This window comes from Geodermatophilus sp. CPCC 205506 (assembly GCF_051383635.1).
Lineage (GTDB): Bacteria > Actinomycetota > Actinomycetes > Mycobacteriales > Geodermatophilaceae > Geodermatophilus.
In genome coordinates, this window is the sequence record NZ_JALPKP010000001.1 from 225,738 (window position 1) to 282,994 (window position 57,257).

Below are 57,257 nucleotides of genomic sequence, written 5' to 3' on the forward strand. Positions count from 1 at the left end.
CGCAGGTCGCGACGGCCAACGGTGCACACCTCACCGCGTGCTCCGTCGACGCGGGGGCCGTCGTCTCGGTCGCCGTCGAGGTCCCGGTCGCCCTCGGGCCCCTCGGCGTGCACCGGGCGGACGCCCGGGCCCGGGCCGGTCCGGTCCCGCCGTCGGTTCTCGCAGGCTCCGGTGGGCCCTAGAAGACGAGGTCGTCCTCCGTGTGTGGGGGTACGGGGGCCGGTTGCCCGCCCGCCGCAGCACGGCTGTCCCGGGAGACCGGGCCGGGGACGTCCGCCGCACCTGGCCCGCTCGCGGGCTCGGGCTCGGGCTCGCCGAGCTCCACGGGCTGTGCCCCCGTCGACGCCTCGGCGGCGGCCAGTTCGTCGAGGACGACGTCCAGCACGCGCACCGCCCCCGCCTTGTCCAACGGGTCGTTGCCGTTGCCGCACTTGGGTGACTGGACGCAGGAGGGGCAGCCGCTCTCACACTCACAGCTGGCGACCGTCGCCCGGGTCGCCTGCAGCCAGCGCCGGAGCACGGCGAAGCCCCGGTCGGCGAAGCCGGCGCCCCCGGGGTGGCCGTCATAGACGACGATCGTCGCCGCACCGGTGTCGGGGTGCAGGGCGGTGGAGACGCCGCCGAGGTCCCAGCGGTCGCAGGTCGCCAGGAGCGGGAGGATGCCGATCGCGGCGTGCTCGGCCGCGTGCAACGAGCCGGGCAGCCCGACCTCGTCCACCTCCGCGCGGGCCACCGCCTGCTCGTCGAGCGCGAGCCAGACCGCGCGGGTGCGCAGCTGTCGCGCCGGCAGGTCGAGCGGGAACTCCGCCAGCACCTCGCCGGTGCCCAGCCGCCGGCGCTGGTAGGCCACCACCTGGTTGGTCACGTCGACGACGCCGGTGTGCGCGGTGAGGGTCCCCAGCCGCCGCGAGCTGTCGGTGGAGACGATCGACAGGTCGGTGACGTCCCGGGCGACCGTCGTCCACTCGGGGCTCTCCGGGTGCACCACGGCGATCGCGTCGTCCACGCTGAACTCGTCGACGACGTAGGTCTCGCCGCGGTGCACGTAGAGGGCGCCGGTGTGCACCGTCGCGTGGGCGGCGTCGCCGTCGACGGTGCCCAGCAGCCGCCCGGTGGCGCCTTCGATGATCGTCACCGGCTCCAGGCCGCTGCCTCGGATGTCGACGTCCGGGCGCCCCCGGCCGGCCCAGTACCAGCCCGTCGGGCGCCGCCGCAGCAGCCCATCGGCGACCAGTTCCTCGACCCGTGCCTCGGCGGCGGGCCCGCCGAAGTCGGCGAGGTCGTCGGGCACCAGCGGCAGCTCCGCGGCGGCGCAGCACAGCTGGGGCCCGAGCACGTAGGGGTTGGTGGGGTCGGTGACCGTGGCCTCCACCGGCCGCCCGAACACCGCCCGCGGGTGGTGGGCCAGGTAGTGGTCCAGCGGGTCGTCGCGGGCGACGAAGACGACCAGCGACTCCCGCTGCGCGCGCCCGGCGCGGCCGGCCTGCTGCCACAGGGAGGCCAGCGTCCCGGGATAGCCGGCGAGCACGACGGCGTCCAGGCCCGCGATGTCGATGCCCAGTTCCAGGGCGTTGGTCGTCGCGACGCCGAGCAGCTCACCGGCCGACAGCGCCCGTTCCAGCTCCCGGCGCTCCTCCGGCAGGTACCCGCCGCGGTAGGAGTCAACCCGGCGGGCCAGGTCGCCGCGGCCGCGGTCGAGCAGGATCCGGCGGGCCTGCTCGGCGACGGACTCGGCGCTGCGGCGGGACCGGACGAACGCCAGCGTCCGCGCGTTGCGCTCGACCAGGTCGGCCAGCAGCGTCGCGGCGTCCGCGGCCGCCGAGCGGCGCAGGGGCGCGCCGTGCTCCCCGGTGCGCTCGGTCAACGGAGGTTCCCAGAGGGCGAAGGTGGCGCCCGGCCGCGGCGAGCCGTCCTCGGTCACGGCGACCACCGGGGCGCCCACCAGCCGGGAGGCGGCGGCGGCCGGCTCCGCGACGGTGGCCGAGGCCAGCAGGAACACCGGCTCGGCGCCGTAGCGGCGGCAGATCCGTCGCAGCCGGCGCAGGACGTGACCGACGTGCGAGCCGAACACCCCTCGGTACGAGTGGCACTCGTCGACCACCACGTAGGCCAGCCGGCGCAGGGTGCTCGACCACTTCTGGTGAGCCGGCAGGACACCGCGGTGCAGCATGTCGGGGTTGGTGACGATCCAGCGCGAGTGCCGCCGGACCCACTCGCGCTCCTCCATCGGGGTGTCGCCGTCGTACGCGGCGGGACGCACCGTCGGGTCGGCCAGCGCGGCCACCGAGGCGAGCTGGTCCCGGGCCAGGGCCTTGGTCGGCGCGAGGTACAGCACGCAGGCGCGGGGGTCCTCGCTCAGCCGGGTCAGCGCCGGCAGCTGGTAGGCCAGGGACTTGCCCGACGCCGTCCCGGTCGCCACGACCACGTTCCGGCCGTCGTGCGCGAGCTGCGCGGCCTCCACCTGGTGCCGGTACGGAGACGCGACGCCGTTGGCCTCCAGCCGTGCCCGCAGCGCGGGTCCCACCCACTCCGGCCACGGCAGGGTGCGGCTCTCCCGCACCGCCAGCCGGTGGACGTGGGTGACCGGTTGCTCCTCCTCCGGCGTGCCGGCGAGGACGGCGGCGAGCAGGTCGCCGCCGGGGAGGATGCCACCCCCTGGACCAGGGTCCGTGCCGGGAGGGGGAGCCGACCGGACCGGGTGGAGCGTGGTCACCCCTCCACTGTCACACCTCCGGGCAACCCGTGGGCGCCCGATCGAGAGCGGACGGTCGGGCTACCTGTGCGGCGTGTGATTCCCCTTACACTCACGCGACGCTCGGGCACACGGAACGAATCCGTGCGCCCGGACAGGACCTCCGCCGACCGGAGCACGTGCCGGGGGCAGCCGACCGCTTGGGAGGAAACACATGCCGGACAGTGCACTCTCCGGCGGGGACGTCGTACTGGTGACGATCGTCCTCGCCATCTCGATCGCCGCCCTCGCCTTCGCCGCCTACCTGGTCCGCGCCGTCATGGCGGCCGACCAAGGCACCACGACGATGCGCGACATCGCGCGGGCGGTACAGGAGGGTGCGGCGGCCTATCTGCGCAGACAGTTCCGCACGCTCGCCGTCTTCGCCATCATCGTCTTCGTCCTGCTGCTCGTGCTGCCGGTCCACGAGGGAGGGTGGGGCACCCGGGTGGGTCGCGCGCTGTTCTTCCTGGTCGGGGCGCTCTTCTCGGCGATGGTCGGGTTCATCGGGATGACACTGGCCACCCGCGGCAACGTCCGGGTGGCCGCGGCGGCCCGCACCGGCGGCTACCGGCCGGCCTTCCGCATCGCGTACCGCACGGGCGGGGTCTGCGGGATGATCACCGTCGGCCTCGGCCTGTTCGGCGCCGCCCTCGCGCTGCTGCTGTTCGACGAGACCGCGCCGGTCGTGCTGGAGGGCTTCGGCTTCGGTGGGGCCCTGCTGGCCATGTTCATGCGTGTCGGCGGCGGCATCTTCACCAAGGCCGCCGACGTCGGTGCCGACCTGGTCGGCAAGGTCGAGGCCGGCATCCCGGAGGACGATCCCCGCAACGCGGCCACCATCGCCGACAACGTGGGCGACAACGTGGGCGACTGCGCGGGGATGGCCGCCGACCTCTTCGAGTCCTACGCCGTCACGCTCGTCGCGGCGCTGATCCTGGGCCAGGTCTTCTTCGGAGCGGTCGGGATGGTCTTCCCGCTGGTGGTCGCCGCCATCGGCGTGATCGCCTCGGTCGTCGGGATCCTCGCCAGCAACCCCGGCAAGAACGACGCCAACGGCCTGGCGCCGATCAACCGCGGCTTCTTCACCTCCGCCGTCGTCTCGTTGGTCCTGGTCGCGGCCGCCGCCTTCACCGTGCTGCCCAGCGTCGCCGACGTCCCCGACACGGTCGTCAGCCCGCAGGTCCTCGGCTTCGTCGCCGTGCTCGTCGGCATCGTGCTCGCCGCGGCGATCCAGCTGCTCACCGGCTACTTCACCGAGACGGCGCGCAAGCCCGTTCAGGACGTCGGGCGCAGCTCGCTGACCGGCCCGGCCACCGTCATCCTCTCGGGGATCTCGCTCGGCCTGGAGTCCGCGGTCTACGCGGCGCTGCTCATCGGCGGCGCGGTGTACGCGGCGTTCCTGGTCGGCGGCGGCGCCGCGCTGTACGCGGTCGCGCTGGCCGGCTGCGGCCTGCTGACCACGGCCGGCGTCATCGTCTCGATGGACACCTTCGGCCCGGTCAGCGACAACGCGCAGGGCATCGCGGAGATGTCGGGCGACATCGACGAGGAGGGCGCCCGGGTGCTCACCGACCTCGACGCGGTCGGCAACACCACCAAGGCCATCACCAAGGGCATCGCGATCGCCACGGCCGTGCTCGCGGCCACCGCGCTGTTCGGCTCCTACAACGCCCAGATCGGCGTCGCGCTCGACGAGGCCGGGGACACCCTGGGTTCCGCCTTCAGCCTGGTGAACCCGAACAACATCGTGGGGGCCCTGCTCGGTGCGGCCGTCGTCTTCTTCTTCTCCGGCCTGGCGATCAGCGCGGTCTCCCGCGCCGCCGGCCGGGTGGTCTTCGAGGTGCGGGAGCAGTTCCGGACCCGGCCCGGGATCATGGACTACACCGAGCGGCCCGACTACAGCGCCGTGGTCGACATCTGCACGAAGGACTCCCTGCGCGAGCTCGCCACCCCCGGGCTCCTGGCGGTGCTCGCACCGGTGGCCGTCGGGTTCGGTCTCGGGTTCGGGCCGCTGGCGGCCTACCTCGTCGGCGCCATCGCGGCAGGCACCCTCATGGCCGTTTTCCTCGCCAACTCCGGCGGTGCCTGGGACAACGCCAAGAAGATGGTCGAGGACGGCGCCTACGGCGGGAAGGGCAGCGAGGCGCACGCCGCCACGGTCATCGGCGACACCGTCGGCGACCCGTTCAAGGACACCGCCGGTCCGGCCATCAACCCGCTGATCAAGGTCATGAACCTGGTCGCCCTGTTGATCGCGCCGGCCATCGTCGGCATGTCGGTGGGGGAGGACCAGAACACGACCCTGCGGATCGTCATCGCGGTCGTGGCGACCCTGATCATCGTGGGCGCCGTCATCGTCTCCAAGCGGCGGTCGGTCGTCGTGGGCGGGGCCGGGGCGGACAACCCCAGCACCTCCCTGACCACCAGCGTTCCCTGAGCGCACGCCCCGATCCTCCGGCCGGTCCCCGCCGGCCGGAGGACGGCGGCGGTGGTCTGTGGACGGCGGTGCCGGCTGTGGACGAGCACCGGCGAGCCGTCGGGCCGGCCGCCTAGCGTCCGGCCGCGCCGGTCCACCGTGGCCCGGCACGACGCCGGGAGGTCTCCGTGTCCGTGACCATCACCGCGCAGCTCGACGCCATCGACACGCTGGCCGTCGAGCTGACGCTGCTCGCGGCGGAGCTGGGCGAGGACGCCCAGCTCTGCCGGTCGACCGCCGTCTCCCTGGGGACGGCGGTCACCGGCGAGACGGGGGAGCAGGCGGGCGCCGCGGGCTCCGGCTGGGGCGGTGTGCTCGACCTCGTGGCCGGGCACACCGGCCGGCTGGCCACGACGCTGCACGAGGCGGTCGCCTCCTACCGGATGACCGACGCGGTCCTCGCCGACCGCGTGCTCGAGAGCCGGCGCGGGACGGCGCCGCGATGAGCGCTCCGCCGCTGACCGAGGTCGCCGGCTGGGACGTCCCGCGGTTGCGCGGCGCCGTCTCGACCCTCGTCACCGTCGCCGACCGGCTGCCCTCCTGGCGGGCCCGAATGGAGTCCGTCGGCCGGTCGCTCACCGACGCGGAGTGCTGGTACGGCCCGGCCGCGCAGGCCGCGGGGACCGCCCTCGTCGAGGTGTCCACGGTGGCCACCGCGGTCACCACGGCGCTGACGGAGTCGCTCGAGCAGGCCCACCGGCTGCTCACCGAGGCCGACGCGGCGCAGGACTCCGCGGAGCGGGCACTGGCGGCAGCCGCGGCGGTACCGGTGGTCCTCGACGGGACCGGGCGGCTCGTCGCGATCCCGCCGCTGGGCGCGGCAGCGGCCGGTCTCGACGCCGACCAGACCGCAGCGGTCTGGCGCGCCCAGGAGCTGGCGGCCGAGGCCCTGGACGCCGCGGCGCGGGCCGGCCTGGCCGCGACCGCCGCGGCCGACGCGCTGACCGGGCCGGGGATCGGCGGGCCCTCCGGCCCCGCGACCTTCGCCGCCCTCGCCGACCTCGTTCCCCCGCCGTCCGCACCGCCGGCGACGCTGGTGCTGAACCGCCCGCCCGGCGAGGTGGCCGCCTGGTGGGCCGGCCTGTCCACGGCCGAACGGGAGACCGTCATCGAGCGCACCCCGGTGCTCGCGGGCGGTCTGGAGGGACTGCCCGCCTGGGCCCGCGACCGGGCGAACCGGCTGCGCCTCGAGGAGGTCCTCGCCGACTCCTCGGCGGCGGGGCACCCCGTCGCCGTCTCGGTCGCGGCGGAGCTCACCGAGCGGGAGGAGCAGGGCGAGTCCGTCCAGCTGTACGAGCTCCGGCCGTCGGAGGGGCTGGTCGGGCTCGCACTGGGGGACGTCGACACCGCCGACTCGGTCGCGCTCCTGGTCCCGGGCATCCTGAACGAGCCGCAGGACGACCTCGACGACCTGGTGGAGAACGCCGACGCGGTGGCCGACGCCGCCCGCGCTGCCGAGCCAGGGCTCACCGTGGCCGGCGTGGCCTGGTTCGGTTACCGGCCGCCGGGAGTTCTCGGTGCGGTCGGCACGTCAGCGAGCCGGGAGGGCGGTCGCGCACTCGACCGTGCCCTGGACGGTCTCGCCACCGCCCGCGCCACCGATCCGGCGCGCGTCGTCGTCAGCGCGCACAGCTACGGGACGACGGTGGTGGAGCAGGCCGCCGCGGCGCCCGGGGAGCTGGCCGCCGATGCGGTGGTCCTCAACGGGAGCCCGGGCATGAACGGGGACGCCGGGAGCCTGGAGGCCGCCGAGGTGTACGAGGCGTCAGCCGGGTTGGACCCGATCGGCTGGGTGGACTGGCACGGCAGGTATCCGACGTGGGACGACGGGTTCGGGGCCATCGAGCTGCCGACCGAGTGGGTGATGACGCACAGTGAGTACTACGCCGAGCACTTCCCGACCCTGGCGGCGATCGGGGAGGTGGTCGCCGGTCCCCGGCCACCGGACTGACGACGCCGGGCCCTGGGAACACGGGGCCTCGCCGGGCCATTGGAGCGGGTGACGGCACGCCCACGGTGGGTCGCCGAACGCCTCCTCGTCGGAGTCGTGGCCTACCGTGGCGTCGCCGAGGGCGTACGCGCCGCGACCGCGCCATCCGGCGCCGGCCTCCCGGCGCCCGCACCGAGCAGCACCGACAGGAGCACCGTGGCCCCCACGAAGACCGTGAAGAACGGCAGCCCGACCGCCGCCCGAACGGCCGGTGGCACGAGCACCCCTGCCCGCCGTCGCCCCGCCGCGACCGGGGGCGGGCGGCCACTGGTCATCGTGGAGTCCCCGACCAAGGCCGGGAAGATCGCCGGTTACCTGGGCAGCGGCTACGTCGTCGAGGCCAGCGTCGGGCACATCCGGGACCTCCCGCGCAACGCCGCCGACGTGCCGGCCGAGCACAAGGGCGCCTCCTGGGCCCGGCTCGGGGTGGACGTCGACAACGCGTTCGAGCCGCTCTACGTCGTCAGCCCCGACCGCAGGCAGCAGGTCAGCCGGCTCAAGCAGCTGGTGAAGGAGGCCAGCGAGGTCTACCTCGCCACCGATGAGGACCGCGAGGGCGAGGCCATCGCGTGGCACCTCGTGGACACCCTGAAGCCCCGGGTGCCGGTGCGCCGCATGGTCTTCCACGAGATCACGCCCGAGGCGATCGCCCGGGCGGTCGCCAACCCGCGCGAGCTCGACACCGCCCTGGTCGACGCGCAGGAGACCCGCCGCATCCTCGACCGGCTCTACGGCTACGAGGTCAGCCCCGTGCTGTGGAAGAAGGTCCTGCCCAAGCTGTCGGCCGGCCGCGTGCAGTCGGTCGCGACCCGCATCGTCGTGGAGCGCGAGCGCGAGCGGATGGCCTTCCGATCGGCCGACTACTGGTCGTTGGAGGGCACCTTCGCCGTCACCGAACAGCGCGGCGCGGACGAGGGTGAGCCCACGACCCTGCGCGCCCGGCTGGTCAGCGTCGACGACAGCCGGGTCGCCACCGGCCGCGACTTCGACCCCGCCACCGGCCGGGTCTCCGGCGACGTCGTCCACCTCGACGAGGCCGGGGCCCGCGGGCTGGCCGCTCGGCTCGAGGGCGGTCAGGTCACCGTCAGCCGGGTCGACGAGAAGCCCTACCGGCGTCGTCCGTACGCGCCGTTCACCACCTCGACGTTGCAGATGGAGGCCGGCCGGAAGCTCGGCTGGTCCTCGGCGCAGGTCATGCGGGTGGCCCAGCGGCTGTACGAGAACGGCCACATCACCTACATGCGGACCGACTCGACCAACCTCTCCGACGAGGCGATCAACGCCGCACGGACCCAAGCCCGCCAGCTCTACGGCGACGCGTTCGTGCCCGCGGAGGCCCGGCGCTACAAGAGCAAGGCCAAGGGCGCGCAGGAGGCGCACGAGGCCATCCGCCCCGCCGGGGACAGCTTCCGCACGCCCGGTCAGCTCGCCGGTCAGCTCGCTCGCGACGAGTTCCGGCTCTACGAGCTGATCTGGCAGCGCACGGTCGCCTCGCAGATGGCCGACGCCGTGGGTCAGACCGTGAGCATCCGGCTGGCCGGGCGCAGCAGCACCGACGAGGCCGTCGAGTTCACCGCCAGCGGGCGCACGATCACCTTCCCCGGCTTCCTGCGGGCCTACGTCGAGTCCCGCGACGAGGGTGCGGCCGGCGACGACGACCCCGGCACCGACGACGCGGAGCGCCGGCTGCCCCGGGTCGAGCGGGGCCAGCAGCTGGCCACCCAGGCGCTCGAGGCCAAGGGCCACTCGACGACGCCGCCGTCCCGGTACACCGAGCCGAGCCTGGTCGCCCGGCTCGAGGAGCTCGGCATCGGCCGGCCGTCGACCTACGCCTCCATCATGCAGACCATCCAGGACCGCGGGTACGTGTGGAAGAAGGGCAACGCGCTCGTCCCCACGTTCATCGCGTTCGCCGTGGTGAACCTCCTGGAGCAGCACTTCGCCCAGCTCGTCGACTACGACTTCACCGCCTCGCTGGAGGAGGAGCTGGACGAGATCGCCGGCGGCACCCTGCAGCGGGTCGACTGGCTCACCGAGTTCTACTTCGGTGGCGAGGGCCGGCACGCCGGCGGGATCGCCAAGTCCGGCGGCCTCAAGCAGGTCATCGGCCAGCGGCTGGAGGAGATCGACGCCCGCGGGGTCAACTCCATCCCGCTGCGCGCCACCGGTCCCGGCGGGGAGCCGGTCCTCGTGCGGGTCGGCCGCTACGGCCCCTACCTGCAGGTCGGGGGCGAGGACGGCCCCCGGGTCAGCCTGCCCGAGGACCTCGCCCCCGACGAGCTGGTCCAGGACAAGGTCGAGGAGCTGCTCGCCGCGCCGTCGAGCGACCGCGAGCTCGGCACCCACCCGGAGTCCGGGCTGCCGGTCGTGGTGAAGGCCGGCCGCTACGGCCCGTACGTCACCACGGTCGTGCCGGAGGGGAGCAAGGAGGCGCCGAGCACGGCGAGCCTGTTCTCGTCGATGTCGCCGGAGACGGTCACCCTCGACGACGCGGTCAAGCTGCTCACGCTGCCGCGCACGGTCGGCGCGGCGCCGGACGGCGAGGAGATCCAGGCGCTCAACGGCCGCTACGGGCCGTACCTGAAGAAGGGCACCGACTCCCGCTCCCTGGAGAGCGAGGACCGGCTCTTCACCGTCACCCTCGACGAGGCGCTGGCCATCTTCGCCCAGCCCAAGCAGCGGGGCCGCCGGGCCGCCGCGGCCCCGCTCAAGGAACTGGGCCCCGACCCGGTCAGTGAGGGCGCGATCACCGTGCGGGAGGGACGCTTCGGTCCCTACGTCACCGACGGCGAGACCAACGCGAGCCTGCGCAAGGGCGACGACGTCGAGAGCATCACGCTCGAGCGGGCGGCCGAGCTGCTCGCGGACCGGCGCGCCAACCCGACGACGAAGAAGGCCACCACGAAGAAGGCGGCGGCGAAGAAGACGACCACCGCCGCAAAGGCGACGGGGGCGAAGAAGACCGCCGCCAAGAAGACGACGGCCACCAAGGCCACCGCCGCGAAGAAGACCGCCAAGAAGACGGCCGCCGGCACCGACGCGGTCCCCGCCGGCTGAGGTCCCCGTGCCGACCGGCGACCTCGACCCGGGGACCTGGCAGGAGCGGCGACGCTCGTTCGGCTCGGTCGCGGCGGGCTACGCGGCACTGCGGCCGGGCTACCCGGCCGACGCCGTCGGGTTCCTGCTCGGCGACCGGCCGCTGCGGGTCCTCGACCTCGGTGCCGGCACCGGCCTGCTGACCGGCGTCGTACTGGCGGCGGGCCACGAGGTCGTGGCGGTGGACCCGGCCGAGGAGATGCTGGCCGAGCTGCAGGCGCGGCACGCGGACGTCGAGGCGCTGGCCGGCGGCGCTGAGGAGATCCCCCTGCCCGACGGGAGCGTCGACGCGGTGGTGGCGGGTCAGGCCGCGCACTGGTTCCAGCCGCAGCCGGCCGCGGCGGAGATGCGCCGCGTGCTGCGGCCGGGCGGCGTCGTCGGGCTGGTCTGGAACACCCGCGACGAGCAGGTGCCCTGGGTGGGGGCGCTCGGGGCGGTCCTGGTGGCCGAGTCCCGCGACCACGAGGCGGACCAGGCGGTCGTCCACGACCTGGCCGCGTCCCTGGACGCTCGCGTGGAGCGGTTCCGGTCCGCCGTCGTCCAGCGGCTCACCTCGGAGCAGGTGGTGGCCGGCATCGCCACCCGCAGCTACGTGGCCACGATGGACGACGCCCACCGGACGGAGTTCCTGGACCGGGTGCGCGAGGTGCTGGCCACCCACCCCGACACCCGCGGCCGGGACCTGGTCGACCTGCCCTACCGCACGGACGCCTACCGCCTCACTCCCGGCTGACCGTCGGCGATCGCGCGCAGGGCCGCCACGTGCGCCGCGAACGCCTCGCGGCCCCTGCGGCTGAGCCGCAGCCAGGTGCGCGGCCGCTTGCCCACGTAGCCCTTGCGCACCTCGACGTAGCCGGCTCTCTCCAGCGCGCTGACGGTCTTGGACAGCAGCGAGTCGCTCACCTGGACGCCGTCCCGCACGAAGCCGAACTCCGCCTCCTCGGCCGAGGCCAGCGTGGCCATCACCGAGAAGCGCACCGGCGCGTGGATCACCTCGTCCAGCGCGTGCCGCGGGTGGCCGCCCGGCGCGTCGCTCACCGGGGCAGTTCCCGCCACGCCCCGACGAGGCAGGGCAGCACGACCAGCAGCGCGGCCGGCGCCCGGAAGGCCCAGCTGCGCGCGAGGTCCGTCGTCGTCCCGACCGTGAGCCCCACCGCGAACACCGCCGACCAGGCGCCCATGGTGAGCCCGAAGCGGCGGCCGAAACCGTGCCGGGTGGAGCGCAGCCCGGAGACCAGCGCGACGGCGGCACCCAGCACGGCGAGCGCGAAGACCGCGGCGGCGGCCAGCACGCCGCGGTCGCCGTCGGCCACCGGCGGGGCGAGGAAGAAGCCGGCGCTGGCGCAGCCGAGGGTGGCGAGGAAACCGGACGACGCGGGGCTGGCCTCCCGGCGGACGCGGGCGTCGGCGGCCGCGGCCTCGGCGAGCAGAGCGGCGGCGGTCTGGGGCGTGGGGACGGTCATCGGCTTCCCTCTCCGGAGCGGCGGTGGCGGGAAACTGGCAAGTACTTTCCCAATCGTCAAGTAGTTGCCACGTCGAGCCCGCGGGCGCCCGGGATCGTCCGTCGAGCCCGGTACCGTGGCGCCCGCACCGCCACCCACCGAACGCCTGGGAGCCTCCGATCCCCGTGTCCGACGACGGCCCGCTCGACCTGCCCGTCCCGACCGGGGGAGCGGCCGTCCGGCCCGGCCTGTTCATCGCCTTCGAGGGTGGCGAGGGTGCCGGCAAGTCCACCCAGGTGCGGCGGCTCTGCCAGTGGCTCACCGCGGAGGGGCGGGCCGCGCGGGCCACCTTCGAGCCGGGCGGGACGCCCGCGGGGGCCGCCGTCCGGTCGATCGTCCTCGACCGGGCGCACACCGGCCTGGCGGCCCGCGCCGAGGCACTGCTCTACGCCGCCGACCGTGCCCAGCACGCCGCCGCCGTCCTCCGCCCGGCGCTCGCCGCCGGCGAGGTCGTCGTCACCGACCGGTACATCGACAGCTCCCTGGCCTACCAGGGCGCCGGCCGCACCATCCCGCTCGACGACGTCGCGGCGATCTCGCGGTGGGCCACCGAGGGGCTGCGGCCCGACCTCACCGTCCTGCTGGACCTCCCGCCGGAGACCGGTCTGGCCCGCGCCCGCGGCCGGGCGGTCGCCGACCGGCTGGAGTCCGAGTCGCTGGAGTTCCACCAGCGGGTGCGCGCGACGTTCCGCACCCTCGCCGGCGGCGATCCCGAGCACTACCTGGTGCTCGACGCGACCCGCGGCGTCGAGGAGCTCGCCGCCGACGTCCGCGCCCGGGTGAGCGCGCTGCTGGAGAGGGACTTGTGAGCGGGGACGGCGTCTGGGCGCAGGTGATCGGCCAGCCGGCGGTCGTCGCCGAGCTGCGCGCCGCGGTGGCCGAGCCCGCCGCGATGACCCACGCCTGGCTGTTCACCGGCCCGCCGGGCTCGGGCCGCTCGGTGGCCGCACGGGCGTTCGCCGCCGCCCTGCAGTGCCCCGACGGCGGCGACGGCACCTGCCACGCCTGCCGCACGGTGCTCGCCGGCACCCACGCCGACGTGCAGACGGTCGTGCCCGAGGGGCTGTCCCTCGGCGTGGCCGACGTGCGCGAGATGGTCCGCATGGCGGGGCGGGCGCCGTCCCAGGGGCGGTGGCAGGTGGTGCTGGTCGAGGACGCCGACCGGATGACCGAGCAGGCGTCCAACACCGTGCTCAAGATGCTGGAGGAGCCGCCGGCCCGCACCGTCTTCCTGCTGTGCGCCCCCAGCCTGCACCCCGACGACGTGCCGGTGACCGTCCGTTCGCGCTGCCGCGTGGTGAACCTGCGGACGCCGCCGGTGGACGCCGTCGCCGACGTCCTGGTCCAGCGCGACGGGATCGACCCGGCCCTGGCCGCCTGGTCGGCCGCGGCGGCGGGCGGGCACGTCGGCCGGGCCCGGCACCTCGCCCGCGACGAGGACGCCCGGCTGGCGCGCAAGGCGGTGCTCGACGTCCCGCTCGCGCTGGTCTCGCTGGCCGCCTGCCTCAACGCCGCCGACGACCTCGTGGGTGCGGCCAAGGAGGAGTCCGACCGGACCAGCGCCGAGCTCGACGGCGTGGAGACCGAGGCGGTCAAGCAGAGCCTCGGCGTCGGGGCCCGCGGGCCCGGGGTGGCCGCGGCCAGCCGCGGCGCCGGCCAGCTCAAGGAACTGGAGAAGCGGCAGAAGTCCCGGGCCACGCGGCTGGGCCGGGACTCCCTCGACCGCGCCCTGGTCGACCTCGCCGCGCTGTACCGTGACGCGCTCGTGCTGGCCGCGTACCGGGAGGCGGGCGTCGGCGAGCAGCCCACGCTGGCGCACCCCGACCGGCGGGCCGACGCCGAGGAGCTGGGGCGGCGGATCGGGGCCGAGGGGGCGCTGCGGCGCATCGACGCCGTCCTGGCCTGCCGGGTGGCGCTGGAGCAGAACGTGAAGCCGCAGATCGCCGTCGAGGCGCTGACCGTGGCCCTGCGGCTCCCGGGCTGATCGAGGACACCGTCCAGGCTCGGGTCGGTGCCCTGGACGGGGCCGGGACGGCCGGCCGACGGCGGTGTCGTAGGCTGTGTGCCGCACGTCCGCCGCCTTAGCTCAGTCGGTAGAGCATCTCACTCGTAATGAGAAGGTCGTCGGTTCGATTCCGACAGGCGGCTCACACCGACACCGGGCCCGTCCACCAGGACGGGCCCGCCGTCGTCCCGGGCGCGATCCGCTGCGGCGCAGTGCACGTGACGCCGACGCCCGCGGCACAGCAGGATGCCGCGGTGGACCGAGCCCTGGCCAGCGCGATCGCGCACCGCTGGCACCCCGTCGCTGCCCCGATCGCCGATGACGCCGTCCGCCTGCTGCTCGAGCGGCTCGCACCGCCCGACGGCGCCCGCGTGCTCGACCTCGGCTGCGGCTTCGGGGAGTGGCTGCTGCGGCTGCTCGAGGCGCACCCCGGGGTGCGCGGGGTCGGCGTCGACCTGTCGGCACCGGCGCTGGCCGAGGCCCGGGAGCGGGCTGCCGCCCGCGGGCTCGCCGACCGGGTGGAGTTCGCCGAGGCCGACGCCGCCACCTGGACCGGCGGCGCGTTCGACGTCGTCCTCTGCGTCGGGGCCGCCCACGTGTTCGGCGGCCTGCCCGGCGCGCTGACCGCGCTGCGCGACCACCTGCGCCCCGGCGGCCGGGTGCTGCTCGGCGACGGCTTCTGGGAGGCCGGCCCCACGCCGGAGGCGCTGGCCGGCATCGGCGCCGAGCCCGGCGAGCTGCCCGACCTCGCCGGGCTGTCCGCGGAGATCGCCCGCCAGGGGTACGAGCCCGGCTACGGGCACCTGAGCACGACGGCCGAGTGGGACGAGTACGAGTGGTGCTGGACCGGTGCGCTGACCGGCTGGGCCCTGGACGAGGCCGCCGGCGCCGACCGGGAGGCCGCCCTGGAGATGGCCCGCACGCACCGCCGGGAGTGGCTGGCCGGGTACCGCGGCCAGCTGGGCTTCGCCACCGTCGTCCTGCACGACCTCCGGCGCTGAGGACACCGAAGGCGGTGCACCCGGGACGAGGCCTCATCCGGCCCCGTCCCGGGTCCCGCCCCGAGCCTGCGAAGGGTGGGTGGGACGGGGTCCTCTCTCAGTGGTGTGGTTCGTCCTTGGCGCGCTCCAGGGAGGCCAGGATCTCGGCCTCGGCCTCGTCGCGGCCGACCCACTCGGCCCCCTCGACGGACTTGCCCGGCTCGAGGTCCTTGTAGGTCTCGAAGAAGTGCTGGATCTCCAGCCGGTCGAACTCCGAGACGTCGCTGATGTCCACGAGGTGCGCCATCCGCGGGTCCGTCGCCGGAACGGTGAGGACCTTGTCGTCCCCGCCCTTCTCGTCGGTCATCCGGAACATGCCGATGGCGCGGCAGGTGATGAGGCACCCGGGGAAGGTGGGCTCATCCAGGAGGACTAGGGCGTCGAGCGGGTCGCCGTCCTGTCCCAGGGTGTTCTCGATGTAGCCGTAGTCGGCCGGATAGCGGGTGGAGGTGAAGAGCATCCGGTCCAAGCGGATGCGTCCGGTGGCATGGTCCAGCTCGTACTTGTTCCGCTGGCCCTTCGGGATCTCTACCGTCACGTCGAACTGCACGGGTCGTAGTGTGGCTCACCGGACCCCGGCCGACCGCCGGAGGTCGTTCCGGGGGGTGGGCACCATCGCGTCGCACGGGTCGACGACCGTCACGCCGAAGTACTCGCGGCTCCGTCGGCGCCTCGTCCTGAGCGCCCTCGCGGTGCTGCTCGTCGTCGCCGCCGGGGCCTGGTTCCTCGTCGGCCCCGGCGGCTCCGGGGACGACGGAGACGCCACCGAGCAGGCCGTCGCCGCCGCCGAGCTGCCGGAGGTGGACGTCGCCCCGCCCGTGCTCGTCGGCCTGACGTCGCAGGCCCCCGCCCCCGACGCCGACGCCCTCGCCGCCGAGCTGGCGCCGCTGCTCTCCTCACCCGCCCTCGGCACCGGCGTCTCCGCCGGCGTCGTCGACGTCGCCGGCGGCGAGGTGCTGCTCGCGCAGGACGCCGCGACGCCGGCGGTCCCCGCCTCCACCGCGAAACTGCTCACCTCCGTCGCGGCGCTGACCACCCTCGGGCCGGAGGCCACCCTCGAGACGACGGTCGTCGAGGGCACCACGCCCGGCGAGGTGGTCCTCGTCGGCGGTGGCGACCCCACCCTCTCGCGGACCGTGCCGTCGCTGACCTACCCGGGCGCGCCCACCCTCGCCGACCTCGCGGCCCAGGTGGAGTCGGCGCTGCCGGCCGGCACCCCGGTCACCCGGGTCGTCGTCGACAACTCGCTGTTCGAGGGCCCGCTCACCGCTTCCGGGTGGGGCGCCGGCGACGCGCCCTCCAGCTACGCCGCGCCGATCACCGCCACCGCCGTCGACGGCGCCCGCGTGCGCTCGGGTGACCCCGCGCGCAGCGGCCAGCCGGGCACCGACGCCGGCGCCGCGCTGGCCACCGCCCTCGGCGTCCCCGGGGTCCCGGTGGCCCTCGCGACAGCCCCGGAGGGGGCCCAGGTGCTCGGCACCGTGTCGTCGGCGCCGGTCGCCCGGCTGGTGGAGCAGACGCTGTCGCAGTCGGACAACGTCCTGGCCGAGGCGCTGGCCCGGCACGTCGCGATCGCCCGCGACCAGCCCGCCACCTTCGAGGGCGCGGCGCAGGCGGTCACCGACGCGCTGGCCGACGCCGGCCTCGACGTCACCGGGGTGCAGCTGTCCGACGGCAGCGGCCTGTCGATGGAGGACCGCCTCCCCGTCGCGCTGCTCGCCGACCTGCTGACCGGTGCCGCCGACGGCTCGCTGCCCGAGGCGTCCGCGGTCCTGTCCGGGCTGGCGGTCGCCGGCTACGACGGCACCCTGGCCGAGCGCGGTGACGACGACCCGGCCACCGCGCCGGGCGTCGTCCGGGCGAAGACCGGCACCCTGCTCGGCGTGCACGGCCTGGCCGGCACCGTGGTCACCCTCGACGGCCGGCTCCTGGTCTTCGCGGTGCTCGCCGACGGCGCCCCGGCCAACGGCGCGGCCGCCGAGGCGGCGCTGGACGACGTCGCCGCTGCGCTGGCCGGGTGCGGCTGCCGCTGAACCCACGGCGCGGGTAGGCCGCTTCCGCGTACGGTGAGGCGATGAGCAGCGCCTCCTCGATGGTCGACTGGGACCTCGCCGGACGCACGGCCCGCCGTCTGGTCGGCCCCGGCCCGGAGACGACGCGGGAGGATGCCGCCGCCGTCGTCCGCGAACTGCACGAGGCGGCCGCCGCCGCCGTCTCCCACGTCGAGGGGCTGACCGGCCTGCGCGCGGTCCCCGGCGGCCCGGCACCGGAGGTCGCCGTCGTCGACCGGCCCGGTTGGGTGGACGCCAACACCGCCGGCATGGCGGCCCTCCTGGACCCGCTGGTCGAGGCGCTGGCCGCCAAGCAGGACTCCCGGCCCGGCCCGCTGGCCACCGCGATCGGCTCGCGTGCCACCGGCGTGCAGGCCGGCGGCATCCTGGCCTTCCTCTCCTCCCGGGTGCTGGGCCAGTACGAGGTCTTCGGCACCGGCGGCCGGCTGCTGCTGGTCGCCCCGAACATCGTCGACGCCGAGCGCCGGCTGGGCGTCGACCCCACCGACTTCCGGCTGTGGGTCTGCCTGCACGAGGTCACCCACCAGTTGCAGTTCACCGCCGTGCCGTGGCTGCGCGACCACCTGGAGGGGCAGGTCGCCGAGTTCGTCGAGGCCACCGACCTGACCCCCGACGTGCTGCGCGACCGGCTGCGCGACGTGCTGCGCAGCGTCGGCGACGCCGTCCGCGGCACCGACGGCGGCGACGACAGCGGCCTGATGGCGCTCATCCAGGACCCCGCCCAGCGCGCCGTCCTCGACCGCGTCACCGCGGTGATGAGCCTGGTGGAGGGCCACGCGGAGTTCGTCATGGACGGCGTCGGGCCGGACGTCGTCCCGTCGGTGAAGACGCTGCGCAAGCGGTTCGCCCAGCGGCGCAAGGGCCGGGGCCCGCTCGACCGCGTGCTGCGCCGGCTGCTGGGCCTGGAGCAGAAGATGAAGCAGTACGCCGACGGCCGGCACTTCGTCGGCGGGGTCGTCGACCTCGTCGGCATGGAGGGCTTCAACCGGGTGTGGTCGGGACCGGAGACGCTGCCGCGCATCGAGGAGCTCACCGACCCCGTCCGGTGGGTCGAGCGGGTGCACGGGCGCCCGGCCATCCCCGCCTGACGCCGGGACCGTGCCCGGCCCGCACCGCGCCGTCGCCCGCGTCCGCAGCGCGGTGCGCCCCGACCTGACCGCGGGGTCCGGGCCGGTGCTGGTGGCGGTCAGCGGGGGAGCGGACTCCCTCGCCCTGGCCGCCGCGGTCGCCTTCGAGGCGCCGCGGGCCGGCGTCCCCGCCGGGGCGGTGACCGTCGACCACGGCCTGCAGCCCGGCTCGGCCGAGCGTGCCGCCGCCACCGCCGCGCTGCTGACCGGCCTCGGCCTCGACCCGGTCACCGTGCGCACCGTGCGGGTCGAGCGGACCGGCGGTCCCGAGGCGGCCGCCCGCACCGCCCGGTACGCGGCGCTCGGCGCGGCGGCCGCCGAGCACGGCGCCCGCGTCGCCCTGGGTCACACCCTCGACGACCAGGCCGAGTCGGTGCTGCTCGGTCTGGGGCGGGGGTCCGGTCCGCGCAGCGTGGCCGGCATGGTCGAGCTCCGGGTGGACGGGCCCGTGACCTGGTGGCGGCCGCTGCTCGGCGTCCGCCGGGAGACCACCCGCGCCGCCTGCGCCGCCCAGGCCCTGCCGGTGTGGGACGACCCGTGGAACGCCGACCCGGCTTACACCCGGGTGCGGCTGCGGTCGGAGGTGCTGCCGCTGATGGAGGAGGTGCTGGGCGGCGGGGTGGCGCCGGCCCTGGCCCGCACCGCCGCGATGCTCCGGGAGGACCTCGACGCCCTCGACGCCCTGGCCGCGGCCGAGCTGTCCCGGCTGGCCGGCGCCGACAGCCTCCCGGCGGACCCGCTGGCCGGGCTGCCCGCGGCGCTGCGGCGGCGGGTGCTCCGGGGCTGGCTGCGGCGGGAGGGCGTGGCCGACCTGCAGGCGGTGCACCTGGCCGCCGTCGACGCGCTCCTGACCCGCTGGCGGGGACAGGGCCGGGTGGACCTCCCCGGTGGCGCGGGCGTGGTCCGGGCGTCTGGCAGGCTGGGGTTCGTGCCCCCTGACGCGCGGGGCCCCCGACCCGGGGACGCACCAGCAACCCGCGAGGAGGACGCGTGAGTGAGCCCGCGAGCGCTGCCGGAGACTCCGACAACCACCACGGCTACGGCCCCGACATCGACCACGTGCTGATCGGCGAGGAGCAGATCGAGGCCAAGATCGCCGAGCTGGCCCGCCAGGTCGAGGCGGACTACGAGGGCCGCGAGGTGCTCCTGGTCGGCGTCCTCAAGGGCGCGGTGCTGTTCATGAGCGACTTCGCCCGGGCGCTGCGGCTTCCCACCCAGATGGAGTTCATGGCGGTCTCCTCGTACGGGTCGTCGACCAGCTCCTCCGGCGTCGTCCGCATCCTCAAGGACCTCGACCGCGACATCAGCGACCTGCACGTGCTCGTGCTCGAGGACATCATCGACTCGGGGCTGACGCTGTCCTGGCTGCTCAAGAACCTCGGCAGCCGGCGCCCGGCGTCCCTCGAGGTGTGCGCGCTGCTGCGCAAGCCCGACGCGGTGAAGGTCGACGTGCCGGTCCGCTACATCGGCTTCGACATCCCCAACGAGTTCGTCGTCGGTTACGGCCTGGACTACGCCGAGCGCTATCGCGACCTGCCCTACATCGCGACGCTGCGCCGGGAGGTCTATGCCTGACGCCGGCTGACCCGGGCGGGGGCGGTCCACCCGCCCGGGTGTTGTCAGGTGAGACCCGGTCGTTGCACAGCTGTCGTGCAGGCTGCCCGGTGTACCGTCGATCGCAACGACGCTGCCCGAGCGCCGGGGTGCCCGCCCGGGTCGCGCGGCGCGTCCCCCGGACGATCAGGAGGGTCGACGGGCCAGGCCGGAACTCCGGCCGCCCGGCATCGGTGTATGGAACGCAAGAAGATCTTCCGCTCCGTGTGGTTCTGGGTCGTCCTCGTCGTCCTCCTGGCGTTGGCGTTCTCCTCGCTGTTCCGTGGCAACGGTGGCTACCAGGAGGTCAGCACCGCGACGGCCCTGGAGCAGATCACCAGCGGCAACGTCGACCAGGTCACGATCAACGACAAGGAACAGACGCTCGACCTCGACCTGCGCAACCCGGTCGCGGGCAGCGACAAGGTCACCGCGTCCTACCCGCTCGGCGCCTCCGACGACGTCTTCGACCTCGTGTCGGGTCTCGACAGCGGTGACGGCGTCGACTTCGACACCAACGTCACGCAGGACAGCGTCCTGGTCAGCATCCTGATCAGCTTCCTGCCGTTCGTGATCCTGCTGCTGCTGCTGTTCTGGCTGTTCAACTCCATGCAGGGCGGCGGCCGCGGCGTCATGGCCTTCGGCAAGTCCAAGGCCAAGGTGGTCAGCAAGGACACCCCGAAGACGACGTTCGCCGACGTCGCCGGCGCCGACGAGGCGATCGAGGAACTGCACGAGATCAAGGACTTCCTGGCCAATCCGGTCAAGTTCCAGGCCGTCGGCGCCAAGATCCCCAAGGGCGTGCTGCTGTTCGGCCCGCCCGGCACCGGCAAGACCCTGCTGGCCCGCGCGGTCGCCGGCGAGGCCGGGGTGCCGTTCTTCTCGATCTCCGGCTCGGACTTCGTCGAGATGTTCGTCGGTGTCGGCGCCAGCCGGGTCCGCGACCTGTTCGAGCAGGCCAAGCAGAACGCCCCGGCGATCATCTTCGTCGACGAGATCGACGCCGTCGGGCGGCACCGCGGCGCCGGCATGGGCGGCGGGCACGACGAGCGCGAGCAGACCCTCAACCAGATGCTCGTCGAGATGGACGGCTTCGACGTCAAGGGCGGCGTCATCATGATCGCCGCCACCAACCGGCCGGACATCCTCGACCCCGCGCTGCTGCGCCCGGGCCGCTTCGACCGGCAGATCGCCGTCGACCGGCCCGACCTCCTCGGGCGCAAGGCGATCCTCGCCGTCCACGCCAAGGGCAAGCCGCTCGCGCCCGACGTCGACCTCGAGACCCTCGCCCGCCGGACGCCGGGCTTCACCGGCGCCGACCTCGCCAACGTGCTCAACGAGGGCGCGCTGCTCACCGCCCGCAACAACGGCACGATGATCACCGACGCCACCCTGGAGGAGGCGATCGACCGCGTCATCGCCGGTCCCGAGCGCAAGACCCGGGCGATGAGCGAGAAGGAGAAGAAGGTCACCGCCTACCACGAGGGCGGCCACGCGCTCGTGGCGCACGCGCTGCCCAACCTGGACCCGGTCCACAAGGTGACGATCCTGCCGCGCGGCCGCTCGCTCGGGCACACGCTGGTGCTGCCGACCGAGGACAAGTACACCCAGACCCGGTCGGAGATGATCGACACCCTCGCCTACGCCCTGGGCGGGCGGGCCGCCGAGGAGCTGGTCTTCCACGAGCCGACCACCGGTGCCGGCAACGACATCGAGAAGGCCACCACGCTGGCCCGGGCGATGGTCACCCAGTACGGCATGAGCGCCAAGCTCGGCGCGGTGAAGTACGGCAGCAACGACGCCGAGCCCTTCCTGGGCCGGGACATGCACACCAGGCCGGACTACTCCGACGCCGTCGCCGCCGACATCGACGCCGAGATCCGGGCGCTCATCGAGGCCGCGCACGACGAGGCGTGGGAGATCCTGGTCGAGTACCGCGCCGTGCTGGACCAGCTGGTGCTCGAGCTGATGGAGAAGGAGACCCTCTCCAAGGAGGACATGGCCCGCATCTGCGAGCCGGTCACCAAGCGGCCCTCCCTGGCGCCCTACAACGGCTTCGGCAAGCGGACGCCGTCCGACCAGCCGCCGGTGCTCACGCCCGCCGAGCGCGCGGCGCAGAACGGCAACGGCCTGCTCAAGGGCGGTTCCACCGCGGTGGGGGACGTCGGCGCGCCGGTGCAGCGGTGAGCGAGGTGCCGGCCGAGCCGGACGACGTGCTGCTGTCGGCCCGGCACGCCGGGGTCGACCAGGAGCGGGCCGCCGCAGCGGTCCGGGAGCTGCTCATCGCGGTGGGCGAGGACCCGGACCGCCCCGGCCTCCAGGACACCCCGCGCCGGGTGGCCCGCGCCTACGCCGAGACCTTCGCCGGCCTCTGGCAGGACCCGGCGGACATCCTCGCCACGACCTTCGACGAGGACCACGACGAGATGGTCCTGGTCAAGGACATCCCGATGTACTCCACCTGCGAGCACCACCTGGTGCCCTTCCACGGGGTCGCGCACATCGGCTACATCCCCGGCGACGACGGCAAGGTGACCGGGCTGTCGAAGCTGGCCCGGCTGGTAGAGGTCTACGCCCGCCGTCCGCAGGTGCAGGAGCGGATGACCAGTCAGATCGCCGACGCGCTGGCCGACGTCCTGAAGCCGCGCGGCGCGCTGGTGGTCATCGAGGCCGAGCACCTGTGCATGGCCATGCGGGGCATCCGCAAGCCGGGCTCGACGACCGTGACCTCCGCGGTGCGGGGCATCTTCCGGGACAACCCGGCGACGCGCAGCGAGGCGATGAGCCTCGTGCTGGGCCGGTGACCACCCGCCTGCCCACCCCCGGACGCTGCGTCGTGATGGGCGTCCTCAACGTCACGCCCGACTCCTTCTCCGACGGCGGCTGCTTCGCCGACGCGGCCTCGGCGGTGGCGCACGGCCTGGCGATGCGCGCCGCCGGTGCCGACTACGTGGACGTCGGCGGCGAGTCCACCCGGCCGGGCGCGGACCGCGTCGACGCCGACGAGGAGTGCCGCCGCGTGGTGCCGGTGGTCGCCGAGCTGGCCGCGGCGGGCGTCCGGGTCAGCGTCGACACCACCCGCGCCGAGGTCGCCGAGGCCGCGATCGCCGCCGGTGCGGTGCTGGTCAACGACGTCAGCGGCGGGCTGGCCGACGACGGCATGGCCAAGCTGGTCGCCGACGCCGGCGTGCCGTGGGTGCTGATGCACTGGCGCGGCCACAGCCGCGAGATGTACGCCGCCGCCCGCTACGGCGACGTGGTCACCGAGGTCCGCGCCGAGCTGACCGCCCGGGTGGAGGACGTCGTCGCCGCCGGGGTGGCCCCCGAGCAGCTCGTCCTGGACCCCGGCCTCGGGTTCGCCAAGCGCGCCGAGCACAACTGGGCGCTGCTGGCCGGGCTGGACCGGCTGGTCGACCTCGGCCTGCCGGTGCTCGTCGGCGCCTCCCGCAAGACCTTCCTCGGCCGGCTGCTGGCCGACGCCGACGGCGCGGTGCGCCCCGCCGAGCAGCGCGACGCCGCCACCCTGGCCACGACCGTGCTCGCCGCCGAGACCGGAGCCTGGGGCGTGCGGGTGCACGATGCGGCCGCCTCGGTCGACGCCGTCCGCACCGTCGCCGCCGTCCAGGCCGCGCGGCGGGAGAGGAACCGCCGTGCCTAGTTCCCGTCCCGACCGCATCGCCGTCCGCGGGCTCACCGCGCACGCCCACCACGGCGTCTACGCCGTCGAGCGGGAGAAGGGCCAGACCTTCCGCGTCGACGCGGTCCTGGAGCTGGACACCGCACCTGCTGCCGTCGGCGACGACCTGGCGAAGACGGTGAACTACGCCGAGCTGGCGAAGCGGCTGCACGCCGTCCTGACCGGCGAGCCGGTCGACCTGCTGGAGACCCTCGCCCAGCGGCTGGCCGACACCTGTCTGGCCGACCCGCTGGTCGACGCCGTCGAGATCACCGTGCACAAGCCCGAGGCCGACCTCGGGGTGCCCTTCGACGACGTCACCGTGGCCATCCGGCGGCAGCGCACATGACGCGTGCGGTCCTCTCGCTGGGCGCCAACCTGGGCGACCGCGCCGGCGCCCTCCGCGGGGCGATCACCGCGCTGGGGGACGACGGCGTGCTCGTGGCCCGCTCGACGCTCTACGAGACCCCGCCGTGGGGCCCGGTCGAGCAGAGGCCGTACCTCAACGCCGTCGTCATCGTGCGCGGCCCGGTCGACGCCGCGGGGTGGCTGGCCCGCGCGCACGAGCTGGAGCAGGCCGCCGGGCGGACCCGCGAGGTCCGGTGGGGGGCGCGCACGCTGGACGTCGACGTCGTCGCGGTCACGGGGGAGGACGGGCAGCCGGTGCTCTCCGACGACCCGGTCCTGACGCTGCCGCACCCGCGGGCCCACGAGCGGGCGTTCGTCCTCGTGCCGTGGCTGAGTCTCGACCCGACCGCGGCGCTGCCCGGACGGGGCCGGGTCGCCGACCTGGTCGCCGCGCTTCCGCCCGGGGACGTCGACGCCGTCGTCCGCTGGGAGCACCTGCAGTGAGACCGGTGAGCAGGCGCGACCTCGCCGTCCTGGCCGCCGGGGTGGCGGTGGCGGCCTGGCTGGTGGTGCGCGCGACCTACGGCTCCCTCCCCGCGCTGCGCTGGTGGCTGCCGGTGCCGCTGGGCGTGCTGGCCGTCGCCGAGCTGCTGGGTGCCCGCACGCTGCGCGCCCGGCTGGCCGCCCAGCGGGACCGCCGTCCGCCGGCCGAGCGCGGCACGGCCCCGGTGCGCCCGGTCGAGCCGATGCTGGTCGCCCGGCTGGCCGTGCTGGCCCAGGCCAGCGCCTACGTCGGGGCGGTCTTCGTGGGCATCTGGCTCGGTGTCCTGGCGTACGTCGCGCCGTCGGTCGGGCGGCTGCAGGCAGCCGGTGGCGACACGGTCACCGCCGTCGTCGGCGTCGGCTGCGCGGCCGCGCTGGTGGTGGCCGCCCTGTGGCTGGAGTCGGTCTGCCGGGTCCCGCCGGCCGGCCCGGACGACGAACCGCCCGCTGCCGCCCGCGGCTGAGCAGGGCCGACGTGGCCACGTCGGCCCTCGTCAGCGGCCGATCGAGCGGCGCAGCGCGGCGTGCACGCCGTCGGGGGTGAGGACGCCGAGGTAGCGCTCGCCGTCCACCACCGCGACCCAGCCGGCGTCGGAGCGCAGCATCGTCGCGAGGGCCGTCTTCAGCGTCGCGCCCACCGGCACCGTGTCCCCGCCGGCGGTGGCCGCCGAGGCCACCGTCCCGCCGCCCGCGGCCCGCGCGGCCGGCAGCCACCCGGCCGGCCGGCCGGACCCGTCGAGCACGACTCCCCAGTCGGCACCGCAGCGGTCCAGCAGGGCTCCGGCGTCGGCCAGCCGGTCGGAGACGCCCAGCACCGGCGGCTGCTCGAGGTCGGCCGGCTCGACGGCGGTCACCGCCAGCCGCTTGAGCCCGCGGTCGGCGCCGACGAAGTCGGCCACCACGTCGTTGGCCGGCCGGCCCAGCAGCTCGGCGGGAGGCGCGAACTGCTCCACCCGGCCACCGGCGCTCATCACCGCGATGCGGTCGCCGAGCCGCACCGCCTCCTCGATGTCGTGGGTGACGAAGACGATCGTCTTGCGCACCGTCTCCTGCAGCCGCAGGAACTCCGCCTGCAGCCGCTCGCGCACCACCGGGTCGACGGCGGAGAACGGCTCGTCCATCAGGAGGACGGCGGGGTCGGCGGCCAGCGCCCGCGCCACCCCGGCCCGCTGCCGCTGCCCGCCGGAGAGCTGGGCGGGGTACCGGTCCCCGTGGACGGCGGGATCGAGGCCGACCGTCGACAGCAGCTCGTCGACGCGGTCGCGGGTGCGCCGCTTGTCCCAGCCGAGCAGGCGGGGCACGGTGCCGACGTTGGTGCGCACCGTCTGGTGGGGGAACAGCCCCACGCTCTGGATGACGTAGCCGATCCGGCGGCGCAGCTGGTCGGCGTCGACGCGGGTGACGTCCTCCCCGCCGATCAGGATGCGTCCGGTCGAGGGCTCGATGATCCGGTTGATCATCTTCATCGTCGTTGTCTTGCCGCAGCCGGAGGGCCCGACCAGCACCGTCAGCTCGCCGGCCGCGAAGGTGAGGTCCAGCTCGGCGACCCCGACCGTCCCGTCCGGGTAGACCTTGCTGACCCCCTCCAGGCGGATCTCCCGGGCGGCGCCCTCCCCGTCCGCCCCCGCCGGGTGCCTCGTGATCGGTGCGGGGCGAGCGGCAGTAGCGTCCACGACGTGGCCTCCCTGGGTGCGCTGAGCGCGGCGAGCGACCGCGACGTGCTCGCGGCGGACGAGGCGCCGAACCCCTGGTTCGACCCGTCGTACGTGACCGACAACTGGGACACCATTGTGGGCCACCTGGGCCAGCACGTCAGGCTCACCGTGGGCGCGGTGCTGCTCGGGGCGCTGATCGCGCTGCCGCTGGCGCTGCTCGCCCGGCGCACGCGGCTGCTGTCGGGGCCGGTGCTGGGCCTGTCGTCGGTGGTCTACACGATCCCGTCGCTGGCGATGTTCTCGTTCCTCGCGCCGGTCACCGGGCCGCTGTCGGCCACCACGGTGCTCCTCGGGCTGACGCTCTACACGCTGGTCATCCTGGTGCGGAACTTCCTCGCCGGGCTGGCGTCGGTACCCGCCGACGTCCGCGAGGCGGCCCGCGGCATGGGGTACGGGTCCGCGCGGCTGTTCCTGCGGGTGGACCTGCCGCTGGCCCTGCCGGCCTTCATGGCCGGGCTGCGGATCGCCACCGTCTCCACCGTCGCCCTGGTCACCGTGGGGGTGATCACCGGCAACGGGGGGCTGGGGCAACTGATCGTGGGCGGGTTCAACGCGAACTTCTACCGCGCCGAGATCGTCACCGGCGCCGTCGGGTGCGTGCTGCTGGCGCTGATCGCCGACGTGCTGCTCGCCGGGGTCGAGCGGCTGCTGACGCCGTGGACGAGGGCGGCGCGGGCGTGAGCGCGTTCGGCGACGCCCTCGTCTACCTCAACGACCCGCTGAACTGGACCCGGCGGGGCGGCATCCTCGACCTGCTGGCCGCGCACCTCGCCGTCTCGGCCGCCGCGGTGCTGGCCGCCGCCGTCGTCGCCATCCCGGCCGGGGTGCTCCTGGGCCGCACCGGCCGCGGCGCCGGCGCGATCGTCGTCCTCTCCAACGTCAGCCGCGCGGTGCCGACCCTGGCGCTGCTCACCGTCTTCGCCGTGACGCCGATCGGCTTCGGCGACACCGCGACCGCCGTCGCCCTCGCCGTCTTCGCCGTCCCGCCGATGCTCACCAACACCTTCGTCGGCTTCCGCGAGGTCGACCGCGACGTGCGTGAGGCCGCCCGCGCGATGGGCATGAGCGGCCGCCAGATGCTCGGCCGGGTCGAGTTCCCGCTGGCCCTGCCGCTGGTCATGACCGGCGTCCGGACGTCGGCGGTGCAGGTGGTCGCGACGGCGACCCTCGCGGCGCTGGTCGGCGGCGGCGGCCTGGGCCAGATCATCAACCTCGGGTACGGCCAGCAGGACCTCGGCCAGATCCTCGCCGGCGCGCTGCTCGTGGCCCTGCTCGCGCTGCTCACCGAGCTGGTGCTGGTGGTCGTGTCCTGGGCGGTGACGCCGGGCCCGCGCCGGCTCCCGCTGCTCGCCGTCCGCCGGGGGCCGGCCGGGCAGCCGGAGCCGACCGCGTCCGGCGTCCCGCTCTGAGGAAGGACTCGCAGGCTCGCGGCGGGACCCCGCAGGGGGCCGTCCGTAACAACCGGGCAACAGCTGTGCCCCGGGCGTGGCCCCGGGCGCGGCCGCGGGGTTGCATGTCCCGCGCGGGGTCCCTCCCGCCAGACACGCGTCGCGGCCGGCCGGCCGCACGGGACACAGAAGGCGGGCGACATGCGCAGCCGTATCCGGATCCTCCCTCCCCTCGCCCTGGCGGCGGTGCTGCTCACCGCGACCGCCTGCGGCGAGTCCGGCTCCTCGGGCAACGGCGGGGGCGGCAGCGGCGAGGGGGCCGCCAGCGCCTCCGGCGACGCCTGCGCCCCGGTCGCCGGCGACCAGCTGGTCGTCCTCGAGGACGACCAGCAGCTGCAGAACGCCGACAACGTCGTCCCCGCGGTGAACGTCGCGACCGCGCAGGCCAACCCGGCGCTCGTGGCGGCCCTCGACGCGGTCTCGGCGGCGCTCACGACCGAGGACCTCATCGAGCTCAACGCCGCCGTCGACGTGGACCGGCAGACCGCCGAGGACGTCGCCGCCGGCTGGGTCGAGGAGAGCGGCGTGACCGAGGGGCTCGAGCAGGGCAGCGGCACCGTCGCCGTCGGCGGGGCCAACTTCACCGAGTCGACGGTCCTGGCCAACGTCTACGCCGGCGTCCTCACGGCCGCGGGCTTCGACGCCTCCGTGCGCGAGGTCGGCAACCGGGAGCTCTACCTCCCCGCGCTCATCTCCGGCTCGGACATCCAGGTCTTCCCCGAGTACCTGTCGACGGCGACGGAGTTCCTCAACCGCCAGGTCAACGGCCCCGACGCCGAGCCCGTGGCCAGCGGCGACGTGCAGGCGACGGTGAGCGCGCTGCAGCCGCTGGCCGAGCAGGTCGGGCTGGTGTTCGGGCAGCCGTCGGAGGCCGCCGACCAGAACGCCTTCGCCGTCACCCAGGCCCTCGCCGACGAGCTGGGGGTCAGCACGCTGTCGGAGCTGGCCGACGCCTGCGGCGACGGCTCGCTGGTCCTCGGCGGCCCCGCCGAGTGCCCGGACCGGCCGTTCTGCCAGCCGGGCCTCGAGGAGACCTACGGCCTGCAGTTCGCCGAGTTCAGCGCGCTGGACGCCGGTGGCCCGCTGACCAAGGCGGCGCTGCAGCAGGGCGAGGTCTCCATCGGACTGGTCTTCAGCTCCGACGGGGCCCTGGCACAGTAGGAGGACCCCCTGCCCCCCACCGCTCGCAAGCTCGCGGCGGGACCCTGCAGGGGGCCGTCCCAAGTCGCGACGTGCCGGGCGACTCCCGTTTCACGACGTGATCGGGAGGTCTCCCACCGTTACCCTGGACTCCATGCCGAGGGACCGGGACGACGCGATGGCCGGCCACGGGTCCGCCGGCTCGTCGGTCCTGCGCACCGTCGGGCTGGTCGTCGGGTTCCTGCTGGCCGTCGGTGCCACGGTGGTCGTGTTCGTCACCGACGACCCGCAGGTCCTTCGGCTGGCCGTGGTGGGCGCGGCCTGGGCGTTCGTGCTGGCCGCGCTGGCCGCGAGCCGCCGCGGGCCGGGGAACGGCGCCGACCGGGACGACGTCGGCCGGGTCGCCGACGACCGGGCGGCCACCCGGACGGCCGCCGCCGAGCGAGCCGCCGAGCGCGAGCGGGCCGCCGCCGAGCGCGAGCGCGAGGCCGCGGCCCGCCGGGAGACCGAGCAGCGGCGGGAGAACGACGCGCGCCGGGAGGCCGAGCGGGCGATGCGGGCCGAGTTGGCGGCCCTCCGCGGCGAGCTCGGGCAGGTCGCCGACCTGCGCCGCGACGTCGCCGACGTCGCCGGACTGCGCGGCCGGCTCGCCGAGGTCGCCGAGTTGCGCGGGGAGCTCGCGGAGGTCCCCGCGCTCCGGCGCGACCTCGCCGGGCTCGCCGAGCTGCGGGCCGGCCTGGCCCAGCTCCAGGAACTGCGCGGCGACCTCGCCCAGCTGGCCGAGCTGCGCGCCGACGTCGGCCGGCTGCGCGCCGAGCTGACCGAGCAGCTCTCCGGCGAGATGCTGATCGAGCGGATCATGCTGCGCACCCAGTCGACCCGCACCGGCCCGTCGACGGCGGAGTCCCCGGCCACCCGCACCATCGAGGCGGTCAGCTGGGGCGAGCCGTCGGCCGAGCTGACCGCCGCCGCGCCGGCCGTGTCCCTCGACGACCTCACCGGGGGGACGCGGCAGTTCACGGCGCTCCCCGCCGAGGAGCCCCGGCCCGAGCCCGCCTACGCCGCGACGCCGCCGCCGCCGCCGCGGGACTGGCTGGCCCAGCGCTCCCTGGTGGAGCCGGAGGCGCCCGCGGCCCCGGAGGTGACGCTGGAGCCGCGCCGTCGCCACACCGACGACCCCTTCCGGCCGGCCCCGGTGGAGCAGCCCACCGAGCAGCGCCCGGTCGCCCAGCGCGAGCGCCCGCCCGTGCCCTCGTGGTCGGCGCTCGCGGAGCCGGCCCCGCCGCCCGCGGCCGAGCCCGGGGAGGGCTCCTCGCGACTGGCGGAGATCCTCGCCGAGGGCGGGGTCAGCCCGTCGTCCGGAGGCCGGCGGCGGCGCCGCTACCGGGACGACGACGAGTCCGACGACGTCCTGTCGCGGGTCCTCGGCCGGAACGGCTGACCTGCTTCAGGCCGGGCCGCGGGACAGCGAGCCGCCGTCGAGCACGAGCGTCTGGCCGGTCACCCAGCCGGCGGTGTCCCCCAGCAGGTAGGCCGCCGCCTCGCCGACGTCCTCGGGCACCCCGAGCCGGCCCACCGGGTACTGCGCGGACACCTCCGCCTCGCGGCCCTCGTACAGCGCCGTGGCGAAGCGGGTCTTGACCACCGCCGGGGCGACGGCGTTGACCCGCACCTTCGGGCCGAGCTCCACGGCGAGCTGGGTGACCAGGTTGATCAGGGCGGCCTTGCTCACCCCGTAGGCGCCGATCATCGGCGAGGCCTTGAGCCCGGCCACCGACGCCACGACGAGCACCGAGCCCCCGTGCTCGGCCATCCACGCCCGCCAGGCCTCCTGGACCAGCCCGAGGGTGGAGACCACGTTGGTGTCGAGGATCTTGCGGAACCCGTCCAGCGGCAGCTCCACCATCGGACCGTAGAGCGGGTTGATCCCGACGTTGCCGACCAGCACGTCCAGGCTGCCGAACGTGTCGACGGCGGTGCGCACCGCCTCGGCCCGGTGCTCGGCGTCACCGGCGTTGCCCGCCACCGCGACGGCCACCTCGGGGCCGCCCAGTGCGGTCACCGCCTCGGCCAGCGCCTCGGCCTTGCGGGCGGTCACGACGACGCGCGCCCCGCGGTCCACCAGGCTCTTCGCGATCGCCAGTCCGATGCCCCGGCTGGCGCCGGTGACCAGTGCGGTGCGTCCCTCGAGGCTGCCCACGCGTCTCCTCCTGCTGTCGTCCGGTGCCGCCGCACACCGTAGGGCGGCCCGCGGTGACGCACCCCACAGGTCCCAGCCGTTGCACCGGCCGCCGGCCGGTCACACACTCGCCTTCGGCGCTTCACCCGCGTGACACAACTGGTCGCAGCGGCGCCGGCGCCACAGCACGACCCGCACCACCGGCACGACCCGCCGGCCTCCGAGGGAGGGGCCGGGACCTGACAGTCCGGTACCCGCGAGGGACTGGAACGAGAGGTGCACCGATGCCTGCTGTCCGCAGGACGCCCCGCGCTGCCGGCCTCCGCCCGGCGGACTCCGCTCCCGCCCGTCTCCGCGTCGGCGTCGTCGGCGCCGGACGTGTCGGCGCCGTCCTGGGCGCCGCCCTCACCGCCGCCGGCCACGACGTGGTCGCCGCCGCCGGCCTCTCCGCCGCCTCCGCCGAGCGTGCCGCCCGCCTGCTGCCCGGCGTGCCGCTGCTCCACACCGACGAGGTGGTCGCGGCCGCCGACCTCGTGGTCCTCGCGGTCCCCGACGACACCCTCGCCGGCCTGGTCGCCGGCCTCGCCGAGACCGGCGGCTGGCGGGCCGGCCAGCTGGCCTTCCACACCTCCGGGGCGCACGGCCTGGCCGTCCTCGAGCCCGCCGCCCGGGCCGGCGTGCTGCCCCTGGCCCTGCACCCGGCGATGACCTTCACCGGTGCCCCCGAGGACGTCGACCGCCTGGCCGGCGCCCCGTTCGGCGTCACCAGCGCCCCGGAGCACCGGCCGGTCGCCGAGACGCTGGTGCTGGAGATGGGCGGCGAGCCGTTCTTCGTGGCCGAGTCCGACCGGCGGCTGTACCACGCGGCGCTGGTGACCGGCGCCAACCACCTGGTCACGCTGGTCGCCGAGGCCGCCGACCTGCTGCGGACGGCCGGCGTCTCCGACCCCGCCCAGGTCCTCGGACCGCTGCTCACCGCCGCCCTGGACAACGGGCTGCGCCGCGGCGACCGCGGGCTCACCGGCCCGGTCAGTCGCGGGGACGTCGGCACCGTGCGCAGCCACCTGGAGGTGCTCACCGAGCGGGCGCCGCAGTCGGTGGGCGCCTACGTCGCGATGGCCCAGCGCACCTCCGAGCGCGCGCTGGCGTCGGGGCGGCTCAAGCGGCACGAGGGCGCCCCCCTGGTCGAGCTGCTGCAGGCCGCGCGCGACGCCGACCCGGCGGGATCGCGGTGACCGTGGGATCCCCCACCCGGACGCTGCCGGGCAGCCCCACCGTCGCCGAGTCCGCCGCCGAGCTGGCCCGGCTGCGGGCGGGGCTGCCCGGCCCCGTGGCGCTCGTGCCGACCATGGGCGCGCTGCACGAGGGCCACCGCACGCTGGTCCGCGCCGCCCGGCAGCGGGCCGGCAGCGTCGTCGTCTCGGTCTTCGTCAACCCGACCCAGTTCGGACCGGGCGAGGACTTCGACCGCTACCCCCGCACCTGGGACGCCGATCTCGCCGCACTCGCCGAGGAGGGCGCCGACGTCGTCTTCCACCCGGGGGTCGACGAGGTGTACCCGCCCGGCGCGGCCGGCGTGACGGTCGCACCCGGCCCGCTGGGCGACGTGCTGGAGGGCGCCGTCCGCCCCGGGCACTTCGCCGGCGTGCTGACCGTCGTCGCCAAGCTGTTCGGCCTGGTCCGCCCCGACCTGGCCCTCTTCGGCGAGAAGGACTACCAGCAGCTGACCCTCATCCGGGCGATGGCCCGCGAGCTGGCCCTCGGGGTCGAGGTCGTCGGCGTGCCCACCGTCCGGGAGGACGACGGCCTGGCGCTCTCCTCGCGGAACCGCTACCTCGACCCGGAACAGCGGGCCACCGCCGCCGCGTTGTCGCGAGCGCTGCGCGCGGGTGCGGCGGCCGGGCCGCGGGGCGCCGACGCCGTCCTCGCGGCCGCCCGCGCCGTGCTGGACACCGCCCCCGAGCTGGTCCCCGACTACCTCGAGCTCACCGACCCCGACCTCGGCCCGGTGCCCGCCGCCGGTCCGGCCCGCCTGCTGGTCGCGGCCCGCGCCGGCAGCACCCGACTCCTGGACAACGTCCCCGTCCTGCTGGGAGCAGACCGATGATGCGCACGATGCTCAAGTCCAAGATCCACCGCGCGACGGTCACCCAGGCCGATCTGCACTACGTGGGCTCGGTGACCATCGACGAGGACCTCCTCGACGCCGCCGACCTGCTGCCCGGTGAGCAGGTCGCGATCGTCGACGTCACCAACGGCGCCCGGCTGGAGACCTACGTCATCCCCGGCGAGCGGGGCACCGGCGTGATCGGCATCAACGGGGCCGCCGCGCACCTGGTGCACCCCGGCGACCTCGTCATCATGATCAGCTACGGGGTCATGGACGAGACCGAGGCCAAGAGCTACATCCCGAAGGTCGTGCACGTCGACGGCGCCAACCGGATCGTCGAGCTCGGCGGCGACCCGGCCGCGCCGTCCCCGGGTGTCCAGGGCCAGGTCCGGGGCGACACGATCGCCCGGTGACCACGCTGGCGGCCGACCGCACGACCGGGCTCCCACTGCGCCTGGCGGCGCCCTCACCCGGCTGGGAGCTCTCCGCCGACGTCTGCGTCGTCGGCTCCGGCGTCGCCGGCCTGTGCGTCGCGCTGCACGCCCGGGCGGCCGGGCTGTCGGTCGCCGTCGTCACCAAGGTCCGGGTGGACGCCGGGTCGACCCGCTGGGCGCAGGGCGGGATCGCCGCCGTCCTCGACCCCGCGGACACCCCCGAGGCGCACGCCCGGGACACCGAGGTCGCCGGGGTCGGGCTGTGCGAGCCGGACGCGGTCTCCGTGCTGGTCCACGAGGGCCCCGGGCGGCTGCGCCAGCTGATGGACTGGGGAGCCGCCTTCGACCGCGACCCCTCCGGCCGGCTGCTGCTCACCCGCGAGGGCGGGCACTCGGCCGACCGGATCGTGCACGCCGGCGGCGACGCCACCGGCTTCGAGGTGCAGCGGGCGCTGCAGGACGCCGTCCGGGCCGACCCGGAGGTGACCCTCGTCGAGCACGCGATGGTGCTGGACCTGCTGACCGACGCCGCGGGCCGGGCCGCCGGCGTCACCCTGCACGTGCTCGGCGAGGGCAGCGCGGACGGCGTCGGTGCGGTGCGCGCCCGCGCCGTCGTCCTGGCCACCGGCGGGATGGGCCAGGTCTTCGCGGCCACCACCAACCCCGAGGTCTCCACGGGGGACGGCGTGGCGCTGGGCCTGCGCGCCGGCGCGGTCGCCACCGACCTCGAGTTCGTCCAGTTCCACCCCACCTCGCTGTACCTGGGCCCCGACGTCCGCGGCCAGCAGCCGCTGGTGAGCGAGGCGCTGCGGGGCGAGGGCGCGGTGCTGCGCGACGGCGCGGGGGAGCGGTTCATGCTCGGCGTGCACCCGCTGGCCGAGCTGGCCCCGCGCGACGTCGTGGCCAAGGCCATCACCCGCGTGCAGCTGCGCGACGGCGTCCGGCACGTCTGGCTCGACGCCCGCGAGGTCCCGCACCTCGTCGAGCGGTTCCCGACGATCACCGCCAGCTGCCGAGCCGCGGGCATCGACCCGGTCACCGACCTCATCCCGGTCACCCCGGCCGCGCACTACGCCTCGGGCGGTCTGGTCACCGACCTCGCCGGCCGGACGACGGTGCCCGGGCTGTACGCCTGCGGCGAGGCGGCCTGCACCGGCGTGCACGGCGCCAACCGGCTGGCGTCGAACTCGCTGCTGGAGGGCCTGGTGTTCGCCGCCCGCATCGGGGAGCAGCTGGCCGGCTCGCTGCCGCCGCCGTTGGCGGGCGCAGCCGTGCCGCCGTCGGCGTCGGGGCTGCTCGACCCGGACGGTCGCCGGCAGGTCACCGACACGATGTCCGCCCGCGTCGGCGCGCTGCGCAGCGGCGCCGGGCTGGACGAGGCGACGGCGGCGCTGGCCGCGCTGGCGGCCGGGCTCGGCGACGCCCCGCCGGGCGTGGCCGGCTGGGAGGCCACCGACCTGCTCACCGTCGCCAGCGCGGTCACCGTGGCGGCCACTGCCCGCGAGGAGACCCGCGGGTGCCACTGGCGGGAGGACCACCCGGAGACCGAGGAGGCATGGCGCGTGCACCTCGACGTCCGGCTCGACGACGGCGGGCAGCTGCGGACGACCCGCCGCCCGGTGAGCACGCCGGTGGTGCAGCCGTGGTGACCTCGGCGACCGACCCGCGGGACCTCGCCGGCACCGGGCTGACCGAGGCGTGGGTCGAGGAGCTGGTCGAGCGCACCCTCGCGGAGGACCTCACCGGCGGCGCGCCGCTGCCCGGCGCCCCCGACCTCGCCGTGGCCCACGACGTGACCAGCGCCGCCACGGTGCCGCCCGGCCAGCTGGGCACCGCGGACCTGGTCGCCCGCGCCGACGGCGTGGTCGCCGGCCTGCCGGTGGCCGCCCGGGTGTTCACCCGGCTGGCCCCGGGCGCGACGCTCACCGCGGGCGCCTCCGACGGCGACCGGGTCACCCGCGGCGACGTGCTGCTGACCGTCCGGGGACCGGTGCGCGCCCTGCTCGCCGCCGAGCGCAGCGCCCTGAACATCGCCAGCCGGGCCAGCGGCGTCGCCACGCTGACCCGCCGGTGGGTCGACGCGGTCGCAGGGACCCGAGCCGTGGTGCTGGACACCCGCAAGACCACGCCGGGGCTGCGGCCGCTGGAGAAGTACGCCGTCCGCTGCGGCGGTGGGTCCAACAAGCGGATGGGCCTCTACGACGTGGCCATGGTCAAGGACAACCACGTGGCCGCCGCCGGCTCGGTGGCCGCCGCCGTGGCAGCCGTCCGCGAGCGGGCGCCGCGGGTCGCGGTACAGGTGGAGGTGGACGTGCCGGAGCAGGCGGTGGAGGCGGTCGAGGCCGGCGCGGACTTCCTGCTCTGCGACAACATGGCCCCGGCGGCGCTGCGCGAGGTGGTCGCGCTGGTCGCCGGCCGCGCCGAGCTGGAGGCCACCGGCGGGCTCACGCTGGAGGTCGCCCGCGCCGTGGCCGAGACCGGCGTGGACTACCTGTCGGTCGGCGCGCTCACCCACTCCGCCCCCATCCTCGACCTGGCGCTGGACCTGCGGGCCTGACCGTGCTGCTCACCGTCGACGTCGGCAACAGCCAGACCGTCCTCGCCACCTTCGACGGCGACCGGCGCGTGGGGTGCTGGCGGGTCACCACCTCCCCCCGGGCCACCGCCGACGAGCTGCGGCTGCTGTGGCGCGGGCTGCTCCAGGACACCGTCGTCACCGGGGTCTGTGCCTGCTCCACGGTCCCCGCGCTGCTGCCCGCGCTGCGCCAGCTGCTGGACTCCCTCGAGGTGCCGGTCGTGCTCATCGGACCGGGCGTGCGCACCGGCGTCCCGCTGCACGTGGACAACCCCCGCGAGGTCGGCGCCGACCGGGTGGTCACCGCGCTGGCCGCGCACGAGCTGTTCGGCCGCGCGCCCGACGGTGGGGCGCGACCGGTCGTGGTCGTGGACTTCGGCACCTCCACCAACGTCGACGCCGTCGGCCCGGCCGGGCAGTTCCTCGGCGGGGCGCTCGCCCCGGGCGTGGAGGTCAGCCTCGAGGCGCTGGCCAGCCGGGCGGCGCAGCTGCGCTCGGTGGAGCTCACCGTGCCGACGCAGGCGATCGGCAAGAACACCGTCGCGGCGCTGCAGTCCGGCCTGGTGCTGGGCTTCGCCGGCCTGGTCGACGGGCTGGTGGGGCGGATCGCCGCCGAGCTGGTCGCCCAGTTCGGGGCGGCGCCCGTCGTCGTCGCCACCGGGGGCCTGGCGCCGCTGGTCGCCGACAGCTGCCGGACGATCGGGGAGCGCGAGCCGGACCTCACGGTGCACGGGCTGCGGCTGGCCTTCGACCGGCAGCAGGCCGCGGGACGCCGTCCGGCCTCCCCGTAGGCTCGGTGTCCGTGAGTGAGGCACCCGTGGCTGACGACGTCGACGAACTCCCCGAACAGCTCCGGGTGCGGCGGGCCAAGCTCGACCGGCTCCGCGCGGCGGGGGTCGACCCCTACCCGGTCACCGTCGCCCGCACCGCCACGCTGGCCGACGTCCGCGCCGAGCACCCGGACCTGCCCCCGGACACCATGACCGGCGTGCAGGTGGGGGTCACCGGGCGGGTGCTGTTCAGCCGCAACACCGGCAAGCTCTGCTTCGCCACCCTCCGCGAGGGGGAGGCCGAGCTGCAGGTCATGCTCTCCCGCGACCGGGTGGGCGAGGAGTCCCTCGCCGCCTGGAAGTCCGACGTCGACCTCGGCGACCACGTGCTGGTCACCGGCGAGGTCGGGACGTCGCGGCGCGGGGAGCTGTCGGTGTTCGCCGACTCCTGGCAGCTGACCGCCAAGGCACTGCGCCCGCTGCCGGTCGCGCACAAGCCGATGAGCGAGGAGCTCCGGGTCCGCCGCCGGTACGTCGACCTCATCGTCCGCGACGAGGCCCGCCGCACGGTGCGCCAGCGGGCCGCCGTCATGTCGACGCTGCGCACCGGGCTGGCCTCCCGCGGCTTCCTCGAGGTGGAGACGCCGATGCTGCAGACGGTGCACGGGGGTGCCGCCGCGCGACCGTTCCGCACGCACATGAACGCCTTCGACCTCGACCTGTACATGCGGATCGCCCCGGAGCTGTTCCTCAAGCGCTGCATCGTCGGCGGGCTGGACCGGGTCTTCGAGATCAACCGCAACTTCCGCAACGAGGGCGCCGACAGCACCCACTCGCCGGAGTTCGCGATGCTGGAGACCTATCAGGCCTACGCCGACTACCAGGTGATGGCGACCCTCACCCGCGAGCTCACCCAGGAATGCTGTGCGGCGCTGTTCGGGGACCACGTGGCCCGGCACAACGACGGCACCGAGATCGACCTGTCGGGGGAGTGGCCGCAGATCCCGCTCTACACGGCGGTGTCGGACGCCGTCGGCGAGGCGGTGACGCCGGAGACGCCCGTCGAGCGGCTGCGGGAGATCGCCGGGCGGCACGAGATCGGCGTGGACCCCGCCTGGATCGCCGGCAAGGTGGTCGAGGAGCTGTTCGAGGCGCTGGTCCAGGACTCCCTCCAGTCGCCCACGTTCGTGATCGACTACCCGCTGGACACCTCGCCGCTGACCCGGGCGCACCGGTCGACGCCGGGGCTGGCCGAGAAGTGGGACCTGTACATCGCCGGCGTCGAGCGCGCCACGGCCTACTCGGAACTCGTCGACCCGGTCGCGCAGCGGGAGCGCTTCACCGCGCAGGCCGCGCTCGCCGCCGCCGGTGACCCCGAGGCCATGGCCTTCGACGAGGACTTCCTCGAGGCACTCGAGTACGGAATGCCGCCGACCGGCGGGATGGGCATGGGCATGGACCGGCTCATGATGACGCTCACCGGATTGGGGATCCGCGAGACCATCCTCTTCCCGCTCGTCCGCCCGCTTTCTCCCTCCTGAACCGACCCGACCCGTTTCACCCCATTAGGTGTGGTGTTCCGAAAATCGCGCCGAATGCACTATGGTCGCGAGTGGCAGAGGAACTCGCCTTCTGCGGTGACTGACTAACCGCCCCGGAATCCGGGGCGCGGTGAGGAGTGGGAACAGGAATGGCTCGCAAGGTCCAGGTGATCCTCAGTGACGACCTCGACGAGAACGTTCCGGCCGACGAGACGGTGAGTTTCTCGCTCGACGGTACGAACTACGAGATCGACCTCTCGGAGAACAACGCCGAGGAGATGCGGAACGCATTCTCTCGTTACGTGCAGGCGGCTCGGAAGGTCGGCCGCGCCGGCGGCGGGCGGGCCTCCGGCGGCGGGCGCTCCCGCGCCACCGGTGGTGGCCGGATGGACCGCGAGCAGGCCGGCGCGATCCGCGACTGGGCCCGGAAGAACGGTCACGCGGTGAGCGACCGCGGGCGCATCCCGGCCAGCGTCGTCGAGGCCTACGAGGCCGCGCACTGAAGAAGGACCCCGTCCGGGGGCTCACCCCTTCGCTGGCTCAGGGTGAGCGCCCGGACGGGGCCTGGCGGCCCGGTACCTCACTGAGGTGCCGGGCCGTCGTCGTCCCACGGGGCGGCGCGGGCGCACCTCCGGTCACACGAGTCACTCGCCACTCCGTCCGCTCACGGCGTAACCGCGCCGGAACACCGTTCGGTCACGATCGGTTGGACCGGGCAGCTCCTGCTCCACCGCACGGTCTCGCGCCGACGGAGGGTCGGAGTCCGCGACTACAGTGGAAAGACCGGTGCCCCGTGCGCCGACGGACGTCGGGTGCTCCTCTCCACCACGGGGAGGGCAGTGCCGGACCAGCCGGTCAGAGGAGAAGCAGCAGATGTTCGAACGGTTCACCGACCGAGCCCGCCGCGTGGTCGTCCTGGCCCAGGAAGAGGCCCGGATGCTCAACCACAACTACATCGGCACCGAGCACATCCTCCTGGGCCTGATCCACGAGGGTGAGGGTGTCGCCGCCAAGGCTCTCGAGTCCCTGGGCATCTCGCTGGAGGGTGTCCGGCAGCAGGTGGAGGAGATCATCGGCCAGGGCCAGCAGGCCCCGTCCGGGCACATCCCCTTCACCCCGCGGGCCAAGAAGGTGCTCGAGCTGTCGCTGCGCGAGGCGCTGCAGCTCGGCCACAACTACATCGGCACCGAGCACATCCTGCTCGGCCTGATCCGCGAGGGTGAGGGCGTCGCCGCCCAGGTCCTCGTGAAGCTGGGCGCCGACCTCAACCGGGTCCGCCAGCAGGTCATCCAGCTGCTGTCCGGCTACCAGGGCAAGGAGCCGGCCGCCGCCGGTGGCCCCGCCGAGGGCACGCCGTCGACCTCGCTGGTGCTCGACCAGTTCGGCCGCAACCTGACCCAGGCCGCGCGCGACTCCAAGCTCGACCCGGTCATCGGGCGGGCCAAGGAGATCGAGCGGGTCATGCAGGTCCTGTCGCGGCGGACCAAGAACAACCCCGTCCTCATCGGCGAGCCCGGCGTCGGCAAGACCGCCGTCGTCGAGGGCCTGGCCCAGGCGATCGTCAAGGGCGAGGTCCCCGAGACGCTGAAGGACAAGCAGCTCTACACGCTGGACCTCGGCGCGCTCGTCGCCGGTTCCCGCTACCGCGGTGACTTCGAGGAGCGGCTGAAGAAGGTCCTCAAGGAGATCCGCACCCGCGGCGACATCATCCTGTTCATCGACGAGATCCACACCCTCGTCGGGGCGGGTGCCGCCGAGGGCGCGATCGACGCCGCCAGCATCCTCAAGCCGATGCTGGCCCGCGGTGAGCTGCAGACCATCGGTGCCACCACGCTCGACGAGTACCGCAAGCACCTGGAGAAGGACGCCGCGCTCGAGCGCCGCTTCCAGCCGATCCAGGTGGGGGAGCCGACGCTCACCCACACGATCGAGATCCTCAAGGGCCTGCGCGACCGCTACGAGGCGCACCACCGGATCAGCATCACCGACGGCGCCCTCGTGGCCGCCGCGACGCTGGCCGACCGCTACATCTCCGACCGCTTCCTGCCGGACAAGGCGATCGACCTGATCGACGAGGCCGGCGCCCGCATGCGGATCAAGCGGATGACCGCCCCGCCGGACCTGCGCGAGTTCGACGACCGGATCGCGGCCATCCGCCGCGAGAAGGAGTCGGCGATCGACGCGCAGGACTTCGAGAAGGCCGCGTCGCTGCGCGACAAGGAGAAGACCCTCCTCGCCGAGAAGAGCGAGCGCGAGAAGCAGTGGAAGGCCGGCGACATGGACGTCGTCGCCGAGGTCGACGACGAGCAGATCGCCGAGGTGCTGGCCAACTGGACCGGCATCCCCGTCTTCAAGCTGACGGAGGAGGAGACCACCCGCCTCCTGCGCATGGAGGACGAGCTCCACAAGCGGATCATCGGCCAGGAAGAGGCCATCAAGAGCGTCAGCCAGGCGATCCGGCGGACGCGGGCGGGTCTCAAGGACCCGCGCCGTCCCGGTGGCTCGTTCATCTTCGCCGGCCCCTCGGGTGTCGGTAAGACCGAGCTGGCGAAGGCGCTGGCGAGCTTCCTCTTCGGTGAGGACGACGCGCTCATCCAGATCGACATGGGCGAGTTCCACGACCGGTTCACCGTGTCGCGGCTGGTCGGTGCCCCTCCCGGCTACGTCGGCTACGACGAGGGCGGCCAGCTGACCGAGAAGGTGCGGCGCAAGCCGTTCTCGGTGGTCCTCTTCGACGAGATCGAGAAGGCGCACGCGGACGTGTTCAACACGCTCCTGCAGGTGCTCGAGGACGGCCGGCTCACCGACGGTCAGGGCCGGATCGTGGACTTCAAGAACACGATCCTGATCCTCACGACCAACCTCGGGACGCGGGACATCTCCAAGGCGGTCGGCCTCGGCTTCCAGGCCGGGAACGACACCCAGTCCAACTACGAGCGCATGAAGGCGCGGGTGAACGACGAGCTCAAGCAGCACTTCCGGCCTGAGTTCCTCAACCGCATCGACGACATCGTGGTGTTCCACCAGCTGACCGAGGCCGAGATCATCCAGATCGTCGACCTCATGCTCGCCCGCGTGGAGGGCCAGCTGGCGAACAAGGACATGTCCCTCGAGGTGACCACCGAGGCCAAGAAGCTGCTGGCCACCCGCGGGTTCGACCCGGTGCTGGGTGCGCGGCCGCTGCGCCGCACCATCCAGCGCGAGATCGAGGACGCGCTGTCGGAGAAGATCCTCTACGGCGAGCTGACCGCGGGTCAGATCATCGTGGTGGACGTCGACGAGGCGGAGGGCGCGGCGCAGAAGTTCACCTTCCGCGGCGAGACCAAGCCGATCGACCTCCCCGACACCCCGCCGGTCGCGCTGTCGGTGGGCGACGAGGAGCCGCCGGCGACCGGGACGTCCGCCGACTGAACGAGGGCTCCGTCCCGAGGACGGGGCCGCACAAGGGCCGTCCCCGCTCATCGCGAGCGGGGGCGGCCCCTTCGTCGTGCCCGCACCCGCCCGGGGCACCCGAGGAACAGGCTCACGAGGCATAGGAAGCTCTACCCGCGTCGAGGGGTCCCTGACGTGGGTGTTGCTTCCTCTGCCTCGTGCCGAGGCGGTCAGTGGGGGAGGCGGAACCGGCCGTCGGGGGTCTGCTCGACCAGGCCGTCGACCAGCAGCGAGTCCAGGCACCGGGACCGCTGGGCCGCGTCGTCCCAGGCGTCGTCCAGCTCGGGAGCCGTCACCGGGCCGGAAGCGGCCCGCAGGACGTCGAGCAGCCGCCCCCGCACCTGCCGGTCGGTCCCGGCGAACTTCTGCACCCTGCGCGGCGCACCGACGGACGCCGGTGCGCCGGCCAGCCGCCACGCGCAGTCCTCCCGCACCGGGCAGACCGCGCAGCGCGGCGTCCGGGCCACGCAGACCAGCGCGCCCAGTTCCATGACCGCCACCGAGAACCGCACCGCCCGGGCCGGATCGGCCGGGGCCAGCGCGGCGACGTCGGTCAGGTCGGCGGCCCGCGCGGTGCCCGCCTCGGCCCGGCCGTGCACCAGCCGCGCCACCACCCGCCGCACGTTGGTGTCGACGACCGGCTGCGGCTGCCCGTGGCCGAAGCACGCGACGGCCCGGGCGGTGTACGTGCCGATGCCGGGCAGCGCCTCCAGGGTCGCGACGTCGGCCGGCACCGCACCGCCGTGCCGCTCGGTGAGCGCGACGGCGGCCTCGCGCAGCCGCAGTGCCCGCCGCGGGTAGCCGAGCTTGCCCCACGCCCGGATGACCTCGGCGGGTGAGGCCGCCGCCAGCGCGGCCGGCGTGGGCCAGCGGTCCATCCAGGCCCGCCACACCGGCTCGACGCGGGCCACCGGGGTCTGCTGCAGCATCACCTCGCTGACGAGCACCGCCCACGGGTCCACCTCCGGACGGCGCCACGGCAGGTCGCGGGCGGCGGTGGTGAACCAGTCGACGAGGACCTCGCCGACGTCGTCCCTCGGGGCCGGGGCTGGGCGGGCGGAGCTGTTCACGGGGACCCAGTGTGCCGTCCACCGGGGACGGCGTGCCGCCGCAGGTCGGCCGTCCGCGGCGCACTACCGTTCTCGGCGTGTTGCACCCGGTCGGCCCCCTGCCCGCGGGCGTCTACTGGCGGCGGCGCGTCCTGGTGCTGGCCCTGGTCGTGGCCGTCCTGGGCGGTGGCACCTGGCTGGTGGTGGCCGCGTCGACCGGGAGCACCGCGGGCTCGACGGCGGCCGCGGCGTCGGCCGAGCCGACCGAACCGGCCGAGCCGCCGGCGCTCGAGCAGGTGGTCCCGTCGCTGGCCAGCGTCCAGACGCCGACGCTGCCCGTCACCCCGGAGCCGGCCGCTCCCGCCCCCGAGCCGGCCGGCCCTGTCCCGGGCGGTCCGTGCGGCGACGACCTGATCGGCCTGGAGGTGCGGACGCCCGGCAGTGCGCCGGTGGGCGGCAAGCCGACCTTCGAGCTGGTGGTCACGAACGTCTCGGCGGTGCCGTGCGTGCGGACCCTGGACAAGGGCCTGCAGGAGATCCTCCTGCTCGACGGCGCCGGCACCCGGCTGTGGGGCAGCAACGACTGCTTCCCGGAGGCGAGCAGCGACACCCGCACCCTCGCCCCGGGGGAGTCGGTCGCCTTCCCGCTGGTCTGGGGCGGGCTCATCAGCGAGCCGTCCTGCACCGCCGACCGCGAGCCGCTGGCCCCGGGGCAGTACGTCGTCCGGGGGCGGCTGGACACCAAGGTCAGCCCGGACGCCCCGTTCGCCGTCGTCTGACGAAGGACCCCTGCCCCCACCGCTCGCAGGCTCGCGGTGGGCCCCTGCAGGGGGCCAGGCCCCTGCAAGCGGCCAGGCCCCTGGAGGAGGCCGATCAGCTGTAGCGGTCGAGGATCGAGGTCTCGGCCAGGCGGGACAGGCCCTCCCGGATGCCCCGGGCCCGGGCCTCGCCGACGCCCTCGACGGCCAGGAGGTCCTCGATGGTGGCGGCGAGCAGCTTCTGCAGGCCCCCGAAGTGGTCGACCAGGCGCTCGATGATGCCGGCGGGCAGCCGCGGCACGCGGGCCAGCAGCCGGTAGCCACGGGGGCTCACGGGCGAGTCCAGCGCGTCGGCCGAGGTGGGCAGGCCGTAGCAGCGGGACACCGCGGAGAGGTCGAGCAGCTCGGTGGCCGACAGCGCGCGCAGGTCGGTGAGGACCTGCTCGATCGTGCGGGGGCGCCGGGCACCGCCGGGCAGGTAGTCGCGGACCAGGAGGCCGCGGTCCTCCTCGACGCCGGCCAGCATCTCGTCGAGCTGGAGTGCCAGCAGCCGTCCGTCGGTGCCCAGCTCGACGACGAAGCCCTCGATCTCGTCCGCGATCCGGCGGACCATCTCCAGCCGCTGGCTGACGCTCATCGCGTCGCGGATCGTGACGAGGTCCTCGATCTCCAGCGCCGAGAGGGTGCTGGCCACCTCGTCGAGCCGCAGCTTGTACCGCTCCAGCGCCGCCAGGGCCTGGTTGGCCCGGGCGAGGATGGTCGTCGGGTGCTCGAGGGTGTACCGGCGGCCGGCGACGTAGACGCTGATGATGTGCATCGACTGGCTGACCGAGATGACCGGGAAGCCGCTCTGGATCGCGACGCGCTCGGCGGTGCGGTGCCGGGTGCCCGACTCCTCGGTCGGCACGGTCGGGTCGGGCATCAGGTGGACGCCCGCGCGGACGATCCGCGTCCCGTCGTAGGAGACGATGACGGCGCCGTCCATCTTGGCCAGCTCGCGCAGCCGGGTCGCCGAGAGGGCGACGTCGAGGGCGAAGCCGCCGGTGCAGATGGACTCGACCACCCGGTCGTAGCCGAGCACGATGAGGGCGCCGGTCCGCCCGGCCAGGATGCGTTCCAGACCGTCACGCAGTGCGGTCCCCGGGGCGATGCGGCCGAGCAGATCGCGGAGCGCGATCTCGGGGTCCACAGCGGGGGGCACGAGTGCTCCTGACGGTCGGTGTCGTGGCGGCTGAGTCTACGTGGAGCCGAACCTGGTGGCGGGCGGCGGTGAGTCGGCTCACCGTCCCAGGTCTGGTGCGGCGCGCTCAGAACAGCCGGGCGAACGCGGCCCCGAGGTCGGAGACCTCGATCAACCGCATGCCCCGGGGCGCCTTGCCGGAGTCCTCGGGGACGAGGGCGACCTTGTAGCCCTGGCGGGCCGCCTCGGACAGCCGGCGCCCGGTGCCGCCGACCCGCCGGATCTCACCGGACAGCCCGACCTCGCCGAGCGCGACCAGCCCCTGCGGGAGCGGGATGTCCTTGGCGGCCGAGGCGATCGCGAGGGCCAGCGCCAGGTCGGCCGCCGGCTCGCCGATGCGCACCCCGCCGACCGAGGCGGCGAAGACGTCGGCGTCGGCCAGCCGCACCCCGCCGCGCCGCTCGACGACGGCGTTGACCATCGCCACACGCTGGGAGTCCAGCCCGCTCACCGCCCGCCGGGGCGAGCCGCCCCCTCCGGTGCCGGCCACGAGCGCCTGGACCTCGGCCAGCAGCGGGCGGCTGCCCTCCAGGGTGACCGTGACGCAGCTGCCCGGGACCGGTGCGGTGCGGCGGGAGACGAACAGGTGCGAGGCGTCGGGCACGCCGACGACGCCGCGGTCGCCGATCTCGAAGCAGCCGATCTCGTCGGCAGGCCCGAACCGGTTCTTGGTGGCCCGGACCAGTCGCAGCGTGGAGTGGCGCTCCCCGTCGAAGGAGACGACGACGTCGACGAGGTGCTCGAGGGCGCGCGGCCCCGCGATGGCGCCGTCCTTGGTGACGTGCCCGACCAGGATCGTGGTCATCCCGCGGCTCTTGGCCACCCCGGTCAGCGCGCTGGCGACGGCCCGCACCTGGGTGGCGCCGCCGTCGGTGCCGTCGACGGCGGGGGAGCGGACGGTCTGCACGCTGTCGAGCACCAGCAGCGACGGGGCGACCTGCTCGACGTGGGCGAGGACGGCCGACAGGTCGGTCTCGGCGGCCAGGTAGAGGCGCTCGTGCAGCGCGCCGATCCGCTCGGCCCGCAGCCGCACCTGCGCGGCGGACTCCTCGCCGGAGACGACCAGGGCCGGGCCGTTCACGGCCGCCACCCGGTGGGCGACCTCGAGCAGCAGCGTCGACTTGCCCACGCCCGGCTCACCGGCGACCAGCAGCACGGCGCCCGGCACCAGCCCGCCGCCGAGCACGCGGTCGAACTCCTCGATGCCGGTCGGCACGGCGCGGGCGCCTCCGAGCTCGACCTGGGCGATCGGGACGGCCGGCGCGCTGACCGGGCCGGCGGCCACGGCCCGCAGCGGCGACGCCGGCACGCCGACCTCCTGCAGGGTGCCCCAGGCCTGGCACTCCGGGCAGCGGCCCACCCACTTGGCCGAGGCGTGGCCGCACTCGGTGCAGCGGTGGGCGGGCCGGGCGGACTTCACTCCTGCGGGGGGCACGCGGCGACGCTAACCGCCCGGTACGACGGTTCCGGGCAACCCAGGGGGAGGCGTCGCGCTCAGCCGCCGGACTCGGGGTTGCCCCCGCCGGCGACCTCGGTGTCCTGCTCCTCGGACTCCTCCTCCGTGTGGAAGTCGAAGCCCTCCTCGCGCGGCAGCACCCGGTCGGGGTTGGCGACCATCGCCGACACGGTGACCTCGCCGGCCAGCTCGAAGGTCAGGGTGAGCTCGACCGTCTGGCCGGCGGTCAGCACCTCGGAGAGGTCGGACAGCTCCACGGTGGGCCCGTCGGCGCCGCCCAGGAAGACGGTGGACCGGGCCGGGACCGGGATGTCGACCGTCGAGCTGGCCGCCGCGGTGGTGGGGGTGGCCGGCGTGGTGGTGGGGGTGGCCGGCGTGGTGGGCGGCACCGGTGCCGTCCCGGGCGGCGTCGCCGACGGCGAGGCGGGCGCGGCGGGGGAGGGGGTGGCCTGGCCGGTGACGACCACGCCGTCGAAGAACTCGCCCTCGATGCCGACGAGCGTGTCCTCCTCGGTGCCGCTGTTGATGACGGCCATGTTCAGAGCGGCGTCGTCGCCCCGGTCGTAGCGACCCTCGTCGGGGTACTCGAGCGTGATCGCGCGCAGGGTGATGTCGCCGATCGCGGCCTCGGCGCCGACCTTGTCCCGGTTCTGGGTCGCCGTCTGGGAGACCTGCCCGGCGCTGCACGCGCCCAGCGCGAGGGGGCTCACGAGCAGGACACCCACAGTGGCGGCGCGCAGTGCGCGGTTCACAGCCGTCGACCTCCAGGGACGTGCGGCCACCGCACGTCGATGGCCCGAGTCGGGGGGAGCCTAACGCCCGCCCGATGGGACCGCCCGGAGGCCGGGGGACACCGTGCCCACGCCGGGACCCACCCCCGACCGGGTGACCGCGGTCCGGTCCGGGCCCGCTCCTGCCGATGCCAAGGGGACGGCGGAGCGCGGCGAGGGGAGACCGGATGCGGACGGGGCTGCCGTTCGACGACGTCCTGGCCGCGGCCCAGGCCGGTGCCGCCTGGGCGTTCGAGGTGCTCTACCGCGACCTCGCCCCGTCGGTCACCGGGTACCTGCGGCTGCACGGTTCGGCCGAGCCCGACGACCTGGCCAGCGAGACCTTCATCGGCGTCCTCACCGGGCTCGGCGGGTTCCGGGGCGACGAGGAGGCGCTGCGCGCGTGGGTCTTCACGATCGCGCACCGCCGGCTGGTCGACGACTGGCGGCGGCGGGGACGCCGCCCACAGGTCACCGACGACGACGGGTCGCTCACCACGCGACCGGGTGGCGACACCGAGGACGACGCACTGGTCCGGCTCGGCACCGACGACGTCCACCGGCTGTGCGGTCTCCTGCCCGCCGACCAGCGCGCGGTGCTGCTCCTCCGGATCCTCGCCGACCTGACCGTCGAGCAGGTCGCGCAGGTGCTGGGGCGCTCGGTGGGCTCGGTCAAGGCCCTGCAGCGCCGCGGGCTGGCGAGCCTGCGGACGGCGCTCGAGAACGGTTCCCCCGAAGGGGTGGCGGCCGGCGCGCACCCTTTTCCGGCCCTGCGGCGATGACGAGGACGAGATGACCGGTCCAGCTGACGCCCGCGCCGCGGAGGTGGCCTTCGAGGCCGCCCTCGCCGGCCGTCCCGTACCCGACGGCGCCTCCGGCCTGGCCGCGTTCACCGACGCGGTGCGGGGCGAGGGCGCCGCCCCCGGGCGGCCGAACGCGGCCCTGGCCGAACTGCTGGCGACCGGTCTCCTCACCACCCACCAGGAACCGTCCCGCGGGACGGCCGGGCTCCCCGCCCGGACCTCACGGAAGAGGCCACGCATGCTGCTCTCCACCCTCGTCGCCAAGATCATCGGTGCCGGCGCACTGGCCAAGGCCGCCGCCGGCACCGGTGTCGTCGTCGTCGCGCTCGCCGGCGCCACGACCGCCGGCGTCGTCACCTCCCAGGACCAGACGACCCCGGTCGTCGAGTCCCCCGTGACGCAGGAGGACGTCGATCCCGACCCGACGGTCGACCCCGACCCGCTCACGAGCACGGACCCCGGTGCCGGCGACGGCACGGACACCGACGTCCCGGGCGGCAGCACCGCCGGGACGCCGTCCGGGACGCCCTCCGAGACGCCGTCCGAGGCGCCCGTCGGGACGCCCGACGAGCCGGTGGTGACGCCGACTCCCGAGCTGACGCCGCAGCAGGCCTGGCAGGAGGGCCCCGACGAGGGCCAGTCGCACGGCGACTGGGTGAGCGAGGGCGCCCGCGAGGGCTGGGTCGACGGCGGCACCGTCAGCGCCCAGGCGCACCGGCGCAACCAGCAGCGCCGCGAGGCCCGCGAGGCCGCCCCCGCGCCCGTGCCGGCGCCGGTCGTGCAGGAGCCCGCGGCCGAGGAGCCGGTCGCGGAGGCCCCGGCGGTCTCGGACAGCCGGCCCGGGAACGGCAACGGCGGCGGGAACGGCAACGGCCGGAAGTGACCCGCCGGGCGGGGCCGCGCTCAGGTGACCGCGGCCCCGCCCGCCAGCAGCAGCACGACGTCCAGGACGGTCAGGAGCATCACGGCCGGGAACGCCGCCCGGCGGAAGCGGGCGGTGCCGGCGAGGGCAGCGACCGCGACGGCCGGCACGGCCAGCGCGAGCCCGGCCCAGCCGGCTGCCGTCGGCGGGCCGGCGGGGCCGAGCACGAGCAGGAGCGAGGTCGACCCGAGAAGCGCCGCCCCGGTGACGGCCGACGCCCGGGCGCCCAGTCGGTGCGGCAGCCCGCGGACGCCGGTGGCGAGGTCGTCCTCGATGTCGGGGGCGACGTTCGCGAAGTGTGCCGCGGCGCCCAGCGCGCCACCGGCCGCCACGAGCCACCAGGGCGCGACCGGTGCACCCGGGGCGGCGGCGACCACGCCGGCGGGCAGCGCCCCGAACCCGGTCACGTACGGCACGACGGACACGGCGGTGCGCTTCAGGCCTGCGTTGTATGCCCAGCCGCTGGCGACCAGGACGAGCAGCAGCACGCCGGGGATGACACCGAGCACGAGCGACAGGACGACGGCCGCGGCCGCCGAGCCGAGGGCGAGCGTCCGCAGCAGCGAGGGGGCGACCGCGCCCTGGACGACCGGCTTGTCGGTGCGCGCGACGGCCCGGTCGCGGTCGGCGTCGAGCCAGTCGTTGCTCCACCCGATCGATGCCTGACCTGCGAGGACGGCCGCGGCCACCAGCGCCACGCGGTCCGCCGGTGTCCCCGCCGCGACGGCCAGCAGGGTCGCCACGACGGTCACCGCCACCGTCGGTCCGGGGTGCGTCGCGAGCACCAGCGCGCGGGCCGTGGCGGCCGGGCGGGAGGGGTGTGCAGGCACATCGACCACGCTGGTGTCAACCCCTCCCGACTACTTCATGTGGCCGCTGACCTGCGGATTTACGAATCCGGGCAGAACCGTTCGTCAGTCTGCCGTGGTAACCTGTGGACAGCGAAAGGGGTCACACACACATGGGCTTCACTGTCGGCGAGACCGTTGTCTACCCGCACCACGGTGCCGCGCTCATCGAGGCGATCGAGAAGCGGACCATCAAGGGTGAAGAGAAGGCCTACCTCGTGCTCAAGGTCGCCCAGGGCGATCTGACCGTGCGCGTGCCGGCTGACAACGCAGAGATCGTGGGCGTCCGTGACGTCGTCGGTCAGGAGGGGCTGAACAGGGTCTTCGAGGTCCTGCGCGCCCCGCACACCGAGGAGCCGACCAACTGGTCGCGCCGCTACAAGGCGAACCTCGAGAAGCTCGCGTCCGGTGACGTGAACAAGGTCGCCGAGGTCGTCCGCGACCTGTGGCGCCGCGACAAGGACCGGGGTCTCTCCGCCGGCGAGAAGCGCATGCTCTCCAAGGCCCGCCAGATCCTCGTCAGCGAGCTCGCGCTCGCCGAGGGCACCAACGAGGACAAGGCCGAGGTCCTCCTCGACGAGGTCCTCGCCAGCTGAGTTCCGGCTCGGCACCTCTCCCGCACGTCCAGACCACTCCCGTGCACGCTGTCGGCATCGTCGCAGCGGCCGGGAGTGGTCTGCGTCTGGGGGCGGAACGACCCAAGGCACTGGTCCCGCTGGCCGGCCGTCCGCTGGTCTGCTGGGCGGTCGACACCCTCCGCGACGGCGGGGTGGCCGAGGTCGTCGTCGCGGTCCCGGCGGCGGAGCTCGGCGCCTTCGGCTCGGTGCTCCCGCCCGACGTGCGGCTCGTCGTGGGCGGCGCGACCCGCACGGCGTCGGTCCGGGCCGCGCTGGCCGCGGTGACCGATCCCGCCCGCCCCGCGCCCGACGCCGTCCTCGTGCACGATGCCGCCCGGCCGCTGACCCCGCCCGACGTCGTCGCCCGGGTGCTCGCCGCGCTCGCCGACGGCGCCGGCGCCGTCGTGCCGGTCCTGCCGGTCGTCGACACCACGGTCACCGTGGGCGACGACGGCGTCCTCACCGGCACGCTGGCCCGCGAGACGCTGCGCCGGGTCCAGACGCCGCAGGGGTTCGGCCGCTCCGCTCTCGTCGACGCCTACGACCGGCTCCCGGCCGTCGCCGAGCTCACCGACGACGCCGCCGTGGTCCGCGCCGCCGGGATCCCGGTGACGACCGTGGCCGGCGACGAGCGGTCGGCCAAGGTGACCGTCGCGCACGACCTCGCGCTGGCGGAGCTGCAGGTCCGCGGGTGAGCCCGCCCAGGGTCGGCATCGGGGTGGACGTCCACCCGATCGAGGCCGGGCGCCCCTGCTGGCTCGCCGGGCTGGAGTGGCCGGGCGTCGACGGCTGCGCCGGCCACTCCGACGGCGACGTCGTCGCGCACGCGCTCACCGACGCGGTCCTGTCCGCCGCCGGGCTCGGCGACATCGGCGGGCTGCTCGGCACCGACGACCCGCGCTGGGCCGGGGCGCGCGGCGCGGCGGTGCTCGAGCACGTCCGCGAGGTGCTGACCGCGGCCGGCTGGCAGGTGGGCAACGCCGCCGTGCAGCTGGTCGGCGCCACTCCGAAGGTCGGCCCGCGCCGGACCGAGGCCGAGGCGGTCCTGTCGGCCGCCCTGGGCGCCCCGGTCAGCGTCACCGCCACCACGACCGACGGCCTCGGTCTCACCGGCCGCGGCGAGGGCCGGGCGGCGATGGCGACGGCGCTGGTCGTGCGGACGGCCGCGGCGCACGCCGAGCAGGGCTGAGCGCCGCCCTCCGTAGACTCCTGGCGGTGAGCCTCCGCCTGTACGACACGGCCGCCCGCGCGGTCCGCGACTTCACGCCCCTGCGTGCCGGCCAGGCCTCCGTGTACGTCTGCGGGCTCACCGTGCAGGGCCCCCCGCACGTCGGCCACGTGCGGTCCGCGCTCGCCTTCGACGTGCTGCGCCGCTGGCTGACCGCGAGCGGGCTGGAGGTGACCTACGTCCGCAACGTCACCGACATCGACGACAAGATCCTGGCCAAGGCCGTCGACGCCGGCGTCCCGTGGTGGGCCTGGGCGTACGCGAACGAGCTGGCCGTGACCCGTGCCTACGACGTCCTCGGGGTGCTGCCGCCCACCTACGAGCCCCGGGCCACCGGTCACGTGCCGGACATGGTCGCGCTGATGGACCGCCTGATCGAGCGGGGGCACGCCTACACGGCCGACGGCGACGTCTACTTCGACGTCCGCTCGTTCGCCGGCTACGGAGAGCTCACCGGGCAGCGGCTGGAGAACCTCGAGCCGGCGGCCGACACCGACAGCGACGAGCGCAAGCGCGACCCCCGCGACTTCGCGCTGTGGAAGGCGGCCAAGGCCGGCGAGCCGGAGACCGCGTCGTGGGCCACCCCGTGGGGCCGCGGCCGGCCCGGGTGGCACCTGGAGTGCTCCGCCATGGCCGGGCGCTACCTCGGCGCCGAGTTCGACGTGCACGGCGGCGGGCTGGACCTGCGCTTCCCGCACCACGAGAACGAGCGCGCGCAGTCGCAGGCGGCAGGCGACGGGTTCGCGCGCTACTGGCTGCACAACGGCTGGGTGACCCTCGGCGGCGAGAAGATGAGCAAGTCGCTGGGCAACACCGCGCTGGTCGACGAGGTGGTCAAGCGGGTGCGGCCGGTGGAGCTGCGCTACTACCTGGTCGCTCCGCACTACCGGTCGACGGTGGAGTTCACCGACGCCGCGCTGGACGAGGCCGGCGTCGCCTACCGGCGGCTGGAGTCGTTCGTGAAGCGCGCCGCCGAGCGGCTCGGACCGGACGCCGGGAAGCCCGACCTCGCGCCCGAGTTCGTCGCCGCCCTCGACGACGACCTCGGCACGCCCGCCGCGGTGGCCGTCGTCCACGAGGCGGTGCGGCAGGGCAACTCCGCCCGGGCGGCGGGCGACGACGACGGCGCGGCCGCGGCGCTGGGCTCGGTGCGGGCCATGCTCGGCGTGCTGGGCCTGGACCCGCTCGACCCGCGCTGGGCCGCCGGCACCGACGACCGGCTGAGCGCGGTGACCGGCGGGCTCGTCGCGCTGGCGCTGGAGCAGCGGCAGGCCGCCCGCGCCCGCAAGGACTTCGCCGCGGCCGACACGATCCGCGACCGGCTGGGCGCCCTCGGCGTCCAGGTCGAGGACACCCCGAACGGACCCCGATGGGAGCTGAGCCGCTGATGGCCGGCAACAGCCAGCGACGGGGCCGCACCAGCGGCGCCGGCAAGAAGGGCGCGAGCGCCGGCACCGGAGGCAAGGGCCGCCGGGCGCTCGCCGGACGCGGCGCCACGCCACCGGCCGAGATGCGCCCGGGCCACCCGGCGCAGCGGCGGGCGCAGGCCGATGCCCGGCGGCGGACCGAGCGCGACCGCAGCCGCCAGCGCGCCGACGAGACCCCGGAGCTGCTGCTCGGGCGCAACCCGGTCGTGGAGGCGCTGCGCGCGCAGATCCCGGCGACGGCCCTCTACGTGGTCACCGGCGACACCCGGGGGACCACCGACGAGCGGATCACCGAGGCGCTGCACCTGGCCAACGACCGCGGCCTGCCGCTGCTGGAGGTCGGCAAGGCCGAGTTCGACCGGATGTCCGGAGGCGCGCTGCACCAGGGGATCGGGCTCCAGGTGCCGCCCTACCAGTACGCCCACCCCGAGGACCTGCTGGACCTGGCCCACGACTCGGGCCGGCCCCCGCTGGTCGTGGCGATGGACGGCGTCACCGACCCTCGCAACCTGGGCGCCGTCGTCCGCTCGGCCGCCGCGTTCGACGCGCACGGCGTCGTCGTGCCGCAGCGGCGGGCCGTCGGCATGACCGCCTCGGCGTGGCGCACCAGCGCGGGCGCGGCGGCCCGGCTTCCGGTCGCCCGCGCAGTGAACCTGGCGCGGGCGCTGGCCGGCTACCAGGACGCCGGGCTGATGACCGTCGGCCTGGCCGGGGACGGCGACGTCGACGTGCACGACTTCGACGGCTTCGCCGACCCCGTCGCGCTGGTGGTGGGCGCGGAGGGAGCGGGGCTCTCCCGGCTGGTGCGGGAGCGCTGCGACGTCGTCGTCCGCATCCCGATCGCGCGGGACACCGAGTCGCTCAACGTGAGCGTCGCGGCGGGCATCGCGCTGTACCAGGCCGCGGCCGCGCGCCGCTGACGCCGGGCGGGTTCTCCGTCAGCCGAGCAGTTGGGCGACGGTGTAGATCAGCAGGCCGGCCAGCCCGCCGACGACGGTGCCGTTGACCCGGATCCACTGCAGATCGCGCCCCACCTGCAGCTCGATCCGCCGGCTGGTCTCCTCGGTGTCCCAGCGGGCGACCGTGCCGCCGACCAGGTCGGCCAGGTCGCCGGAGAACCGCTCGACCAGGTGACCGGCGGTGCTGCGCGCGTGCCGCTGCACGAGCTCGCGCACCCGCGGGTCGGTCTGCAGCATCGTCGCGACGTCCCGGATGAGCACGGTGACGCGGGTGCGCAGCGCGGAGTCCGGGTCGGCGGCCGCGGCGAGCACGCCGTTCTTCAGGTTGCTCCAGAGCGAGCCCGACCAGGTCCGCACGGCGGGGTGCTCGAGCAGCTCCTTCTTCAGCTCCTCCACCCGGGCCGCGGTGGCCGGGTCGGTCCGCAGCGCGTGCACGTAGGTGCGCAGCCGGGCGTCGTAGACCCGGCGCAGCTCGTGCCGCGGATCCTCGCCGACCTCCTCGAGGAAGTGCTGCACCGCGGAGAAGGCGCGGTCGAAGACCCGGTCGTCGACCCAGTCGGGCACCCAGGCCGGCGAGGCGTCGCCGAGCTGGGCCCGGAACACGACCCGGTTGTCCTCGAGGAAGTGGGCCAGCCCGCGCAGCGCCGCCGACAGCACCTCCTGGTGCCGCTCGCCGTCGACGACCAGCTCCAGGGCCCGCGCCACCACCGGTGCGGCCGGGGTGGCGTGCAGCTTGCGGTCCACCAGGGCCGCGACGGCCGGCTGCAGGTCCTCGTCGCGGAGCAGGTCGGCGACCGAGTGCAGGACCCCGGAGGCGTCACCCGCCAGCCGCTCGGCCCGCCCCGGCGCGGCCAGGAAGGCGCCGAGCCGGCCGGGGACGTCGATGGTGGCCAGCTTCTCCTCGACCACCGCGCGGGTGAGGAAGTTCTCCTCCACGAAGCTGCCGAGGCTGGCGCCGATCTGGTCCTTCTTGCGCGGGATGATCGCGGTGTGCGGGATCGGCAGCCCCAGGGGGTGCCGGAAGAGGGCGGTGACGGCGAACCAGTCGGCCAGCGCCCCGACCATCGAGGCCTCGGCGGTGGCCCGCACGTAGCCCACCCACGCGCCGGCGTCCGGCCCGAGGAGCACGCAGCCGAGGAAGACGGCGCCGGCGACCGCGAACAGGCCGGTCGCCAGCCGCTTCATCCGCGCGAGGTCGCGGGCCCGCGCCGGGTCGTCCAGCGAGCTGGCGAGGGGCGCGGTCGGGCGGGGTGCCGGCACCCGACCCAGCCTAGGCACCCCGCCGACATCGGCCCGCACGGCCGGGTCAGCCGGTGGTGCTGCCCAGCGTGACCTCCACCTGCGTGGTCTCCCCGCCGCGCCGCACGCTGACGGTCACCGCGTCGCCGGGCGTGGCGCTCCGGACGGCGGCGGTCAGCTCCGCCGAGGTGGTCACCACCCGGTCGCCGACGGCGGTGACGACGTCGCCGACCTGGAGCCCGGCGTCCGCCGCGGGGGTGCCGGGCTGCACCTGCACGACCTCCGCCCCGGTGCCGATCTCGGCGTTGTCGTCGGCGGCGGCGGTCTGCGCGCTGACCCCGAGGTAGGTGGTCCGGGCCGACCCGCTCTCGATGATCTCCTTGGCGATCCGCTGGGCAGTGTTGCCCGGGATGGCGAAGCCGACGCCGATGCTGCCGCTCTCGGACTGCCCGCCGGGGCCGCCCGCGGCCACCGTCGCGATCGCGGTGTTGATGCCGACGACCTGGCCGGCGCCGTCGACGAGGGCGCCGCCGGAGTTGCCGGGGTTGATGGCCGCGTCGGTCTGCAGCGCGTCGATCACCGTGGCGTCGCCCTCGGTGGAGCCGGTGGCCACAGCCCGGCCGGTGGCGCTGATGATCCCGTCGGTCACGGTGTCGGACAGGCCGAGCGGGGCGCCGATGGCGACCGCCAGGTCGCCGACCTGGACGTCGTCGGAGTCGGCGAAGGTGGCGGGGGTGAGGCCGGAGGCGTCGTCGAGCTTCAGCACCGCGATGTCGTAGACGGCGTCGGTCCCGACGACGGTCGCGTCGTGCAGCGTGCCGTCGCTGGTGCGCACCGACACGGTCGTCGAGCCGCCGGCGCCGTCGAGGCTCACCACGTGGTTGTTGGTGAGGACGTAGCCGTCCTCGGTGAGGACGACGCCCGAGCCGCTGCCCGCCCCCGAGGCGCCGGTGACGTACACGGTCACCACGCTGGGGGCCGCCTTGGCCGCCGCGGCGGTGACGGCGGTGGCCGTCTCCGGGTTGGTGATGGTCACGTTCTGCGTGGCGACCGTCCCACCGCCGGCGGCGTCCGACCCGTCGGCCAGCACGACGACGCCCGCACCGGCGCCACCGCCGATGAGCGCGCCGGCGAGCAGCCCGGCCACGCCGATGCGGAGCCGGCCGGACCGCCGGCCCGGCTGCGGCACGGGCGGTGCCGGGGTGAACGGCGCGGACCCGGGGGAGCCCGGGAACGACTGCGCGTGGTCCGCGGCGCCGGGGAACGGCTGCTGCGCGGTGGCGTACGGCTGCTGGCCGACGTGCGGCTGCTCCGCGGTGCCCGATGGTGCCGCGTACGGGCCCGCGGCGGGCTGGGTCGCGGTCGGGTGCTCACCGGCCGGCTGGCCGGGGACGGGGTGCTGCCACGCCGGCGGGGGCGCCCACGTGCCGGGCGCCGGGCGGGGGATGCCGTGCTCACTCACTGTTCGAGTCCTCCTCCACGGGCAACGGTCCGCTGCCCACGCCGACCACTGTCATCCGGCCCGCTGGCGCGGTGCTGGGGGCTCGCTGTGAGGTCCCTGGACGCCCTAGCAGGGGACGTCGGGGAGGAGCCGGCCCCGCGCGATCAGCTCGGTGACCGCCCACACGGCGGTGACCTGGGTGGCGAGCAGGCCGATGAGCACGAGCAGCTGGGCGGCTCCCGCCTCGAGCGGGCTGCCGCCGCCGAGCAGCACGCCGACGAAGGCGCCGGGGAGCGTGACCAGGCCGACGGTGCGGGTCTGGTCCAGCCCCGGGACGAGCGCGGTCGCCGCGGCCGGACGGGCGACCTCCAGGACGGCGTCCCGCCGCTGGAGCCCAGGGCGAGCGCGGCCTCGACCTCGCCGCGCCGTCCGGTCAGCTCCTCGCGCAGCCGGCGCCCGGCCAGGGACGTCGCCGTCATGGCCCCGCCCACCAGGATGCCCGCGACCGGGATGACCGCCTCACCGCGCAGCGGTACCGCCCCGCTGGCCAGCACCAGCGCCACGACCGGCACCGCTCCGGCCAGCACCGGCAGGGCCGCGGCGGCCACCCGCCGGGGCGCGCCGGCGGCCCGGACCGGCAGCCCCGTCACCCGGCCGCCGTGGCCGCCGCCACCCCCACCATCAGCAGGACGAACGCCACCGACAGCGGGAGCGACCGCACGACCGCCAGCAGCAGCGCCGAGACGACGGCCAGCTGCACGGTCGCCCGCAGGGCCGCGACGACGACCGGGCGGTCCTGCCCGAGGCCGGACAGCCGGCCTCCCACCGCCGCCAGGGCGGTGAGCACCGCAAGGACGGCGGCCAGGCGTGGACCGAGGTCGACGACGGAGGAACCCACGGGCGCCGATCCTGCCGAGGGCCCGCCGGGCGCCCATCACCCCATGGCGCTGCTGC

The 57,257-nt window shown here is 75.3% G+C and carries 55 protein-coding genes, 1 tRNA gene and 1 pseudogene (2 of these 57 cut by a window edge); 41 read left to right on the plus strand and 16 right to left on the minus strand.

The window, feature by feature from the left end; genetic code table 11:
• Positions 1-182, plus strand: partial view of an Rv3654c family TadE-like protein gene (locus MY520_RS01105; protein ID WP_436689222.1) — the final stretch only. It extends 214 nt beyond the left edge of the window; the window shows 182 of its 396 coding nt (coding positions 215-396); its start codon lies beyond the left edge, outside the window; the stop codon is at positions 180-182.
• Here the strand turns inward: MY520_RS01105 and MY520_RS01110 are convergent.
• Entirely contained in the window at positions 179-2,713 is a 2,535-nt protein-coding gene (locus MY520_RS01110; protein ID WP_436689224.1) for a DEAD/DEAH box helicase, read from the minus strand. The genes MY520_RS01105 and MY520_RS01110 overlap by 4 nt on opposite strands.
• 193 nt (positions 2,714-2,906) lie before the next feature.
• Here MY520_RS01110 and MY520_RS01115 point away from each other — a divergent pair, with 193 nt between their 5' ends.
• From MY520_RS01115 to MY520_RS01135, 5 genes are all read left to right on the plus strand, one after another.
• A complete protein-coding gene (locus tag MY520_RS01115) occupies positions 2,907-5,171 on the plus strand; it encodes a sodium-translocating pyrophosphatase (protein ID WP_436689226.1) in 2,265 nt (754 codons plus the stop codon).
• A gap of 167 nt (positions 5,172-5,338) precedes the next feature.
• The gene (locus MY520_RS01120; protein ID WP_436689228.1) at positions 5,339-5,656 is read left to right on the plus strand and encodes a hypothetical protein; all 318 of its coding nucleotides are present in this window, start codon (positions 5,339-5,341) and stop codon (positions 5,654-5,656) included.
• A complete protein-coding gene (locus MY520_RS01125) occupies positions 5,653-7,161 on the plus strand; it encodes an alpha/beta hydrolase (protein ID WP_436689230.1) in 1,509 nt (502 codons plus the stop codon). The genes MY520_RS01120 and MY520_RS01125 overlap by 4 nt, the downstream gene beginning before the upstream one ends.
• A gap of 195 nt (positions 7,162-7,356) precedes the next feature.
• Positions 7,357-10,257 (plus strand): type I DNA topoisomerase, encoded by a 2,901-nt coding sequence (gene topA / locus MY520_RS01130; protein WP_436689232.1) that lies wholly within the window; start codon positions 7,357-7,359, stop codon positions 10,255-10,257.
• Between the two features lie 7 nt (positions 10,258-10,264).
• Complete coding sequence (locus tag MY520_RS01135) at positions 10,265-11,029, plus strand: class I SAM-dependent methyltransferase (protein ID WP_436689234.1); 765 nt, start codon at positions 10,265-10,267, stop codon at positions 11,027-11,029.
• Here the strand turns inward: MY520_RS01135 and MY520_RS01140 are convergent.
• On the minus strand, positions 11,008-11,334 hold the full coding sequence (locus MY520_RS01140; protein ID WP_436689236.1) for a winged helix-turn-helix domain-containing protein: 327 nt from the start codon (positions 11,332-11,334) through the stop codon (positions 11,008-11,010). The genes MY520_RS01135 and MY520_RS01140 overlap by 22 nt on opposite strands.
• Positions 11,331-11,759, minus strand: coding sequence for a hypothetical protein (locus MY520_RS01145; protein WP_436689238.1), 429 nt, complete (start codon positions 11,757-11,759; stop codon positions 11,331-11,333). Before MY520_RS01145 ends, MY520_RS01140 begins: the two co-directional genes overlap by 4 nt.
• Positions 11,760-11,923: 164 nt before the next feature.
• On the opposite strand from MY520_RS01145, the gene tmk reads away from it, so the two are divergent.
• From tmk to MY520_RS01165, 4 genes are all read left to right on the plus strand, one after another.
• Positions 11,924-12,607 (plus strand): dTMP kinase, encoded by a 684-nt coding sequence (tmk, locus tag MY520_RS01150; protein WP_436689240.1) that lies wholly within the window; start codon positions 11,924-11,926, stop codon positions 12,605-12,607.
• The gene (locus tag MY520_RS01155) at positions 12,604-13,782 is read left to right on the plus strand and encodes a DNA polymerase III subunit delta' (RefSeq protein ID WP_436689242.1); all 1,179 of its coding nucleotides are present in this window, start codon (positions 12,604-12,606) and stop codon (positions 13,780-13,782) included. The genes tmk and MY520_RS01155 overlap by 4 nt, the downstream gene beginning before the upstream one ends.
• Before the next feature lie 91 nt (positions 13,783-13,873).
• Positions 13,874-13,946: transfer RNA gene (locus MY520_RS01160), tRNA-Thr, on the plus strand.
• A 111-nt stretch (positions 13,947-14,057) separates the two neighbouring features.
• The gene (locus tag MY520_RS01165; protein ID WP_436689244.1) at positions 14,058-14,804 is read left to right on the plus strand and encodes an SAM-dependent methyltransferase; all 747 of its coding nucleotides are present in this window, start codon (positions 14,058-14,060) and stop codon (positions 14,802-14,804) included.
• Between the two features lie 97 nt (positions 14,805-14,901).
• On the opposite strand, the gene MY520_RS01170 is transcribed toward MY520_RS01165, so the two are convergent.
• Entirely contained in the window at positions 14,902-15,393 is a 492-nt protein-coding gene (locus tag MY520_RS01170; RefSeq protein WP_436689246.1) for an inorganic diphosphatase, read from the minus strand.
• Between the two features lie 55 nt (positions 15,394-15,448).
• Here MY520_RS01170 and dacB point away from each other — a divergent pair, with 55 nt between their 5' ends.
• From dacB to MY520_RS01220, 10 genes are all read left to right on the plus strand, one after another.
• Positions 15,449-16,876: a D-alanyl-D-alanine carboxypeptidase/D-alanyl-D-alanine endopeptidase gene (gene dacB / locus MY520_RS01175; protein ID WP_436689247.1), complete on the plus strand. Its 1,428-nt coding sequence runs from the start codon at positions 15,449-15,451 to the stop codon at positions 16,874-16,876.
• Positions 16,877-16,917: 41 nt separating this feature from the next.
• Positions 16,918-18,003, plus strand: a complete 1,086-nt coding sequence (locus MY520_RS01180; protein ID WP_436689249.1) for a zinc-dependent metalloprotease — start codon at positions 16,918-16,920, stop codon at positions 18,001-18,003.
• 10 nt (positions 18,004-18,013) lie between these two features.
• On the plus strand, positions 18,014-19,036 hold the full coding sequence (tilS, locus tag MY520_RS01185; protein WP_436689251.1) for a tRNA lysidine(34) synthetase TilS: 1,023 nt from the start codon (positions 18,014-18,016) through the stop codon (positions 19,034-19,036).
• A complete protein-coding gene (gene hpt, locus MY520_RS01190) occupies positions 19,033-19,617 on the plus strand; it encodes a hypoxanthine phosphoribosyltransferase (protein WP_436689253.1) in 585 nt (194 codons plus the stop codon). The genes tilS and hpt overlap by 4 nt, the downstream gene beginning before the upstream one ends.
• Before the next feature lie 216 nt (positions 19,618-19,833).
• Positions 19,834-21,822: an ATP-dependent zinc metalloprotease FtsH gene (gene ftsH, locus MY520_RS01195; protein WP_436689255.1), complete on the plus strand. Its 1,989-nt coding sequence runs from the start codon at positions 19,834-19,836 to the stop codon at positions 21,820-21,822.
• Positions 21,819-22,439 (plus strand): GTP cyclohydrolase I FolE, encoded by a 621-nt coding sequence (folE, locus tag MY520_RS01200; protein WP_436689257.1) that lies wholly within the window; start codon positions 21,819-21,821, stop codon positions 22,437-22,439. Before ftsH ends, folE begins: the two co-directional genes overlap by 4 nt.
• Entirely contained in the window at positions 22,436-23,293 is an 858-nt protein-coding gene (gene folP, locus MY520_RS01205; RefSeq protein WP_436689259.1) for a dihydropteroate synthase, read from the plus strand. The genes folE and folP overlap by 4 nt, the downstream gene beginning before the upstream one ends.
• Positions 23,286-23,660 (plus strand): dihydroneopterin aldolase, encoded by a 375-nt coding sequence (gene folB, locus MY520_RS01210; RefSeq protein ID WP_436689261.1) that lies wholly within the window; start codon positions 23,286-23,288, stop codon positions 23,658-23,660. The genes folP and folB overlap by 8 nt, the downstream gene beginning before the upstream one ends.
• On the plus strand, positions 23,657-24,163 hold the full coding sequence (gene folK, locus MY520_RS01215) for a 2-amino-4-hydroxy-6-hydroxymethyldihydropteridine diphosphokinase (RefSeq protein ID WP_436689263.1): 507 nt from the start codon (positions 23,657-23,659) through the stop codon (positions 24,161-24,163). Before folB ends, folK begins: the two co-directional genes overlap by 4 nt.
• A 5-nt stretch (positions 24,164-24,168) precedes the next feature.
• Positions 24,169-24,666, plus strand: a complete 498-nt coding sequence (locus tag MY520_RS01220) for a DUF3180 domain-containing protein (protein WP_436689265.1) — start codon at positions 24,169-24,171, stop codon at positions 24,664-24,666.
• A 30-nt stretch (positions 24,667-24,696) separates the two neighbouring features.
• Here MY520_RS01220 and MY520_RS01225 read toward each other — a convergent pair whose 3' ends face one another.
• A complete protein-coding gene (locus tag MY520_RS01225) occupies positions 24,697-25,875 on the minus strand; it encodes an ABC transporter ATP-binding protein (protein ID WP_436689267.1) in 1,179 nt (392 codons plus the stop codon).
• Between the two features lie 3 nt (positions 25,876-25,878).
• Here MY520_RS01225 and MY520_RS01230 point away from each other — a divergent pair, with 3 nt between their 5' ends.
• The 4 genes from MY520_RS01230 to MY520_RS01245 all read left to right on the plus strand — a co-directional run bounded on the left by MY520_RS01230 (position 25,879) and on the right by MY520_RS01245 (position 29,946).
• Complete coding sequence (locus MY520_RS01230; RefSeq protein WP_436689269.1) at positions 25,879-26,598, plus strand: ABC transporter permease; 720 nt, start codon at positions 25,879-25,881, stop codon at positions 26,596-26,598.
• On the plus strand, positions 26,595-27,326 hold the full coding sequence (locus tag MY520_RS01235; protein ID WP_436689271.1) for an ABC transporter permease: 732 nt from the start codon (positions 26,595-26,597) through the stop codon (positions 27,324-27,326). The genes MY520_RS01230 and MY520_RS01235 overlap by 4 nt, the downstream gene beginning before the upstream one ends.
• Before the next feature lie 180 nt (positions 27,327-27,506).
• Positions 27,507-28,526: a glycine betaine ABC transporter substrate-binding protein gene (locus tag MY520_RS01240; protein ID WP_436689272.1), complete on the plus strand. Its 1,020-nt coding sequence runs from the start codon at positions 27,507-27,509 to the stop codon at positions 28,524-28,526.
• Between the two features lie 133 nt (positions 28,527-28,659).
• Positions 28,660-29,946, plus strand: a complete 1,287-nt coding sequence (locus MY520_RS01245; protein WP_436689274.1) for a hypothetical protein — start codon at positions 28,660-28,662, stop codon at positions 29,944-29,946.
• Positions 29,947-29,952: 6 nt separating this feature from the next.
• Here the strand turns inward: MY520_RS01245 and MY520_RS01250 are convergent, their stop codons facing one another.
• Positions 29,953-30,705, minus strand: coding sequence for an SDR family oxidoreductase (locus MY520_RS01250; protein WP_436689276.1), 753 nt, complete (start codon positions 30,703-30,705; stop codon positions 29,953-29,955).
• Between the two features lie 263 nt (positions 30,706-30,968).
• Here MY520_RS01250 and MY520_RS01255 point away from each other — a divergent pair, with 263 nt between their 5' ends.
• The 9 genes from MY520_RS01255 (at position 30,969) to MY520_RS01295 (ending at position 41,525) form a co-directional block, all read left to right on the plus strand.
• A complete protein-coding gene (locus MY520_RS01255; protein ID WP_436689278.1) occupies positions 30,969-31,919 on the plus strand; it encodes a Rossmann-like and DUF2520 domain-containing protein in 951 nt (316 codons plus the stop codon).
• Entirely contained in the window at positions 31,916-32,791 is an 876-nt protein-coding gene (gene panC / locus MY520_RS01260; RefSeq protein WP_436689280.1) for a pantoate--beta-alanine ligase, read from the plus strand. The genes MY520_RS01255 and panC overlap by 4 nt, the downstream gene beginning before the upstream one ends.
• Positions 32,788-33,207: an aspartate 1-decarboxylase gene (gene panD / locus MY520_RS01265; protein ID WP_436689282.1), complete on the plus strand. Its 420-nt coding sequence runs from the start codon at positions 32,788-32,790 to the stop codon at positions 33,205-33,207. Before panC ends, panD begins: the two co-directional genes overlap by 4 nt.
• Positions 33,204-34,877 carry an L-aspartate oxidase gene (locus MY520_RS01270; RefSeq protein WP_436689284.1) on the plus strand — a complete coding sequence of 558 codons (1,674 nt, stop codon included), beginning with the start codon at positions 33,204-33,206 and terminating at the stop codon, positions 34,875-34,877. The genes panD and MY520_RS01270 overlap by 4 nt, the downstream gene beginning before the upstream one ends.
• Entirely contained in the window at positions 34,871-35,785 is a 915-nt protein-coding gene (gene nadC / locus MY520_RS01275) for a carboxylating nicotinate-nucleotide diphosphorylase (protein ID WP_436689286.1), read from the plus strand. Before MY520_RS01270 ends, nadC begins: the two co-directional genes overlap by 7 nt.
• Before the next feature lie 2 nt (positions 35,786-35,787).
• Positions 35,788-36,594 (plus strand): type III pantothenate kinase, encoded by an 807-nt coding sequence (locus tag MY520_RS01280; RefSeq protein ID WP_436689288.1) that lies wholly within the window; start codon positions 35,788-35,790, stop codon positions 36,592-36,594.
• Between the two features lie 11 nt (positions 36,595-36,605).
• Complete coding sequence (gene lysS / locus MY520_RS01285) at positions 36,606-38,114, plus strand: lysine--tRNA ligase (RefSeq protein WP_436689290.1); 1,509 nt, start codon at positions 36,606-36,608, stop codon at positions 38,112-38,114.
• A gap of 149 nt (positions 38,115-38,263) precedes the next feature.
• Positions 38,264-38,617: a histone-like nucleoid-structuring protein Lsr2 gene (locus MY520_RS01290; protein WP_436689292.1), complete on the plus strand. Its 354-nt coding sequence runs from the start codon at positions 38,264-38,266 to the stop codon at positions 38,615-38,617.
• 370 nt (positions 38,618-38,987) lie between these two features.
• Positions 38,988-41,525 (plus strand): ATP-dependent Clp protease ATP-binding subunit, encoded by a 2,538-nt coding sequence (locus MY520_RS01295; protein WP_436689294.1) that lies wholly within the window; start codon positions 38,988-38,990, stop codon positions 41,523-41,525.
• Between the two features lie 191 nt (positions 41,526-41,716).
• Here MY520_RS01295 and MY520_RS01300 read toward each other — a convergent pair whose 3' ends face one another.
• The gene (locus MY520_RS01300) at positions 41,717-42,616 is read right to left on the minus strand and encodes an A/G-specific adenine glycosylase (RefSeq protein WP_436689296.1); all 900 of its coding nucleotides are present in this window, start codon (positions 42,614-42,616) and stop codon (positions 41,717-41,719) included.
• A 77-nt stretch (positions 42,617-42,693) separates the two neighbouring features.
• Between MY520_RS01300 and MY520_RS01305 the strand changes: the two genes are divergently transcribed.
• Complete coding sequence (locus MY520_RS01305; protein WP_436689298.1) at positions 42,694-43,374, plus strand: MucR family transcriptional regulator; 681 nt, start codon at positions 42,694-42,696, stop codon at positions 43,372-43,374.
• A gap of 94 nt (positions 43,375-43,468) precedes the next feature.
• On the opposite strand, the gene disA is transcribed toward MY520_RS01305, so the two are convergent.
• The 3 genes from disA to MY520_RS01320 all read right to left on the minus strand — a co-directional run bounded on the left by disA (position 43,469) and on the right by MY520_RS01320 (position 46,801).
• Positions 43,469-44,554: a DNA integrity scanning diadenylate cyclase DisA gene (gene disA, locus MY520_RS01310; protein ID WP_436689300.1), complete on the minus strand. Its 1,086-nt coding sequence runs from the start codon at positions 44,552-44,554 to the stop codon at positions 43,469-43,471.
• Positions 44,555-44,660: 106 nt separating this feature from the next.
• Positions 44,661-46,028, minus strand: a complete 1,368-nt coding sequence (gene radA, locus MY520_RS01315) for a DNA repair protein RadA (RefSeq protein ID WP_436689302.1) — start codon at positions 46,026-46,028, stop codon at positions 44,661-44,663.
• Positions 46,029-46,087: 59 nt separating this feature from the next.
• Complete coding sequence (locus tag MY520_RS01320) at positions 46,088-46,801, minus strand: hypothetical protein (protein WP_436689303.1); 714 nt, start codon at positions 46,799-46,801, stop codon at positions 46,088-46,090.
• Positions 46,802-47,007: 206 nt separating this feature from the next.
• Between MY520_RS01320 and MY520_RS01325 the strand changes: the two genes are divergently transcribed.
• Positions 47,008-47,601, plus strand: a complete 594-nt coding sequence (locus MY520_RS01325; protein ID WP_436689305.1) for an RNA polymerase sigma factor — start codon at positions 47,008-47,010, stop codon at positions 47,599-47,601.
• 10 nt (positions 47,602-47,611) lie between these two features.
• Positions 47,612-48,505 carry a hypothetical protein gene (locus MY520_RS01330; protein WP_436689307.1) on the plus strand — a complete coding sequence of 298 codons (894 nt, stop codon included), beginning with the start codon at positions 47,612-47,614 and terminating at the stop codon, positions 48,503-48,505.
• Positions 48,506-48,525: 20 nt separating this feature from the next.
• Here the strand turns inward: MY520_RS01330 and MY520_RS01335 are convergent, their stop codons facing one another.
• Positions 48,526-49,374: a UbiA family prenyltransferase gene (locus MY520_RS01335; protein ID WP_436689309.1), complete on the minus strand. Its 849-nt coding sequence runs from the start codon at positions 49,372-49,374 to the stop codon at positions 48,526-48,528.
• A 131-nt stretch (positions 49,375-49,505) separates the two neighbouring features.
• On the opposite strand from MY520_RS01335, the gene MY520_RS01340 reads away from it, so the two are divergent.
• The 5 genes from MY520_RS01340 to rlmB are packed head-to-tail and all read left to right on the plus strand — an operon-like array spanning position 49,506 to position 53,584.
• Positions 49,506-49,988 (plus strand): CarD family transcriptional regulator, encoded by a 483-nt coding sequence (locus MY520_RS01340; protein WP_091929357.1) that lies wholly within the window; start codon positions 49,506-49,508, stop codon positions 49,986-49,988.
• Positions 49,989-50,029: 41 nt separating this feature from the next.
• Positions 50,030-50,704, plus strand: a complete 675-nt coding sequence (gene ispD, locus MY520_RS01345) for a 2-C-methyl-D-erythritol 4-phosphate cytidylyltransferase (RefSeq protein ID WP_436689311.1) — start codon at positions 50,030-50,032, stop codon at positions 50,702-50,704.
• Positions 50,701-51,198 carry a 2-C-methyl-D-erythritol 2,4-cyclodiphosphate synthase gene (gene ispF, locus MY520_RS01350; protein ID WP_436689313.1) on the plus strand — a complete coding sequence of 166 codons (498 nt, stop codon included), beginning with the start codon at positions 50,701-50,703 and terminating at the stop codon, positions 51,196-51,198. Before ispD ends, ispF begins: the two co-directional genes overlap by 4 nt.
• Before the next feature lie 26 nt (positions 51,199-51,224).
• Positions 51,225-52,625 carry a cysteine--tRNA ligase gene (gene cysS, locus MY520_RS01355; protein WP_436689314.1) on the plus strand — a complete coding sequence of 467 codons (1,401 nt, stop codon included), beginning with the start codon at positions 51,225-51,227 and terminating at the stop codon, positions 52,623-52,625.
• A complete protein-coding gene (gene rlmB, locus MY520_RS01360) occupies positions 52,607-53,584 on the plus strand; it encodes a 23S rRNA (guanosine(2251)-2'-O)-methyltransferase RlmB (RefSeq protein WP_436689316.1) in 978 nt (325 codons plus the stop codon). The genes cysS and rlmB overlap by 19 nt, the downstream gene beginning before the upstream one ends.
• Before the next feature lie 18 nt (positions 53,585-53,602).
• Here the strand turns inward: rlmB and MY520_RS01365 are convergent, their stop codons facing one another.
• The 5 genes and pseudogenes from MY520_RS01365 to MY520_RS01385 all read right to left on the minus strand — a co-directional run.
• Positions 53,603-54,883: a DUF445 domain-containing protein gene (locus tag MY520_RS01365; protein WP_436689318.1), complete on the minus strand. Its 1,281-nt coding sequence runs from the start codon at positions 54,881-54,883 to the stop codon at positions 53,603-53,605.
• A gap of 46 nt (positions 54,884-54,929) precedes the next feature.
• On the minus strand, positions 54,930-56,324 hold the full coding sequence (locus MY520_RS01370; protein WP_436689320.1) for a trypsin-like peptidase domain-containing protein: 1,395 nt from the start codon (positions 56,322-56,324) through the stop codon (positions 54,930-54,932).
• Between the two features lie 105 nt (positions 56,325-56,429).
• Positions 56,430-56,953 (minus strand): annotated as a pseudogene (locus tag MY520_RS01375) (ABC transporter permease).
• The gene (locus MY520_RS01380; protein ID WP_436689322.1) at positions 56,950-57,201 is read right to left on the minus strand and encodes an ABC transporter permease; all 252 of its coding nucleotides are present in this window, start codon (positions 57,199-57,201) and stop codon (positions 56,950-56,952) included. Before MY520_RS01380 ends, MY520_RS01375 begins: the two are co-directional and overlap by 4 nt.
• Before the next feature lie 36 nt (positions 57,202-57,237).
• Positions 57,238-57,257, minus strand: partial view of a universal stress protein gene (locus MY520_RS01385; protein ID WP_436689324.1) — the 3' portion only. Its footprint extends 880 nt past the window's final position; only the last 20 of its 900 coding nucleotides appear in the window; its start codon lies beyond the right edge, outside the window; it ends in the stop codon at positions 57,238-57,240.

Bases quoted from the DNA above. Each gene is read 5' to 3' on its own strand.
- MY520_RS01125 (WP_436689230.1), top strand. From the start codon at position 5,653: ATGAGCGCTCCGCCGCTGACCGAGGTCGCCGGCTGGGACGTCCCGCGG.
- panD (WP_436689282.1), top strand. From the start codon at position 32,788: ATGATGCGCACGATGCTCAAGTCCAAGATCCACCGCGCGACGGTCACC.
- MY520_RS01325 (WP_436689305.1), top strand. From the start codon at position 47,008: ATGCGGACGGGGCTGCCGTTCGACGACGTCCTGGCCGCGGCCCAGGCC.
- MY520_RS01330 (WP_436689307.1), top strand. From the start codon at position 47,612: ATGACCGGTCCAGCTGACGCCCGCGCCGCGGAGGTGGCCTTCGAGGCC.
- MY520_RS01340 (WP_091929357.1), top strand. From the start codon at position 49,506: ATGGGCTTCACTGTCGGCGAGACCGTTGTCTACCCGCACCACGGTGCC.
- folK (WP_436689263.1), top strand. From the start codon at position 23,657: ATGACGCGTGCGGTCCTCTCGCTGGGCGCCAACCTGGGCGACCGCGCC.
- MY520_RS01240 (WP_436689272.1), top strand. From the start codon at position 27,507: ATGCGCAGCCGTATCCGGATCCTCCCTCCCCTCGCCCTGGCGGCGGTG.
- MY520_RS01245 (WP_436689274.1), top strand. From the start codon at position 28,660: ATGCCGAGGGACCGGGACGACGCGATGGCCGGCCACGGGTCCGCCGGC.
- MY520_RS01290 (WP_436689292.1), top strand. From the start codon at position 38,264: ATGGCTCGCAAGGTCCAGGTGATCCTCAGTGACGACCTCGACGAGAAC.
- MY520_RS01255 (WP_436689278.1), top strand. From the start codon at position 30,969: ATGCCTGCTGTCCGCAGGACGCCCCGCGCTGCCGGCCTCCGCCCGGCG.
- MY520_RS01295 (WP_436689294.1), top strand. From the start codon at position 38,988: ATGTTCGAACGGTTCACCGACCGAGCCCGCCGCGTGGTCGTCCTGGCC.
- rlmB (WP_436689316.1), top strand. From the start codon at position 52,607: ATGGGAGCTGAGCCGCTGATGGCCGGCAACAGCCAGCGACGGGGCCGC.
- MY520_RS01180 (WP_436689249.1), top strand. From the start codon at position 16,918: ATGAGCAGCGCCTCCTCGATGGTCGACTGGGACCTCGCCGGACGCACG.
- ftsH (WP_436689255.1), top strand. From the start codon at position 19,834: ATGGAACGCAAGAAGATCTTCCGCTCCGTGTGGTTCTGGGTCGTCCTC.
- MY520_RS01115 (WP_436689226.1), top strand. From the start codon at position 2,907: ATGCCGGACAGTGCACTCTCCGGCGGGGACGTCGTACTGGTGACGATC.
- MY520_RS01145 (WP_436689238.1), bottom strand. From the start codon at position 11,759: ATGACCGTCCCCACGCCCCAGACCGCCGCCGCTCTGCTCGCCGAGGCC.